The 57671-nt window shown below is 42.3% G+C and carries 41 protein-coding genes, 1 tRNA gene and 1 pseudogene (2 of these 43 cut by a window edge); 31 read left to right on the forward strand and 12 right to left on the reverse strand.

Features of this window, described 5'->3' with window-relative positions; all coding sequences use genetic code 11:
• On the forward strand, positions 1 to 546 hold the end of the coding sequence (locus CLIN57ABFB40_RS00200) for a fimbrillin family protein (protein WP_175628385.1). It extends 891 nt beyond the left edge of the window; the window shows 546 of its 1437 coding nt (coding positions 892-1437); its start codon lies off the left edge, out of view; its stop codon occupies positions 544 to 546.
• Positions 547 to 681: 135 nt separating this feature from the next.
• Positions 682 to 1524 carry an SGNH/GDSL hydrolase family protein gene (locus CLIN57ABFB40_RS00205; protein WP_175628386.1) on the forward strand — a complete coding sequence of 281 codons (843 nt, stop codon included), beginning with the start codon at positions 682 to 684 and terminating at the stop codon, positions 1522 to 1524.
• 193 nt (positions 1525 to 1717) lie between these two features.
• Here the strand turns inward: CLIN57ABFB40_RS00205 and tnpC are convergent, their stop codons facing one another.
• Positions 1718 to 3331 carry an IS66 family transposase gene (tnpC, locus tag CLIN57ABFB40_RS00210; protein ID WP_175628387.1) on the reverse strand — a complete coding sequence of 538 codons (1614 nt, stop codon included), beginning with the start codon at positions 3329 to 3331 and terminating at the stop codon, positions 1718 to 1720.
• Positions 3332 to 3400: 69 nt separating this feature from the next.
• Positions 3401 to 3910 carry an IS66 family insertion sequence element accessory protein TnpB gene (tnpB, locus tag CLIN57ABFB40_RS00215; RefSeq protein ID WP_175628388.1) on the reverse strand — a complete coding sequence of 170 codons (510 nt, stop codon included), beginning with the start codon at positions 3908 to 3910 and terminating at the stop codon, positions 3401 to 3403.
• A 460-nt stretch (positions 3911 to 4370) separates the two neighbouring features.
• Here tnpB and CLIN57ABFB40_RS00220 point away from each other — a divergent pair, with 460 nt between their 5' ends.
• From CLIN57ABFB40_RS00220 to CLIN57ABFB40_RS00240, 5 genes are all read left to right on the forward strand, one after another.
• The gene (locus CLIN57ABFB40_RS00220; protein WP_175628389.1) at positions 4371 to 6380 is read left to right on the forward strand and encodes a transglutaminase domain-containing protein; all 2010 of its coding nucleotides are present in this window, start codon (positions 4371 to 4373) and stop codon (positions 6378 to 6380) included.
• A complete protein-coding gene (locus tag CLIN57ABFB40_RS00225; protein WP_175628390.1) occupies positions 6371 to 8191 on the forward strand; it encodes a glutaminase domain-containing protein in 1821 nt (606 codons plus the stop codon). Before CLIN57ABFB40_RS00220 ends, CLIN57ABFB40_RS00225 begins: the two co-directional genes overlap by 10 nt.
• 161 nt (positions 8192 to 8352) lie before the next feature.
• Positions 8353 to 8901 (forward strand): hypothetical protein, encoded by a 549-nt coding sequence (locus CLIN57ABFB40_RS00230; protein ID WP_118219566.1) that lies wholly within the window; start codon positions 8353 to 8355, stop codon positions 8899 to 8901.
• 1 nt (position 8902) lies between these two features.
• Positions 8903 to 9184 (forward strand): hypothetical protein, encoded by a 282-nt coding sequence (locus tag CLIN57ABFB40_RS00235; protein ID WP_175628391.1) that lies wholly within the window; start codon positions 8903 to 8905, stop codon positions 9182 to 9184.
• A 118-nt stretch (positions 9185 to 9302) separates the two neighbouring features.
• On the forward strand, positions 9303 to 10394 hold the full coding sequence (locus tag CLIN57ABFB40_RS00240) for a 6-bladed beta-propeller (protein WP_175628392.1): 1092 nt from the start codon (positions 9303 to 9305) through the stop codon (positions 10392 to 10394).
• Between the two features lie 76 nt (positions 10395 to 10470).
• Here CLIN57ABFB40_RS00240 and CLIN57ABFB40_RS00245 read toward each other — a convergent pair whose 3' ends face one another.
• Positions 10471 to 11634, reverse strand: coding sequence for an IS4 family transposase (locus CLIN57ABFB40_RS00245; protein WP_175628393.1), 1164 nt, complete (start codon positions 11632 to 11634; stop codon positions 10471 to 10473).
• A 203-nt stretch (positions 11635 to 11837) separates the two neighbouring features.
• On the opposite strand from CLIN57ABFB40_RS00245, the gene CLIN57ABFB40_RS00250 reads away from it, so the two are divergent.
• From CLIN57ABFB40_RS00250 to CLIN57ABFB40_RS00300, 11 genes and pseudogenes are all read left to right on the forward strand, one after another.
• Positions 11838 to 12854, forward strand: coding sequence for a 6-bladed beta-propeller (locus CLIN57ABFB40_RS00250; RefSeq protein WP_254871664.1), 1017 nt, complete (start codon positions 11838 to 11840; stop codon positions 12852 to 12854).
• Between the two features lie 35 nt (positions 12855 to 12889).
• Complete coding sequence (locus tag CLIN57ABFB40_RS00255) at positions 12890 to 13981, forward strand: 6-bladed beta-propeller (RefSeq protein WP_175628395.1); 1092 nt, start codon at positions 12890 to 12892, stop codon at positions 13979 to 13981.
• A gap of 35 nt (positions 13982 to 14016) precedes the next feature.
• Positions 14017 to 15186, forward strand: a complete 1170-nt coding sequence (locus tag CLIN57ABFB40_RS00260) for a 6-bladed beta-propeller (protein ID WP_175628396.1) — start codon at positions 14017 to 14019, stop codon at positions 15184 to 15186.
• A 5-nt stretch (positions 15187 to 15191) separates the two neighbouring features.
• Positions 15192 to 16844: an O-antigen ligase family protein gene (locus tag CLIN57ABFB40_RS00265; protein ID WP_175628397.1), complete on the forward strand. Its 1653-nt coding sequence runs from the start codon at positions 15192 to 15194 to the stop codon at positions 16842 to 16844.
• A gap of 25 nt (positions 16845 to 16869) precedes the next feature.
• A complete protein-coding gene (lepB, locus tag CLIN57ABFB40_RS00270; protein WP_175628398.1) occupies positions 16870 to 17754 on the forward strand; it encodes a signal peptidase I in 885 nt (294 codons plus the stop codon).
• A 692-nt stretch (positions 17755 to 18446) separates the two neighbouring features.
• A complete protein-coding gene (locus CLIN57ABFB40_RS00275) occupies positions 18447 to 19538 on the forward strand; it encodes an efflux RND transporter periplasmic adaptor subunit (protein WP_175628399.1) in 1092 nt (363 codons plus the stop codon).
• A gap of 22 nt (positions 19539 to 19560) precedes the next feature.
• On the forward strand, positions 19561 to 22656 hold the full coding sequence (locus CLIN57ABFB40_RS00280; protein WP_175628400.1) for an efflux RND transporter permease subunit: 3096 nt from the start codon (positions 19561 to 19563) through the stop codon (positions 22654 to 22656).
• A 37-nt stretch (positions 22657 to 22693) separates the two neighbouring features.
• Positions 22694 to 24199, forward strand: coding sequence for a TolC family protein (locus CLIN57ABFB40_RS00285; protein ID WP_410489583.1), 1506 nt, complete (start codon positions 22694 to 22696; stop codon positions 24197 to 24199).
• A 37-nt stretch (positions 24200 to 24236) separates the two neighbouring features.
• Positions 24237 to 27449 (forward strand): efflux RND transporter permease subunit, encoded by a 3213-nt coding sequence (locus CLIN57ABFB40_RS00290; protein WP_175628402.1) that lies wholly within the window; start codon positions 24237 to 24239, stop codon positions 27447 to 27449.
• A gap of 283 nt (positions 27450 to 27732) precedes the next feature.
• Positions 27733 to 29970: a glycoside hydrolase family 3 C-terminal domain-containing protein gene (locus tag CLIN57ABFB40_RS00295; protein WP_254871750.1), complete on the forward strand. Its 2238-nt coding sequence runs from the start codon at positions 27733 to 27735 to the stop codon at positions 29968 to 29970.
• A gap of 365 nt (positions 29971 to 30335) precedes the next feature.
• Positions 30336 to 31226: pseudogene (locus tag CLIN57ABFB40_RS00300) on the forward strand (sensor histidine kinase); the annotation flags it as partial.
• 70 nt (positions 31227 to 31296) lie between these two features.
• Here the strand turns inward: CLIN57ABFB40_RS00300 and istB are convergent.
• Both istB and istA read right to left on the reverse strand, forming a co-directional pair.
• The gene (gene istB / locus CLIN57ABFB40_RS00305; RefSeq protein WP_065539093.1) at positions 31297 to 32070 is read right to left on the reverse strand and encodes an IS21-like element helper ATPase IstB; all 774 of its coding nucleotides are present in this window, start codon (positions 32068 to 32070) and stop codon (positions 31297 to 31299) included.
• Entirely contained in the window at positions 32060 to 33625 is a 1566-nt protein-coding gene (istA, locus tag CLIN57ABFB40_RS00310) for an IS21 family transposase (protein ID WP_175628403.1), read from the reverse strand. Before istA ends, istB begins: the two co-directional genes overlap by 11 nt.
• Positions 33626 to 34247: 622 nt before the next feature.
• On the opposite strand from istA, the gene CLIN57ABFB40_RS00315 reads away from it, so the two are divergent.
• Positions 34248 to 34493, forward strand: a complete 246-nt coding sequence (locus CLIN57ABFB40_RS00315; protein WP_175628348.1) for a hypothetical protein — start codon at positions 34248 to 34250, stop codon at positions 34491 to 34493.
• Here the strand turns inward: CLIN57ABFB40_RS00315 and CLIN57ABFB40_RS00320 are convergent.
• The 5 genes from CLIN57ABFB40_RS00320 to CLIN57ABFB40_RS00340 all read right to left on the reverse strand — a co-directional run bounded on the left by CLIN57ABFB40_RS00320 (position 34465) and on the right by CLIN57ABFB40_RS00340 (position 38421).
• Complete coding sequence (locus tag CLIN57ABFB40_RS00320; RefSeq protein WP_175628404.1) at positions 34465 to 34986, reverse strand: ORF6N domain-containing protein; 522 nt, start codon at positions 34984 to 34986, stop codon at positions 34465 to 34467. The two genes, CLIN57ABFB40_RS00315 and CLIN57ABFB40_RS00320, sit on opposite strands and share 29 nt — an antisense overlap.
• A 24-nt stretch (positions 34987 to 35010) precedes the next feature.
• Positions 35011 to 36231 carry a site-specific integrase gene (locus CLIN57ABFB40_RS00325; protein WP_175628405.1) on the reverse strand — a complete coding sequence of 407 codons (1221 nt, stop codon included), beginning with the start codon at positions 36229 to 36231 and terminating at the stop codon, positions 35011 to 35013.
• A gap of 271 nt (positions 36232 to 36502) precedes the next feature.
• Positions 36503 to 36575, reverse strand: a tRNA-Lys gene (locus CLIN57ABFB40_RS00330).
• A gap of 94 nt (positions 36576 to 36669) precedes the next feature.
• Positions 36670 to 37803 (reverse strand): AI-2E family transporter, encoded by a 1134-nt coding sequence (locus tag CLIN57ABFB40_RS00335; RefSeq protein ID WP_175628406.1) that lies wholly within the window; start codon positions 37801 to 37803, stop codon positions 36670 to 36672.
• A gap of 18 nt (positions 37804 to 37821) precedes the next feature.
• Positions 37822 to 38421, reverse strand: a complete 600-nt coding sequence (locus tag CLIN57ABFB40_RS00340; protein ID WP_175628407.1) for a thymidine kinase — start codon at positions 38419 to 38421, stop codon at positions 37822 to 37824.
• Between the two features lie 140 nt (positions 38422 to 38561).
• Here CLIN57ABFB40_RS00340 and CLIN57ABFB40_RS00345 point away from each other — a divergent pair, with 140 nt between their 5' ends.
• The 5 genes from CLIN57ABFB40_RS00345 (at position 38562) to CLIN57ABFB40_RS00365 (ending at position 42269) form a co-directional block, all read left to right on the forward strand.
• On the forward strand, positions 38562 to 39179 hold the full coding sequence (locus CLIN57ABFB40_RS00345; RefSeq protein WP_175628408.1) for a hypothetical protein: 618 nt from the start codon (positions 38562 to 38564) through the stop codon (positions 39177 to 39179).
• A 10-nt stretch (positions 39180 to 39189) separates the two neighbouring features.
• Positions 39190 to 39864: a 16S rRNA (cytidine(1402)-2'-O)-methyltransferase gene (rsmI, locus tag CLIN57ABFB40_RS00350; protein ID WP_044654345.1), complete on the forward strand. Its 675-nt coding sequence runs from the start codon at positions 39190 to 39192 to the stop codon at positions 39862 to 39864.
• A 34-nt stretch (positions 39865 to 39898) separates the two neighbouring features.
• The gene (locus CLIN57ABFB40_RS00355) at positions 39899 to 40756 is read left to right on the forward strand and encodes a hypothetical protein (protein WP_175628409.1); all 858 of its coding nucleotides are present in this window, start codon (positions 39899 to 39901) and stop codon (positions 40754 to 40756) included.
• Positions 40757 to 40854: 98 nt separating this feature from the next.
• A complete protein-coding gene (locus CLIN57ABFB40_RS00360; RefSeq protein WP_175628410.1) occupies positions 40855 to 41547 on the forward strand; it encodes a YjjG family noncanonical pyrimidine nucleotidase in 693 nt (230 codons plus the stop codon).
• Between the two features lie 62 nt (positions 41548 to 41609).
• Positions 41610 to 42269 carry a MarC family protein gene (locus CLIN57ABFB40_RS00365; RefSeq protein ID WP_175628411.1) on the forward strand — a complete coding sequence of 220 codons (660 nt, stop codon included), beginning with the start codon at positions 41610 to 41612 and terminating at the stop codon, positions 42267 to 42269.
• Positions 42270 to 42447: 178 nt separating this feature from the next.
• On the opposite strand, the gene CLIN57ABFB40_RS00370 is transcribed toward CLIN57ABFB40_RS00365, so the two are convergent.
• Positions 42448 to 43857: a RagB/SusD family nutrient uptake outer membrane protein gene (locus CLIN57ABFB40_RS00370; RefSeq protein WP_175628412.1), complete on the reverse strand. Its 1410-nt coding sequence runs from the start codon at positions 43855 to 43857 to the stop codon at positions 42448 to 42450.
• A gap of 19 nt (positions 43858 to 43876) precedes the next feature.
• A complete protein-coding gene (locus tag CLIN57ABFB40_RS00375; RefSeq protein ID WP_262886951.1) occupies positions 43877 to 46777 on the reverse strand; it encodes a SusC/RagA family TonB-linked outer membrane protein in 2901 nt (966 codons plus the stop codon).
• Between CLIN57ABFB40_RS00375 and CLIN57ABFB40_RS00380 the strand changes: the two genes are divergently transcribed.
• The 7 genes from CLIN57ABFB40_RS00380 to CLIN57ABFB40_RS00410 all read left to right on the forward strand — a co-directional run.
• Complete coding sequence (locus tag CLIN57ABFB40_RS00380; RefSeq protein WP_262886952.1) at positions 46776 to 47957, forward strand: site-specific integrase; 1182 nt, start codon at positions 46776 to 46778, stop codon at positions 47955 to 47957. The two genes, CLIN57ABFB40_RS00375 and CLIN57ABFB40_RS00380, sit on opposite strands and share 2 nt — an antisense overlap.
• A 267-nt stretch (positions 47958 to 48224) precedes the next feature.
• Positions 48225 to 51191 carry a SusC/RagA family TonB-linked outer membrane protein gene (locus CLIN57ABFB40_RS00385; protein WP_175628415.1) on the forward strand — a complete coding sequence of 989 codons (2967 nt, stop codon included), beginning with the start codon at positions 48225 to 48227 and terminating at the stop codon, positions 51189 to 51191.
• Between the two features lie 26 nt (positions 51192 to 51217).
• Positions 51218 to 52774, forward strand: coding sequence for a RagB/SusD family nutrient uptake outer membrane protein (locus CLIN57ABFB40_RS00390; RefSeq protein ID WP_175628416.1), 1557 nt, complete (start codon positions 51218 to 51220; stop codon positions 52772 to 52774).
• Positions 52775 to 52802: 28 nt separating this feature from the next.
• Positions 52803 to 53603 carry a hypothetical protein gene (locus CLIN57ABFB40_RS00395; protein WP_254871668.1) on the forward strand — a complete coding sequence of 267 codons (801 nt, stop codon included), beginning with the start codon at positions 52803 to 52805 and terminating at the stop codon, positions 53601 to 53603.
• A gap of 198 nt (positions 53604 to 53801) precedes the next feature.
• The gene (hflX, locus tag CLIN57ABFB40_RS00400) at positions 53802 to 55061 is read left to right on the forward strand and encodes a GTPase HflX (protein WP_175628418.1); all 1260 of its coding nucleotides are present in this window, start codon (positions 53802 to 53804) and stop codon (positions 55059 to 55061) included.
• A gap of 58 nt (positions 55062 to 55119) precedes the next feature.
• Positions 55120 to 57108: a DUF4954 family protein gene (locus CLIN57ABFB40_RS00405; RefSeq protein WP_175628419.1), complete on the forward strand. Its 1989-nt coding sequence runs from the start codon at positions 55120 to 55122 to the stop codon at positions 57106 to 57108.
• A gap of 182 nt (positions 57109 to 57290) precedes the next feature.
• Positions 57291 to 57671, forward strand: partial view of a fumarate hydratase gene (locus CLIN57ABFB40_RS00410; protein WP_175628420.1) — the start only. 1257 nt of this gene lie beyond the right edge of the window; the window shows 381 of its 1638 coding nt (coding positions 1-381); the start codon lies at positions 57291 to 57293; its stop codon lies off the right edge, out of view.

The raw sequence follows: 57671 nt of genomic DNA on the forward strand, positions 1-57671 counted from the left end.
GAACGTACAGGTTGGAGAGTAACCGGTAAATTTGAAGAGAATGAGAATGACTCATTTATGAAGCTTATAGATGGTGATACAAATACATTCTGGCGTAGCGATTGGTGTAATCGGGGATGTGATAAACCTTATTATGTGGTTATTGATCTTGGTGAGAATGCCAACTATGTGTTTACGGGAGTGGAAATTATGGAACATAGAGACCTCCTAGGTCCGTATAAATGTAATTTCTATGTTACAGACCAATGGGAATGGAGAGAACCATTGAGAGATTTAGGAGGAACAGAAGGCTATGAAGGTGATTGGCATTGGAATACTCATGGTGGAAATGGTACTCTTGATACAACAAAATGGAGTGAGGGATGGACAAAGGTGAATAATGCGGATATAACATTAGAAAGCAGTGCGGATTTCCAAAAAATATCAATCAATAATGAAAATGCAAAAGGGCGTTATTTCATGATAGAAGTTACAGAAATGGAAGGAAATCCTAATAGTTGGATAGGTTTTGCTGAAATTTATCTGTGGGGTAAAGACGCCAAATAGCGTTTATTTATCACCTATCTTAATCAAGAAAGGAAGAACTCTTTCTTTGGGAAAAAATCCCGAAGAAAGAGTTTTCTCTATGGTCACTCTAATAAGTTGTAGATAATATAGTTTACTAATTGATTTGTATTGTATATGAAAAGAAAATTTGTGACTTGTTTGTTGTCTGTCCTGTTTTTAGCGGCAGATACGTATTCATTTGGCGAATGCAAAGGAACCGTTACGCCAAGTGTCGTTATAACGGAAAATCAATGGAAAGGAAAGAGGGTCGCTTTCTTGGGTGATTCCATCACGGATGAACAACGAGTGGGTACTACAAAGTGTTATTGGGAGTATTTGGCAGAGTGGCTCGGCTTGTGTCCCTTGGTATATGGCATCAATGGAAACGAATGGAACGGAGTTCTGCAGCAGGCGCATAAATTGCGGGAAGAGCAGAAGGATACAGTAGACGCTATTGTCATCTTTGCCGGTACCAACGACTTTTTTGCAAATGTGCCGTTAGGAGAGTGGTATACGGACCCTATACGTAAAAAACCGAAAGTAGCGGATACACAATTGGAATATTCCCGCAAATATCGTATGCCATTGCTGAAAGACGATACGTTCAAAGGGCGAATCAACAGGGTGCTTCACTTTCTGAAGACGAACTATCCGGACAAGCAAGTGATTCTGCTGACTCCGCTTCATCGTGCGCAAGCCCGCTTCAGCAGTGAAAATGTACAGCCCGACGAAGGATTCGCCAATCAAATAGGCGTTTATATAGATGAATACGTCCAAGCTGTTAAAGAAGCTGGCAATGTATGGGCAGTACCCGTCATCGATCTTCATAGCCTTAGCGGATTATACCCGCTGAACGATTCGTGCTCCATTTATTTTCATGATGCGGATACCGACAGGCTGCATCCTAATGCGACAGGCCATCGCAGGATGGCAAAAACTTTGCTGTATCAGTTGTTGGCACTTCCGGCAACGTTCTGATGCTGGTATAAACGAACTGGCATGGCTATTATTCAGAGATATATGATAAGAAGGCAAAGAAGTGGAAACTTGCCATTCTTATCATATATTTTATTGTAAGCATTCGGCCTCGCCCGTATTTCTCTCCAAGCTATAATAAAGTCAAAAGCCAGACATGCTTTGTCTGGCTTTTGACTTTATCTATCTTTCTTGTTTATCCTTTCCAATTAAATGGCAGTAAATCAGCGTAGTCGTTTTTCTTTTCTCTTTCATTCTCCTGTACCCTAATCAACACGTCCTGCATCCATAGTTTTGGGTTCACCTTATTTTCTCTGCAACATCCCATCAGTGAAAAGAATATTGCCGCTGCATGTGCCGCTTCATGTGAACCGGAGAAAAGAGTGTTTTTTCTGTTCAAAGTCAATGGCCTTATAGAGCGCTCCACCGGATTATTGTCAATGCAGAACTGTGCATCGTTGACATATCCAGACAGTTGTTCAAAACGTGTGTACATATAGAATATGGCCTTTGCAATAGGCGATTTCTCAACCGTATGTTCATACTCCTGCCTGCACCATTTTTCCAGTCCTTTGATAATAGGGTACGATTCTTCCCGGCGAAGCCTTACTACAGCCCCGCCTTCCAGATGTCCTATCCTGATTTTCTCCTCCACAGCATACAGTCTGCCTATTTGTTCAAGTGCATGCCTTGCTCTGGGAGGGTCATTTCCTTCCGCTTCCACAAACTTGCGCCTGACGTGTGCCCAGCAGCACAGGTGCAACTTTCCGGGTAGTGTGTCGAACTCGTCATATACTGCAAAGCCGTCACTCTGTACCACCCGAACCTGTCCTGCCAGCAGCGTGTCTATTCCGCTGCTGCCACGTCCCTTGTGATATTCAAAGAATGGGGTATGGAACCGGGGCAGATAGAAGTTCCACATATACCCGCGGTGAAGAGCACCGGGCCGGTCGCTTTCAAGTACGGGATGGGGCGTCTCATCGGCCATGACGTAATAGCTGTCCTTGACCAGTTCACGAAGTTCATTATAGATTGGCTCCAGACGCTGTGCGGCAGCCATCATCCAGTTACTTACAGTGGAAGGACTCAGATGGATGCCTTCACGCTCAAAGATGTCCAGTTGTCTGTACAGAGGCAGGTGGTCGTAATATTTGGCGGTAGCAATGTGTGACAGTACACTTTCCGACGCATTGCTGTGGGGATGTGCCATTACGGGCATGGGAGCAGTTATGATACGACCGTCGGCGAGCCGGTATTTAGGGCGGATGATGCGTCTCACATAGAATCGGGCGGGACTGACGGCATATTGTTCGCTCACTTCCTCTCCCAGCTTCGCCGCTCCCTCCAACGAAAGGCCCTCCGGCATGGGAATGATAATCTCTTCACGGGGAAGGGACGGGGCGATGGGCTTACGGGCGTGGGGGGTAATCTTTTTGGTGAAGCTCTTACGGAAACGGTTGTAGCCATTCTCCGATTTGGCAGATTTCTCAGCTGTTTTCTGTTCTTCCGCTACCGGGTCATTGACATCGGACGGAGACTCAAAACAGATGCTCAACTGGCCAGCATCTTCGGGAAGATGGCGTTTTTCACTGGATTTACCCCATAAACGGCGTGTCAAGTCAGCCAATTTCCATCTCAGGTCGGCAATGACGGCTGTACAGGCTGAGATTTCTTCGACCTGGCGGGAATACTCCCGCAAAGAGGATTCGTATTTTCTCTGAAGTTCTGCATGTTCCTTTTCAAGGCGTTCACGTTCCTTGCGCAGCTCTTCGTACTCTTCCAAAGTAAGGGTAATGACCGGTTCTTTCACTGTATATCCACTTTTTTATTATGTGACAAAGTTATGAAAATAAAGCAGAACGGCTTGTAGGACGGGAGATTACTTTTCAACTGTTTTCCGATACTTTTTAACAGTAAGCAGCTCATTCAGGCGATTCCAGGAAATTTGAAGAAAATCCCTCTTCCGTTCGTCCTTTTTCAAGAAAAAAGAGCCGCGATTCAGACGACGGTATTCCAAACGGTATTCGTCGTCGCACCGATAAAGGATATGCAACCTGCTACGGGAGCGGTCAAGAAAAACATGGCAACTCTGCTCTGACACGCAAGAGCCCGTGTGCCGGATGACCTCGCCACAAAGACCGTCAATGCCTTTATGGAAATTACAACCTTGGGGATAAAGGTAATAGGCCCAGAAAGGACTGCTACGGAAAAGACCAAGGCCTAAAGGGAGAAGTAGGTCCTGAGGGGAATGGATACCAAGGCTGGAAGCCGAAACTTTATAACGACGACCACCATCAAATATGAAAAGAACCGAATCAAAATGGTTAGACTCGGACAAAAGACTACGTAGTTTATCACTTTCGCTAGAAAATACTAATACAGAACACATATATGGATTAAGATTGTAATGAAGACACAAAGGTAGGAAGGAAAAGAAGGGAAACAAACACGCACGAGGCCGAATGCTTACCATTTTATTTCTAATTACTAACCGCCGACGGTAGTTGTCCATTCAGCCGACAGAGGTCGACCAATAGGACAACCGCTGTCGGCTGATTGGACAACTTAAGTCGTCCTCTTATATGTAAGCTGTTTTAATTTGATAGGACTGACATATCCGATGCGAAAGTTGCTAAACTGGAATCCACGGCTGAGCGACAAGGAGAACGGAAGAATCCGTAGGAAGAGGATTCTGAAAAAGTCAGATAAAGGAAGAGATGTAGGAAATAGGCGATATGACAGAATTTTGTCTTTTTTAGGCAAAATATTAGCTTGGATTTCGTACTGAAACCACTTGTTTTGCAGCGTGCTTGGAAATCGAAACTAATACTTATAATAAAAAAACACAGATGGTAAAGGTATATTTAAAATACATGTACGGGTTTCTGATTCTGGTGTTTATGATAACTGGGACAGATATTCTGAATAAAATGCTTCCTCAGGAATCTGTTACTGCTTTGGAGTTTGCCTTACGTGCGGCGGGCAACAATCGTGTAGAATTGGAGAAAGTGCTCCGGCGTTACCATGCGAATGCTGCCGACAGTCTGAAATATGCCGCTGCCTGCTTTTTGATAGAGAATATGCCTTTTTATACGTATCCCGAGAGCGAGCAATTGGAGAATTACAAATCCTATTATATATGGTTGAAAGAGACTCGTTCAAGGTCGTTTGAACAGTTGGCGGATTCTGTGCGACAACTGTTCGGACCGATAGACAGGATGCAACAGAAAAGAGATATACTCGAAGTCGATTCCGCTTACTTGTGCCACAATATTGACTGGGCTTTTAAAGTCTGGCATGAACAGCCTTGGGGAAAGAACGTCTCTTTTGAAACCTTTTGCGAGTATCTGCTTCCTTACCGTATCGGAGACGAACCGTTGACCTACTGGCGGGAGATGTACTATGAGAAGTACAATTCGATGCTTGATTCTTTGCGGTCGTCCGACTCACTGGATTGTGAAGACCCGTTTGTGGTAGCCGAATATCTGAGAGATCGGCTGCAGGACAACAGTTCTTTTTATACATCTGTTTCGCCTTTTCCTTTCGGGCATATCGGCCCTCATTACGTGCAATATCAGGTGGGGCGTTGCCAAGACCTGACCGACTTTGAGATTTATCTGTTTCGTGCGTTGGGCATTCCTTGCGCCACCGATTTCCTGCCTCTTCGCGGACATACAAATGCAGGACACTTTTGGGTGGTCACTTGGGATAAAAATGGAGAGGAATATACATCCGATTTTATGGGGAAACTGGAAAAAATACATAAGAGTGCATTGTATAATGATGATTTCAGCCCTAAAATATATAGGTATACTTTCAGTGTGAACAGAGAGCTGCACAAGCAGATGACAGCATATGGGGAGGAGGTGTATCCTTTCTGGAATTTTCCTAAGTTCATCGACGTTACTTCCACTTATGGACATTCTTTTAGCAAAGAATTGTCTATCCCTCTCGAAAGGCAGTATCACGACAAACGTAAGGGGCGAATAGCCTATCTGTGTGCGAGTAGAAGAGACAACTGGGTGCCTGTGGACTGGGCAGAGTATGATGCCCGCCATCTGATTTTCCGGAATGTGCGCAATGGTGCAGTGATGAGAGTGGCTACCATAGAGAATGGTTTACTCACCTTCCTGACCGATCCCTTTTATATCGACAGGCAGAGTGGTAAAGTGCATTATTGTACTGCCGGCACAGGCAAGCAGAAGGTCGTGTTGTATGCAAAATGCGATTTTGGGGGAGAAGATTTATTCCGTGAACGTATGTTGGGAGGTATTTTCGAAGGAAGTAACCGTCCGGATTTTGTGGATGCGGATACATTATACATAATAACGGATGTGCCTGCCCGTCTGAATACCGTAGCGGGAAGTTACTCGGACAAAGCGTATCGTTATCTTAGATATAAGGGACCTGCCGACTCTCATTGCAACGTGGCGGAAATCGCTTTTTATGAGAAAGGCGATACGGCTTCCGTCAAAGGGAAGCCAATAGGCACTCCAGGATGTTTCTACAATGACGGAACGCACGAATATATGAACGCGTTTGACGGTAAAACTTGGACATCCTTTGATTATTCTCATCCTTCCGGTGGCTGGGCAGGTCTTGACTTGGGTAGAAAGGCATGCATAGATCACATTGTGTATACTCCCCGCAATCGGGACAATTATATCCGTCCCGGAGATGTGTATGAACTGTTTTATTGCGACCACCATTGGAAATCGGCAGGCACTGTAAAGGCTGCTTCCGATTCGTTAGTGTTTTGTGGGATTCCCGAAAATGCATTGTTGTTTTTACGCAATCATACACGTGGAGTCGATGAACGGATTTTTAGTTACGAAAACGGAATTCAATTATGGAAATAAGAATGAATGGCAGATTGACAACAATTGTCAAGAGAATCATCGAGGGAGTAAGTTGTGTTTCACTGATTTGCATCTGCTCCTGTTCCTGTTCGGACAGTCGGAATATTCCTTTTTCCGGTGTTTCTTCCGTCGGGCATGTGGATTGGACGGTGTCGCCCGGACTTTCAACTTTTCCGTTGACGGGAATCGTGAGGGTAGATGGCAAGACGTACCGCTTTTGTGGCGGAGATTCCTTGCGTATGTTTCCTTTGGCTTCGTTTTCAGAAGATGATATTTCCGGTTGGGAGTGTAAGTATACTTTTTTATTTCCGGGAAAAGGCTGGGAACAACCGGGATGTGATGAATCTTCGTGGCAGTCGGGCAGAGGAGGATTTGGTTTCGGGTATGAAGACTATCCGGTGCATACAGCATGGGTGGCGGACAATCTGTATGTTCGCCGGCAATTCGAGGTGACGGACAAAGAAGCCTTGAGAGGACATAAAATGTACGTCCGATATGTCTGCGATGACCAACTGACCATTTATTGCAACGGACAATATTGGTTTAAAAAGGAATGCTTTACTCCCTCTGCCGAATGCCATGTTTTGACGGACGAGGACATGGAGGCTATTCGGACAGGAGATAACCTTCTGGCAGTTTACGGACGCAACACGGGTGGCCCTGCCTTAATGGATTTCGGACTGTATGTAGAGAATAAGACCTATGCTGATACCGACACTGCTCTGTTGCAATATGTGGATATACAAGCCACGCAGACACACTATGTGTTTCAATGCGGTGACCTGCATCTTCGGCTTGATTTTGTATCCTCGTCCATGTCCGAACAATGGAATATGACAGGGTGGCCTGTAGGCTTTGTATCCTATCGGATAGAAGGAGACGATGACGGTACCCACGAGGTAGAAATATTGTTCGATATGGATGTGAAATGTATGTTCGGTAAAGCCAAGGCAGAGAGCCGGGTAGACGGTGGATGGCGGCTTGTCCGGTGTGAGGGGTTGCATTTGGCTATGAAAGAGGGTGCTGCGTTTACGAGCGAAGAAGGACATATCGTTCTTTCTCAGAAGTTGGGTGTGGAAAATGGGTATGAGGGGATACTGGTGGTTGGATATGAGGAAGGAGAACACTTGTTGTTTGCTGGCGAAAGCCTGTATCCTGTTTGGAATGGGAATGGTGAACGAACGATGGACGGACTGATGCAATCGGTCGGTAATCACTATCAGGAGATAAAAGCGGACTGCGACAGGCTTGATTGCAAATGGAACAGTAAAGCCTTTGGCAAACGTGATACCGTGTTCGCACGGCAGATGTTGCCTGCATATCGTGATTTTGTAGCGTCGCACCGTTTTTTCCTTTCATCGGACAACAAGCTTTTCTGCTTTGCTGATACGTTGGGCAATGTAAGAGATGCCTACGAGAGTTTTCCCGTATTGAGTTTTTTCCACCGCATTGATTGGATGAAGGCTTTGCTCGAACCGGTATTTGAGTATTGTGGGAGTTCCTGTTGGCAGCGAAAGCATCCACCTTATGACATGGGGTTGTATCCCGTGGCTTCCCGGCAAGTGAAAGAAGGGAATAGTGTGGTAGAGACCACTGCCGATATGCTGGAGATGATTCTTGCCATTGTGGAGGAGGAACAGGACTTTGCTTTTGCGGGTATGCATTGGGCGGTTCTATGTCAATGGGCGGATTTCTTGGAGAATTATACCATCAGGAATGTGGCATCTTCGGATGCTTCTTTAGAATGTACTAAAAAAGAACAAGGATTGTCCGCATATCGTGAGCTTGTCCGTTGGAAAGAGAAAGGGTGAAAGAAAAAAGTATAACATATTAAAAAAGGAGGTGAAACGATAGTAGAACAGTTGTGTTTTCTGTAAGTAGTCCGGCTACTTCTCGCTGAAATGATAAAAGCGAGCTAACGAGAAAAATGTATCATAAGTGGGAAGGATTTTTCCCAATAACAGTTTATTTGATGAAGATAAAGTTTGTAAAGACAATATCCATACTATTGGTATTGTCGGCTTTAGGATTTTTAGTTTTGAGAAGCGAGTTTTTTGTGCAAGATGAGGTTCGTTATGTCAAGGAATGGTACGGTAAAAAACTGATTTTTCCGGAGCAGATGACTTTTCGCTTGTATGGCAAAGAGTCGGTAGACTACGATTACTCTACAGCAGACTATAAGATATTGGCACTCATGGATTCTGTATCCTGCATAGAGTGTCAATTGAGGATAGACGACTGGAAACGTTTTATTACGGATGTGGATTCATTGACAAATGCCAACATAAGATATTTGTTTGTGATGAAGCCTGTTTCTGAGCGAAATCTGTACGATGTATTGAAGGATGAAGATTTTCAGATTCCGGTATGTACGGATGGTGCCGAGTTTAGAAAAATCAATAAAATGGAATTCCCGGGCACTCATGTATTCTTGTTAGACCAAAACAATCAAATAATATGTGTGGGTAATCCTTTGCTCCGTAAAAGGATACGTGAGTTGTATTTTAATTTAATGAACTAACATGAAAGTAAAGTATTTTATTTATTTGTTCGCAGTTGTTCTTGTAACAATAGCGGTGAACCTGAAAGACAGAAGAAATCAGGATTTAAATCTAGTGGCGAATATTGAGGCTTTTTCTGCGGCATGTGATCCGGAAATAGATGCGACATTGGAGCCATATTATCGACTGAGTCATAAGCTTTTCTGGATAGGAGAGTACGATCGGCCAACTCAAATTCCTTGCTGTGAAAAGTTTGACAGCCAATACAGTGGGTGTGCGAGAGGGCTGGACAGATGTAATTAATGAGTAATGACATTCGGTAAAAGTTTTTGGAAATATTGGATAAAAGTATGCGGCAAAAGATTAGCCATGATGATTCGAGTTTCTGAAATCTTTTACCGAAGATAAAAATAAATATATAATGAGAGTAATAAATCTGTTTCTTTGCGCACTATTAGTTTGCGCTTCATGTTCTTCTAAGTATGAAGAACCGTGTGAAATTGTGAGATATGATCATACCAATATCAAAAAGAGTTATCCATTATCAACTTTTATTGATACGGTGAGGTTCACTCGTTTGGAATTGCCAGAATCCTACTTTTTTGGAAGAGTAAAAGACATTTTATTTGATGACTCCGGCATTTATGTAGTCGATTCAAAACAAGACATTGTTTATCGTTTCAATTCGGATGGAACGTTTCTGAATACGATTGGCAAACGAGGTGAAGGTCCGGGAGAGTATGCCGACCTTACATCCTGCTTTTTAGGAAAGAATTCGATTTACATAGCCGATATTGGTCCGTGCCGAATTTATGAATATTCTTTTGATGGAGACTATATAGGGACAATATCACATCCATTTAAGTTGGTATACAATTATATACGGGAATTATCCAATGGTAATTTCCTTTGTCATACAGTGAGTGGAATGAACAAAATGCATGGAGTATGGATTATGGACAGACAGGGAGAACTTTCTAAAAGAGTTTTAGCCATTTCAGAGATATATCCTTTTATTAGTTCCGGATGGAATACAATGACTTTGCAGGAAGATGGGACTATTCAAATTTACGATCCTCCTGTTGGCATATTCTATTCGTTCAATCCTCAGGACGAATCGATACATAAGATTTTTCAGCATAAATCGAACTATAAAATGACCGGCGATTTTATAGGCGTTGAAAGTAGCTATTATATAAAAGAAGAACATGCGAATTGTGATATAGTTGTAAATACAGACAGGTATCTTTTGTCTATTTGGGCTTTGCCTGATATGACTACCTCTTTTACTTTATTGGATAAGAATACTCAGAAAGTAGAGAGTTGCTCTTTTCCCGAAATGGATATTTCAGGTTTGTTCAATTTTGGTCGTTGGGTATCTTCCAATCTCTCCAATACTTGGGTTACTTACCTTAATGACGAATTTATAGGCGAGTATTATCCGGAAAAATATGAGGAATTGCGTATGAGTGAAAATGTGTTGATTGTAAACAAACTGATTTTTAAACGATAAAAAACATATGAACATAATGCTATAAAATACTATGCGAATACACTAGTGTCCCGTTAAAATCGGGACGAGTTATTAATTAATCAAATAATCCCGGAATAAGGGGATTAAATTGTTCTTTGACATCATTGAAATTAGTCTTATTAAACAGCTCTTGTAAAGGCGTTTTATCTGTTAATGAGATGCTAAGAATCTGCAAGACCTCATAAGTTGAACGATTCAGTTGCATATCATATTGTACAATAGCTACTAAACAATAGGTGATGATAGCAACACTAATCTGTATTCGAACCGCATTCTCGGTAGTACCCCAGAACCTTTTTATCTTAAGGTGTTGTTTCAGCCATTTGAAGAAAAGTTCCACGAACCATCTTTTCTTATAAAGATTGGCAACATCAAGTGCAGATATGTGTTTGGCATTCGTCAGGAATGTGAATTCACGATCATCCTCTTCATCATAGAAACGGATGACTCTGAATGATTCAGGATACTTCTTTCCAGAAGTGTACCCTATCAGTTTCACTTCCGCATCTGAAAGGATATTTTTCGGCATTCTACGCTTCCATTTACAGAACTTGCATTTCAGATTAGACTTCGCTCTGACTACAAAGAAAGAACCTGTAAGATGAATCCGATAAAGTTCTTTAAACGAGTCATACGCTCTGTCAAATATATAATAAGCATTTGGCTCATAATTAATTGCGGACATTTCTGTTGAATCATGCCTGGATGCTGTAGTTACTGTATAAAAGGCTGGAAGTTGTGCTTCTATGTCATAAAGGACATGAGCCTTAACTCCACCTTTTTTCTTACGGAACTTCGCCCAAGGGAATGTAGCCAAACATAAAGGAATTGTAGTGGAATCAAACGCATACTTCCTTCCTGGAATATCCAAGATGTGAGTCGATCGTTTTTCACATGCTTCCTTCATCATATAGAAAGCAAAATCTTCGAAGATTCTGTAATCCCGATTCTGATTGGCAGATGCAAGCGTAGTTTTGGCAATGGGCTCACGACCCAATCCCAAATGATAACGCTTTCCTTGATGTGCTTCCAAAGCTACAATCAAGTCACGAAGACTTTCACGATTACTGAGTTGACCGAACATCATTGCAAGTAACTGACTCCAGCAAGTGAAATGTTTCACATAACGATTGCCATCATACTTGTCTACAAGTCTTCTGAACTTATCATTGTTCAAGAATTCTACTAACTGAGCGAAAACATATTTATCTTGGTTCATTTGAGGTCACCTTAATTGACCTCAAAGGTATGATTTCAAATCGTCGCGCCTAAAAAGTAGTATCTAATAGACTATATTTCAATTATTTCAAAGAACTATTTATCCACTTTTACGGGACACTAATGATGCGAATAATAAATTTATTTTTATGTGTGTTGCTATTTTGTGTTTCATGTACTTCTACCCAAGACGACACTTGTGAAATGGTGGAGTATGACCACACCGATATAAAGGAAAGTTTCCCTTTATCTTCTTTTGTCGATAAAGTTGAGACAGTTCGTTTGGAATTGCCCGAGCCTTATTTCTTTGGCGGAGTTGGCAATATCTTATTTGATGAATCTGGAATTTATATAAATGACAGCAAACAAGAAGTGATTTACCGATTTGATGCAAATGGGATTTTTCTGAATACAATTGGTAAACGTGGTGAAGGCCCTGGAGAATATGTAGAACTGTCTTCCCACTTTTTAGGAGAAAAATCGATTTATGTAAGTGATAGAAATTCTAGAAAGATTCACGAGTATACCTTTAACGGTGAATATATAGGGACGATTTCATATCCCTTTGAGTTGCTTTATAATTATATTATGGCATTGCCTAATGGAAATTTCTTATGTCATACTGTAGATGGGTTTCTAAACGGGCATGGAGTGTGGATATTGAACAGGCAAGGGGAAATGGAAAAGACTGTGCTGTCCATTCCTGAAAAATATCCTTTCCGCAGATGTGGATGGAATACAATGGCCTTGCAGGCAGATGGAAGGATTCAGATATATGATGCACCGGTGGGTGTCTTCTATCTGTTTGATCCTAAAGATGAATCTATAAAGAAAGTGCTTCGACATAAGTCAAATTTCAAAATGACAGGTGACTTTGTCGGGCAAGAACTTAACAGCATTATTAATGAATCGTATGCTGATGGCGGCTGGGTACTCAATGGGGATAGATATCTTTTTTCTGTTTGGAGTCTGCCTGAAACGGACCATCTATATTATACATTATATGATAAAAAGACGAAGAAGTCGGAAACTTGTAATTTCCCTGAATTGGATGTGCCTGGAGTGTTTTCTTTTCATTTTTGGAAATCTTCAAATCTTCCTAATACTTGGGTATCTTATGTTGGCGACGAATACATGGAAATGTGTTTCCCGGAGAAACGTGATGAATTGCATATGAGCGAAAGAACATTGTTTGTGTATAAATTGATTTTTAAGCGTTAAAGGATATATATGTTTACTATTATAAATATAGTACTATGAGAAGAATAACAAATCTGTTTTTATGTGTATTGCTATTTTGTGTTTCATGTACTTCTACCCAAGACGACACTTGTGAAATGGTAGTGTATGACCACACTGATATTAAAGAGCAGTTTCCTTTATCTTCCTATATCGATAGAGTAGAATCTGTTCGTTTGGAACTGCCCGAACCTTATTTTTTCGGTGAAGTAGCTACTGTCTTATTTGATAAATCCGGTATTTATATACTTGATAGTAAACAAGATAAAGTTTTCCGTTTCGATGAGAATGGTACTTTTTTGAATACGATCGGTAAATGTGGTGAGGGACCTGGAGAGTATGCGAACATGTCTTCTTGCTTTTTGGGAAAGAATTCAGTTTATATAGATGATGACAGTTCAAGAAAGATTTATGAGTATTCTTTTAATGGTGATTATATAGCTACGGTTTCTTATCCCTTTGACATACTTTATAATTATGCCATGGAATTGCCGGATAAGAATTTCTTGTGTCATTCGGCAGATGGTTTTTGGACCACGACTCATGGTGTATGGATACTAGACAGACAGGGGAATATGAGAAGAGTTCTTGCCATTCCTGAAAAGACTCCTTATTGTCTGGCTTCCTGGAAGACAATGACCTTACGTGAAGATGGTAAATATCAGATATATGATCCCCCCGTTGGCGCCTTTTATCTGTTCGACACCGTTGATGAATCTATAAAGAAGGTTTTCCAGCATAGGTCAAGTTACAAGATGTCCGGAGATTTTGTAGGCATGACTGATATAAAAAATGAGGACGTTGCAATGGGGAATTGGATTGTGAATGGAGAAAGATTTCTTTTTTCTGTATGGGGGTTGCCCAATACAGATAAGTTATATTATACGATATATGACAAGAAGACTAAAAAGTCGGAAACCTACAAATCGCCTAAAATAGATATTCCGGGATTGCTGTTTTTCAATAATTGGAAATTCTCGAATCTTCCGAACGCTTGGGTGCATGTTACCGACGATCAACTTATGAATCATTTTTATCCTGACAAACTCAAGGAGCTCCAAATGAATGAAAGAGTATTGATTGTGGAAAAGTTATTTCTTAAACGTTGAGTAAGACGTGTATAATAATTTAACGTAAGTTTGATATGACAAGTATCCGGATATATTCTTTTAGGGCAGTTGGGGAATATCGAACTTACGTTATTAAATATCATGATATAATGCGAATAATAAATCTGTTTTTATGTGTATTGCTATTTTGTGTTTCATGTACTTCTACTCATGACGACACTTATGAAATAGTAAAGTATGATCATACCAATATCAAAGAAAGTTATCCATTATCAACTTTTATTGATACGGTGAAGTTCATTCGTTTGGAATTGCCGGAATCCTGCTTTTTTGGAAGGGTGGGAGATATTTTGTTTGATGACTCCGGCATTTATGCAGTCGATTCAAAACAAGACATTGTTTATCGTTTCAATTCGGATGGAACGTTTCTGAATACGATTGGCAAACGAGGTGAAGGTCCGGGAGAGTATGCCGACCTTACATCCTGCTTTTTAGGAAAGAATTCAATTTACATAGCCGATATTTACATAAGCAGGATTTATGAATATTCTTTTGATGGAGACTATATAGGTACAATTTCACATCCTTTTGAATTAGTATACGATTATATACGGGAATTGCCAAATGGTAATTTTCTGTGTCATACCGTGAGTGGTGTTAATGAAAATACCCATGGAGTTTGGATTATGGACAGACAAGGAAAACTTTCTAAAAGAGTTTTAGCGATTTCAGAGATATATCCTTTTAGTAGTTCCGGATGGGATACAATGACTTTGCAGGAAGATGGAACTATTCAAATTTACGATCCTCCTGTTGGCATATTCTATTCGTTCAATCCTCAAGATGAATCGATACATAAGATTTTCCAGCATAAATCGAACTATAAAATGACCGGTGATTTTATAGGCGTTAAAAGTAACTATTATATAAAAGAAGAACATGCGAATTGTGATATAATTGTAAATACAGACAGGTATCTTTTGTCTATTTGGTCTTTGCCTGATATGACTGCTTCTTTTACTTTATTGGATAAAAATACTCAGAAAGTAGAGAACTGCTCTTATCCCGAAATGGATATTCCAGGTTTGATCAATCTCGGCAATTGGATGCCGTCCAATCTCTCCAATACTTGGGTTACTTGTTTTAATGATGAATTTATAGACGAGTATTTCCCGGAAAAATATGATGAATTGCGTATGAGTGAAAATGTGTTGATTGTAAACAAACTGATTTTTAAACATTGAAGTGTATGTGTTTGACTAAAAAAGAATCTGTTGCATATTTTTGGGGTGGGTTAGGAATTGTTTCCATGTTGAGTGTTGTTCTTCTGAGGTTTGAAGATATACCTGTAGGAGCAACTGAGGGACATTGGTTATGGATTGGCCGGGCTTTTATAAGTTTGTCAATAAGTTTGGTATTGATGGCATTGCTGTTAAGCCCCTCTATAAAAGCAGACAAACTTGGTTCTCTTTTTAGTTGGACATTGATATTTTTAAGTTCTATAGAAGCTGTATGGGGGCTGTTGCAACTGGCTGGTTGCGCAATGCCTGGCAATCTGTTGTTTACACTTACGGGAACATTCAATAATCCCGGACCGTATAGTGGGTATGTGGCTGTAGGATATATGCTTTGCTTCAATGAATGGCTACGGCTGAAAGAAAAGGGCAGGCGTACGCCTGTTTACTTTGTAGTGGAGATTGTGCTTGTTCTTTTATTGTGTGTGCTGATTGCCGCCATGAGCCGTGCAGCGTGGTTGGCTGTAGTTGTGTCAAGTGTTTGGTTGTGTTTTGTCCGATACTCATGGCACAGGAGATTATCGCATTATCTGCATGAGAACAAATGGAAAGTAATATCCGGTGGAGTGATGTTGCTATCGGTGTGCGTGGGATTATTGTGTATCTTGGGATTTGTCATAAAGGGAAATTCTGCATTAGGAAGGCTGTTTATCTGGAAATTATGTATACAGGCTATTGCCGGGCAACCACTCACCGGATATGGGGATGGCAGTTTTACGCATGTCTGCGGAGTGTTGCAGGAAAAGCATTTTGCCAGTGGAGATTATGAAGCTTGGGAAGAATATGTGGCGGGAATACCGGAATATGCTTTTAATGATTATTTGCAGATAGCTGTCGAAAAGGGGCTGTTGGTCTTAATTCTCTTTTTGGCTATTATTTGTCTGGCATGGTATAGGGCGTATAGGAGAAAAAAGTATGGATTTTGTGCGGCGTTGATGTCGTTGTCTGTATTTGCTTTTTTCTCTTATCCATTGCAGATTCCAGTGCTGCAAGTTACTTTTTATGCTATTATTGGCATGTGTTTTTGGGAGGATATTCTGCGCAGTAGGTTCTGGCTTGTTCTGATTGCATTGTGTTTGGGAGGAACAGGATGGGCTATTTGTACCGATAATTCATATTCTGCTTACGTAAATTGGAAAAAAGATAGTAGATGGTATTATAATGGGAAATATGAGATAGCGGAAGAGAAATATGTCCGGTTGTATCCGTTATTGAAAGGCAATCATAATTTCTTATATGAATATGGGCACATTTTGTATGAGTTGGGGAAATATGAACAGTCGGTCGATATCGTGGAAGAGGCGTTGGAATTATGTAATACACAAGTCGTTTGGTATCTGCAGGGAATGAATTATTGGAAGTTGAACAGATATGAAGAAGCGGAAAAATGTCTGATTCGTTCCCGCAATGTCCTGCCTATACGTATATATTCTTATTATGTACTGACGAAGTTTTATGCAGACCCTGCATGTTTTCAGCCTGAGAAGATGAAGGAAAATGCCCGTATCGTATTGACTAAGGAGCCGAAGGTGATGTCGAAGGCGATAGAAGATATGAGGAAAAAGGTACGAGCATTGCTGGAGGAGCGGGAGAGAGCCGTAAAGTAATCATTGGATACTAAAGAAGTGCGATATGGATAGATTTCTTGCTGTTATAAAGAAATTGCTGACATTGTTTATGAAACTGTTTACAGGAGTGTGCTATTTGGTGTTATTATTCTTTTTTGTACAGGTGTTTTGTTATACTTCATTTCGAATTCCTTCCGAGTCGATGGATCCGGTATTGGTAAATGGCGATTACATTCTGGTTAATAAGATGATAAAGGGGGCTCGGCTGTTTGATGTATTTGCGGCTGTCGAGGGTAAAGACGTAGATATCTATCGGATACCCGGTTTTGGTGATTTTAAGAGGAATGATGTGCTGGTATTCAATTTTCCTTATCCGGAGAATCGTTGGGACAGTATCAGCATGGATGTTATGCGATATTACGTGAAACGGTGTATTGCTTTGCCGGGAGATACGTTGGAGATTCGGGAAGGGCGATATAAGGTACGTGGCTGTGGCGAGAGGTTGGGGAATCAAGACGAACGGTATATTGAGAAGTTGAAACATGCGGAACAATACGGCATTGCAGTGGATGCATTTCCTTACGATGAACAGCAAGGATGGACTGTTTGTGAATTCGGCCCTTTGGCAATTCCCGAAAAGGGTCGGAAGGTAGTGATGAACCGTACGAATTTCTTTCTGTATAGGCAGCTGATAGACTGGGAACAGAAGAAAAAGCTCTCTTTGAAAGACGGACGGATTCTGTTGGGGGATAGTGCGATTACACAATATCGTTTTGAAAAAGACTATTATTTTGTTGCTGGTGACAATATGGCAAATTCGCAGGATTCGCGTTATTGGGGGATGCTACCGGAAGAGTATATTGTAGGTAAAGTAGTCCGTATCTGGTATTCGGAAGATAAATATTCAGGAAAGATCCGTTGGGAGCGGATTCTGAAAAAAGTCAGATAAAGGAGGAAATGTAGAAAATAGGCGATATGACAGAATTTTGTCTTTTTTAGGTAGAATATTGTTCTAAAGTCTCTCTGTGAATGCTTTTCTTTGGGGGTTAGAAAGAAATTGAAATGATTATAATTAAATAAAGGAAGTGGCGTTTGATGTAGGATAAAATGAAGGATAAAAACACTTTATTAATTTGAGAACAGAATGTGTAATTATGTATAAATTGTATCATTTTATGGAATAGAAAATTTTAAATATTATTGTGCTTGTTGCAATATATTTATTTGTAATTCAGTATTCAAATTCTAAGAAGAATGAGGATATATTGACTTTGTTAGATATAGAGAAACTTGGCTGGGCAGAAAATGTTCCTATTGATTATTATGTCCCTGATCAATCTAATAATCCGAAAGAATGTACTATGGAAATATGGGTTGACGGAAGCGTTAGTGGTTCTGATGGAATAATAACTTTTATCTCGTCCAGTCCACTTATTCTTTTAGAAAGTCTTGGGAGGTAATTTGTTTAAGTAAATCTTTTGCGAATAATAAAGATAGACAAGCGTTTAAAAGTCTTTATGATGAACTTAATGATGATGATAATCCTGTCATCTTTAAGTTGCGGATAAAATAAAAAAACAGAGAGGATTATGAAATGAGAGAGGAAGTAAAGAAATTATTGAAATAAAAGAACCAATAAATATGAAGAAACACGAATGTATATGGTTACTGTTATGTTTGGCATTAGGAGGAAACACCTCTTGCTCTGACAAGAAAAATAGTGCTGATGAACAGGAGAAAGGAGTGACCACCGTTCTTCCTGACGTAAAGAATGAAGTTACCACTCAAATTCTGAAGAAGCGTAATTTTGACCATGAACTGGTAAGCAACGGCAAGGTGAACGCCCGCAGTAAAGCCGACCTACGCTTTGAAACGGGTGAAGTCATTGCCCGTATTTATGTGAAGAATGGCGACCGTGTACATAAAGGACAGAAACTGGCTGAACTGGACAAATTCCGTCTGGAGCAGAAACTGTCCCAGGCGGAAGACGCTCTGTTGAAAGCTGAGCTAGAATTGAAAGATGTGCTCATCGGGCAGGGATATACACCGGATGATTTCAGCAAGGTTCCTGTGGAGACAATGAAGATTGCAAAAGTGAAGAGTGGTTACGAGCAGTCGAAATCCCAGTACGAACTGACAAAAAGGGAGACGGAACATGCGACACTTACCGCGCCTTTTGACGGTGTAGTGGCTAATCTTTTCTCAAAACCTTATAACCCGGCTAATACCTCGGAAATATTCTGCACTATCCTTGACACCAGAGGGATGGAAGCTGAATTTACCGTATTGGAGAATGAACTTGCCTTTATTAAAAAAGGTGATAAGGTGACGGTCATTCCTTATGCCGGGGGAAGCTCGTTTGAGGGTAGGGTATCTGAAGTCAATCCGTTGGTGGATACCAATGGAATGGTGAAGGTGAAGGCTGATGTGAACGGTGAAGGCAAGCTGTTCAGCGGTATGAATGTGAGGGTCAGTGTCAGGCGGAATCTGGGTGAACAGTTGGTGATTCCCAAGACGGCTGTGGTACTGCGCTCCGGCAAGCAGGTGGTGTTCACATTGAAAGAAGGCAAGGCTATGTGGAACTATGTGCATACGGGACTGGAGAACGCAACGGAATACATTGTTTCTGATAAATCCCGGAAAGGTGTTGAAGACGGTTTATTGGAAGGAGACACGGTTATTGTGACCGGAAACCTGAATCTGGCGCATGAAGCGGAAGTAAATGTAAGATAATCCGTCCCAAAATCAAGTAAGCATGATAAAATTTTTAATCCAGCGTCCTATCGCCGTGTTAATGGCTTTCACCGCCAGTTTTATAATCGGCCTGGTGACTTATTCCACACTGCCGATATCGCTGCTTCCGAATATCGCCATTCCGGAGATTACCGTACAAGTGTCTGCCGCGAATACATCCGCCCGCGAACTGGAAAACACGATTGTGAAACCTTTGCGCAGCCAACTGATTCAGGTTTCCACTTTGAAAGACATTCATAGCGAATCAAGGGACGGGGCGGGTATCATCCGCCTGTCTTTTGAGTTCGGCACGAATACGGATCTTGCTTTTATCGAGGTCAATGAGAAGATAGATGCTGCGATGAACTATCTCCCCAAGGAAACGGAACGTCCGAAAGTAATCAAGGCGAGCGCAACGGATATTCCCGTGTTCTACCTGAATCTGACCTTGAAGAATGACAGTGCTTATAGTACTACTACCACGGGACAGCAATCCTTTCTTGACTTGTGTGAATTTGCCGAATCGGTTATCAAGCGAAGGATAGAGCAGCTTGAAGAAGTGGCTATGGTGGACGTGACCGGACTGGTGGAACGCCAGGTGCAGATTGTGCCCGATGAGGACAAGCTTGCCATGATGGGGCTTGCCATCGGGGATATTGAGTCCGCCCTGTCGTCCAACAATGTAGAACCGGGCAGCATGACGGTACGTGACGGGTACTACGAATATAATATCAAATTCTCGACATTGCTGCGTACGGCGGAAGATGTGGAAAATATCTATCTGCGTAAGGACGACCGCATTGTGCAGTTGAAGGATTTCTGCAAGGTCAATATCGTGCCCGTGAAGGAAAAGGGCGTGTCCTTGTCGAACGGAAAGCGTGCGGTGACACTGGCTGTCATCAAGCAGGCGGATGAGAATATGGACAAGATGAAGGAGTCGCTGGTAGGCACGATGGAGTATTTCCAGCAGGTCTATCCGGACATTGATTTCAGTATCAGCCGCAATCAGACGGAACTGCTTGACTACACGATTTCCAATCTGCAGCAGAACCTTTCTTTAGGGTTCCTCTTTATCTGCCTGGTAGCGGTCCTGTTCCTGGGTGACGTGAAATCCCCGTTAGTCATCGGGCTCAGCATGGTGGTTTCCATCGTCATCAGTTTCGTGTTCTTCTACCTTTGTAATATGTCACTGAATATCATTTCCCTTGCAGGATTGATTCTGGCTTTGGGAATGATGATTGACAGCTCGATTATCGTGACCGAGAATATTTCGCAATACCGCGAACGGGGATATTCACTGCGTCGTGCCTGTATCACAGGAACAAGTGAAGTGGTGACCCCCATGTTGAGTTCTTCGCTGACCACCATCGCCGTATTCGCTCCCCTGATTTTTATGAGCGGTATTGCCGGAGCCATCTTCTACGACCAGGCTTTCTCCGTCACGGTAGGACTGATGGTGTCTTATTTTACAGGTATCATGCTGCTTCCCGTCCTTTATCTGCTGGTCTACCGTGCAGGTATCCACACCCGGAAATGGAAGTGGCTCTCCTTTAAATTCAATAACCCGATAAAAGACCATACACTGGACCGTTTCTATGACGCCGGAGTAGACTGGGTGTTCCGTCATAAAACGTTCAGCGTATTGTTTTGCGTCATTTCCATTCCGCTCTGTGTATTTTTCTTTTTCTTTATAGATAAAGAGCGGATGCCCGATATCGAAGAAAACGAACTGATTGTCCGCATAGAATGGAATGAAAATATCCACGTGGATGAAAACAGGAAGCGTGTGGACGCACTTTTTAAGGAACTGGACGGCCGCTCTCTGGAACAGACGGCTTCTGTCGGCAGACAGGATTTTATCCTGAACCGGGAGAGGGAGCTTTCCTCTTCCGAAGCGGAACTTTATTTCCGTACGGAAACTTCCGGTGAAATTGCCCTATTGGAACAGGAGATATACCGGAGATTGAAAGAACGTTACCCGCTTTCCGTCATTTCTTTCTCTCCGCCGGAAACGGTATTCGAGAAACTTTTTGTGACGGGTGAACCGGATATCATAGCTGAATTTTATGCCCGTAACAGGGCACAGGCACCGGAAGCGGAAACGATTCGCAACCTGGAGCATGAACTGGCAGGGGAAACCGGCATCAATCCTACGGGCATCGCTTTTGAGAACCAGTTGGACCTGAGCATCAGCAAGGAAAAACTGCTGCTTTACCGTGTCTCCTATAATGAACTTTACCGTGTCCTGAAAACGGCTTTCCGTGAAAACAGCGTGACTATGCTGCATTCCTACCAGCAGTATCTTCCGATTAATATTGCGGGGAATGAAAAGACCGTGAACAGGGTCTTGCAGGAGACATTGGTACAGACACAGCCGGATAACCGTGGCAATATAGAATATATCCCGCTCCGGGAACTGGTAAAGGTGGCTCCTGCCGAAGACCTGAAAAGTATTGCTGCCGGGCGTAACGGGGAATTTGTGCCCTTCGATTTTTATGGAGTGCTCGATGCGGACAAGCTGATAAAAGACGTGAAGCAGGTAGCCGGGAATACGGGGGAGTGGGATGCCGGCTTTTCCGGCAGCTTCTTCTCGAACCGGGAAATGCTGGACGAACTGGTAGTGATACTCCTGATTTCCCTGTTGCTGATGTATTTCATCCTTGCGGCACAGTTCGAGAGCTTTCTGCAACCCCTGCTTGTCTTGGCGGAAATCCCGATAGACGTGGCATTTGCGCTTTTGCTGCTTTGGATTTGCGGGCATACGCTGAATCTGATGTCAGCCATCGGGCTTATCGTCACTTGCGGTATCGTCATCAATGACTCCATCCTGAAGCTGGACGCCATCAATGAACTGCGCAAGTCAGGCGTCCCTTTGCTGGAAGCCATCCATGAAGCCGGACGCAGGCGCCTGCGTCCCATTATCATGACCTCGCTGACTACGATTTTCGCCATGGTCCCGCTCTTGTTCTCTTCGGATATGGGTTCGGAACTGCAAAAGCCGTTGTCCATTGCCATGATAGGGACGATGTCGATAGGCACGGCAGTGAGCCTGTTCATCATACCGTTGCTTTACTGGTTCATTTACCGGAAAAAAGAAGAAGTAAGAAAGTTGAAATAAGTAGCAAATAATAACAAATAGTTCAAATATGAGAGTTATGAACGGATTATTAAGAATTCCCACCTTTCTCTGTGTCCTCAGTGTCCTCTGTGGTGAATCCCCGCTGTACGCACAGAAACATCTGGTACTGGACTTGAATCAGACGATTGCTTTGGCCAACGACAGTTCTCTGGAATCATTCCGCACACAGAATATGTATCTCTCCGGCTATTGGGAATACCGGACATACAAGGCGAACCGCCTACCCAGCCTGACGCTGGACCTTACTCCGGCGCAATATAACCGGGATATAACGAAACGTTATGATTCGGGCTCCAACCTCGACGTGTACCGCACGCAGCAATCATATTATGCCTACGGCGGACTGAGCGTGAGGCAGAACCTCGACCTGACCGGGGGTACATTCTATCTGGAATCGAATCTTGCCTATATGCGCAACTTTGGGGATAACAGCGCGACACAACTCACCAGTGTCCCGATAAGGCTTGGATATTCGCAGAGCCTGGTAGGATACAATCCTTTCAAGTGGGAGCGCCGAATCGAACCGTTGAAATACGAGCGTGTGAAGAAGGAGTTTCTTTATAACGTGGAGAAAGTCTCGGAAACGGCCACGAACTATTTCTTTTCCCTCGCCATGGCACAGGCTGAATATAAACTGGCAAAGGACAACCTGGCTTCCACGGATACGCTTTACCGTATCGGGCAGCAACGCCACCGGATAGCCGCCATCTCACAAGCCGACCTGCTGACATTGAAACTGGACCGTGTCAACGCGCAGAACACCCTTCAGAACAAGGCGAGCGACCTGAAACGGGCGATGTTCTCCTTAGCGTCTTTCCTTAATCTGGATAAGAATACGCAAATCGAACTGCAACTCCCTTCCCGTCCGGGCATGATAGAGATTCCGGTGGATGAGGCTTTGAGTTGGGGGAGAAGCAACAACCCCCAATTGCTGGAATTGAGACAGAATGTACTGGAAGCGCAGCGGAATGTGGACAAGACAAAGAAAGAATCCCGTTTCAACGCAAGTGTGAATGCGAGTGTCGGTTTTAACCAGGTGGCGGATAATTTCGGGGATGTGTATCATAAACCGATGCAACAGGATTTGGTGGCGGTCAGTGTTTCCATTCCGTTATTGGATTGGGGTGTCCGCAAAGGCAAGTATAATATGGCGCGGAATAACCTGAATGTGGTGAAGATTTCGGCACGCCAGGATGAGATTGGCATCGAAGAGGAAGTGATTATGACAGTGAGCGATTTCAATATCCAGCAGCAGTTGATAGCAAGCGCGGAAGAGGCTTTGGATCTGGCTATACTTGCTTATAATGAGACGAAACAGCGTTTTATCATCGGCAAGGCGGATATAAACAGCCTGACACTTTCACTCAACAGGCAGCAGCAAGCACAGCGGAATTATATTTCCGCCTTGCAAAACTACTGGCTGAATTATTATAAGATACGCCGGCTTACCTTGTTCGATTTCGCCGCGAAGCTTTCTCTTTCGGACAGATTCGATTTCAATGGGGGGAAGTTGGTTAAATGATGATTCCCATTTATATGAATGATGATAATGCAAAATTATGGAATCTGAAATAAATAAGTCCCCGAAGGCTTCCGCCTTTACGCTGATTGTGGCTTTTGTCTGTGTGGCGTTGGTCGGGCTGGCGCTTGTTCCGCTGTTGCCTGTCAAACTGAACCCGTCACGGACGCTGCCCGGCTTCACGGTACGTTTCAGCATGCCCGGCACTTCGGCGCGTGTGGTGGAGATGACGGCTACCAGTAAACTGGAGGCGATGCTTGCCCGCGTGAAAGGGATTCGGGGAATTTACTCCACTTCGGGAAACGGGTGGGGAAGTATCAGCGTGAATTTGGATAAACATGTGGATGCGGCAGTCGCCCGTTTCGAGGCTTCCACCATTATCCGTCAGACGTGGCCGGAGTTGCCGGACGGTGTGAGTTATCCGTATATTCAGATGCAGAGTCCGGGACAGAGCAGCCAGTCTCCTTTCATGGCGTTTACAATCAATGCGCCCGCTACGCCCGTATTGATTCAGCAGTATGCGGAAGAGCATATAAAAACACGCTTGGCACAGCTTTCGGGGATTTATAAGATTAATCTTAGCGGTGCTACTCCGATGGAGTGGCGGTTGGAGTATGATTCCGAACAGTTGCGTACGCTTGGGATAAATACGGATGATATCCGTGAGGCAGTCCGGTTGCATTATCAGAAAGAGTTCATGGGGACTTACGATGTAGAGCAGGGCGCTTCGGACAAGCAGTGGATACGTCTGGCATTGGTTCCCGAATATGAGAACCGTGAGTTCGACGCGACACGAATACAGGTAAAGATGAAAGACGGACGAATCATCGGACTAAATGAACTGGTAAAGGTTTCCCGTGTGGAAGAGCAGCCGCAGAGTTATTACCGGATTAACGGGCTGAACTCGATTTATCTGTCTGTCGTGGCGGAAGAAACGGCTAACCAGTTGGCGTTGAGCAAGGAAGTGAAAGCGTATATGGATGGTATCCGGTCGTTTCTTCCGGCGGGGTATGAGATTCATACCAGTTATGACGCGACGGAGTTTATTCAGGAAGAACTAAACAAGATTTATCTGCGTACGGGAGTGACGGTGGCCATTCTGCTTCTGTTTGTATTGCTGATTACTTTCAGTCCCAAATATCTGTTTCTGATTGTAGTCAGCCTGTCCGTCAATATAGCGATAGCCGTTATTTTTTATTATGCGTTCGGATTGGAAATGCAGTTGTACTCTTTGGCAGGTATCACCGTCTCTTTGAATCTTGTGATTGACAATACCATTGTGATGAGCGACCACTATCTGAGGCGCGGGAATCGGAAGGCGTTCATGTCCGTACTGGCAGCTACGCTGACGACGATAGGGGCACTGGTTATTATTTTCTTCCTGGATGAGAAGATACGGCTCAATTTGCAGGACTTTGCCGCTGTGGTGATTATCAATTTGGGAGTTTCATTATTGGTCGCCCTGTTTTTTGTTCCTTCCCTGATTGATAAAATCGGACTGAAACGGTGGAAGAAAACATCTCTTTCAAAACGGGGAAGACGGATGGGGAACGTGCGTTCCTTTATGTGGATACGTTCGAAGATGCGGCGGGTTCCAGTTTATTTCAGCCGTTTCTACGGGTGGCTGATAAGGATTCTCTGCCGTTGGCGGATGGCGGTCTGCATACTGTTATTGCTGGCTTTCGGATTGCCTGTATTCTTGTTGCCGGAAAAGATGAAGGGGGAAGATAAGTGGGCGGAAGTTTATAATAAAACGCTGGGTACTTCTGCCTATAAAGAAAAGGTGAAACCGGTTGTGGATAAGGCGTTGGGTGGAAGCCTGCGGCTGTTTATACAAAAGGTGTATGAGGGGAGTTATTTCTCACGGAATGAAGAGGTGGTGCTCCACGCCAATGCCAATCTGCCGAATGGAAGTACACTGGAACAGATGAACACACTGGTTAAGAAGATGGAAACCTATCTGAGCGGATTTAAGGAAATCAGGCAGTTTCAGACGTCTGTGGAAAGTGCCCGCAGGGCATCCATCCATATTTATTTTACGAAAGAACATCAGAAAAGCGGTTTCCCCTATACGCTGAAAGCCAATATGATCGGCAAGGCACTCCAACTGGGCGGCGGTGACTGGAGCATCTACGGATTGCAGGATCAGGGATTCAGTAATAATGTACGTGAGAATGCGGGCTCCTTCCGGGTGAAGATGTACGGGTACAATTATGACGAGTTGTATGCGCAAGCAGAAAAGTTGAAAGAAAAGCTGTTGTCCCACCGCCGTATCCGGGAAGTGACTATCGGTTCCGATTTCTCCTGGTGGAAGGATGATTATATGGAATTCTATTTCAATCTGGACAAACGACGGATGGCAGAGGAAGGGATTGGAGCCGGGAGACTGTTTTCCGCTATCCGTCCGATATATGGGCGAAATATGGAAATCGGTTCGGTATTGACGGAAGAAGGAACGGAAAAGATAAAGCTTTCTTCCCGGCAATCGGAAGAACGGGATGTATGGGCTATGCAGTACTATCCTTTCCAGTCAGGCGGTAAGGAATATAAGATGTCGGAACTGGCCGTCGTGGAGAAAGGGCAAATGCCGCAGGAAGTGGCAAAGGAAAATCAGCAATATCGCTTGTGCCTGCAATACGAGTATATTGGTTCTTCGGAACAGGGGCATAAACTGCTGAAGAAAGATTTGGAAGAGTTTAACGAGCTTCTTCCGATGGGATATACCGCAAAATCGGAAGATAACAACTGGTCGTGGGGCGGAAAGGATAATAAGCAATATCGTTTGCTCCTGATTGTAATCGCCATTATTTTCTTTATTACAAGTATCCTGTTCAATTCGCTGAAACAACCGTTAGCGATTATCTTTGTGATTCCGGTATCTTATATCGGCGTGTTCCTTACATTTTACTGGTTCAAACTGAACTTCGACCAGGGCGGTTTTGCTTCCTTTGTCCTGCTTTGCGGTATTACGGTAAATGCGAGTATTTATATTCTGAATGAATACAATGCCATCCGTAAACGTTTTCCGCGTCTTTCACCGCTCCGGGCCTATGTGAAAGCCTGGAATACGAAAGTGATTCCTATTTTCCTGACGGTCACTTCCACTATCCTGGGCTTTATCCCTTTCATGGTAGGAGCGGAAAAAGAAGGTTTTTGGTTTCCGTTGGCGGCAGGCACTATCGGTGGATTGATAATGTCCGTAATCGGGGTATTTATTTTCTTACCGGTGCTGACGTTGAAGAGAAACAAATGATTGGGATATTTTATATGAATTAAGCGATAAACTGGATATCGAAAAGAAGGACAAACAGATTTTAGGATATATAGCGACCAATAAAATAGTTAGATAAGTGGTGAAATGGTTAAAAAGTAAAATATTGTCTTTTTTAGACAAAATATTCGCTTTTTATTTATTAATAAGTGTGTTTATTTGTAGGCATGATACATATTGGTATGAAGGTCACACATCATTTACAATAGATATGAAAAGAAAAATGACAATTTTAGGGATACTTTGTATGAGTATGCCAATCGTAATGGGACAACAAAACTCATTTAGCGATCGAGAACGAAAAACATCCGATATTGCCGTTTATTTGGATACGAATAGACCAATCGAAGAGCGAGTGAAAGATGCATTGAACCGGATGACCCTTGAAGAAAAGGTGAAGATGATTCATGCACAGTCTAAATTTAGTTCGGCAGGCGTTCCCCGTCTCGGAATCCCCGAAGTATGGGCTACCGACGGTCCTCACGGTATCCGTCCGGAAGTGTTGTGGGATGAATGGGATCAGGCGGGATGGACAAACGACTCCTGTATTGCCTATCCGGCACTGACGTGTCTTTCTGCTACATGGAACCCTGAAATGTCACATCTTTATGGGAAAAGTATCGGTGAAGAGGCGCGTTATCGCAAGAAAGACATCTTGTTGGGTCCCGGTGTGAATATCTACCGTACTCCCTTGAACGGACGTAACTTCGAGTATATGGGAGAAGACCCGTATCTATCCGCCACTATGGTAGTTCCTTACATCAAAGGTGTACAAGAGAACGGTGTAGCTGCCTGTGTGAAGCATTATGCCTTGAACAATCAGGAGTTCAACCGCCATACCACCAATGTGCAATTGAGTGATCGTGCTCTTTATGAAATATACCTGCCTGCTTTTAAAGCGGCTGTTCAGGAAGGTGGAACATGGTCGATTATGGGCTCTTATAATCTTTATCAGGGGCAGCATGCTTGTCACAACAAACATCTACTCAAAGATATTCTTCGTGATGAATGGGGCTTCGACGGCGTTGTAGTGTCCGACTGGGGTGGTGTGCACAACACCGAACAGGCTATTCACAATGGTATGGACTTGGAATTTGGTTCCTGGACGAACGGACTGTCTACCGGAACGAGAAATGCGTATGATAATTATTACCTTGCTTTCCCTTACCTGAAACTGATAAAAGAAGGTAAAGTAGGAACAAAGGAACTGGACGAAAAGGTTAGCAATGTTCTTCGTCTGATATTCCGTACTTCAATGGAGCCGCACAAACCGTTCGGCTCTTTAGGCTCTCCCGAGCACGGACAAGCCGGACGTCAGATAGCTGAAGAAGGAATTGTATTGTTGCAGAACAACGATAACATATTGCCTATCGATTTGAATAAAACGAAGAAAATAGCAGTGATCGGTGAAAATGCGATAAAGATGATGACTGTGGGCGGTGGTAGTTCTTCTTTGAAAGTGAAATATGAGATTTCTCCGTTGGATGGACTGAAAAGCCGTGTGGGCTCAAAAGCGGAAGTGGTATATGCCCGTGGGTATGTAGGCGATCCGACAGGAGAGTATAACGGTGTGAAAACCGGTCAGGATTTGAAGGACAACCGTTCGGAAGATGAACTGCTCGCAGAGGCTTTGCAAGTGGCTAAAGATGCCGACTATGTTATCTTCTTCGGTGGCTTGAACAAGAGCAATCATCAGGATTGTGAAGATTCGGACCGTGCCTCTTTGGGTTTGCCATACGCGCAGGATAGAGTGATAAGCGAACTGGCAAAGGTGAATATGAATAAAAACCTGATTGTTGTCAATATCTCCGGCAATGCTGTGGCCATGCCTTGGGTGAATGAAGTGCCTGCTATTGTTCAAGGTTGGTTCCTGGGGTCGGAAGCCGGAACAGCTCTTGCTTCCGTATTGGTGGGAGACGCTAATCCTTCAGGAAAACTTCCTTTCACTTTCCCTGCAAAACTGGAAGATGTAGGTGCTCATAAACTGGGCGAATATCCGGGTAATAAAGAAGAGCTGGCACAGTCTAAGCATAGAGGAGACACCATTAATGAAATCTATCGGGAGGATATTTTCGTAGGTTATCGCTGGGCGGATAAAGAGAAAATCAAACCGTTGTTCCCGTTCGGACACGGATTGAGCTACACTACTTTCGCCTATGGAAAACCCTCGGCCGACAAGAAAACAATGACAGCAGATGATACCATTTCTTTCACAGTCAATGTGAAGAATACAGGCACTCGTGAAGGTCAAGAGGTTGTTCAACTTTATATCAGTGATAAGAAATCCTCGCTCCCTCGTCCGGTAAAAGAGTTGAAAGGTTTCCAAAAAGTGAAACTGGCTCCGGGCGAAGAGAAAGCGGTAACGCTGACAATTGATAAGAAAGCATTAAGTTTCTTCGATGATGCAAAACACGAGTGGATAGCCGAACCGGGCAAGTTTGAAGCGGTTATTGGAAGTTCATCAAGAGATATTAAGGGAATTGTTCTGTTTGAATTAAAATAAGATCTGAATTTTAATATAACTCGTAAGATGTAAATATTTATTGGTATTTCTCGTAGGAAAGCAATTGAATTGTTTGAAATAAGAGTAAGGAACAGAATAGGGATGGAAATTTCAACTATACTTGGCGATTGTCGGAAAATAAAAAAATGTGTAGTTATATTTTTTATTGAAAAGGCTGTTTTGTATATAATAATATTCTGTTGAGCCAAAGCCTAGTACTATTATGGACTTCAAATGGAAAACGAATCTAATACGACTAGACCTAGATATTGAAAAATATATTATATGGCTGATTAGGGAATTTTTTCTCACTACTTATTTTGGGGGTAGTCAAGCAGGAATGAAGGATGTAAGTATAGATTATTATGTGTTTAAAAATTAAAATATTCTCGGGATATATTATCTTGATATTCCTGCTTGTCTTGACTATTTATCTTTTTCGTAAGGAACAGATGAAGCGAAACTATTTGCAACAGGATGAACAGGAACTGCTTCATTTCTGGCATCTGACCGGAGAAGCCTACGCCGGCCTGCTGGATCTGGCCACTTATGGAGAGACGGTCAGTGTGTGGGACGAGAACGATCGGGGTACTTATCAGAAAAGGAGAAACGAGGTATGTGGCACATTACAGTCCTTGAAGCAATATGTGCATACATCCGGACAACGGGTGCGTATAGATTCGCTGTGCCTGCTTCTGGAGAGAAAGGAACAGTTGCTTGACACGGTAATGCATACATTCAGCCGTTTTCGTGAAGCCGGTGAAATCATAAACCGGAAAATCCCAGTGATTGCATCCCATATCCGCAATGAGAAAGCGCCTGTTGGAGTCAAAGAGGAAGTTCCGAAGAAAAGTTTCTGGTCCTTCCTCAAACGCAAGAAGAGAAAATCCGTTTATTCGGAACAGAAGGAAAAACGGGAACGGCTGCAACCTGCGGAAAAAGACCGGAAAGTCTCAACTGCAAGTATGCTTCATTCTTTAAACAGGGAACTGACCGGCCGGCAGGAGACTGAGCGTGAACGTCTGCTGGTACAAATGGAGTATCTGTACAATAACAATATGGCATTAAACTGTAGGTTGTATGGTATTATCAAGGATTTTGAATTGGAGACCGACCGGCGCCTTGAGGAACGTTACATGCAGTTCCTTTGGGCACGAGACCGGTCCTTTTATACGGTTTCCACTCTTGCCGTCTTTATGGAAAATTTAAAGTCGATTGACTCACTATTATACTCTAAATTGACCCATCAAAAAAATATTAGATTTAAATAAAGAAAAATGCATTTTAACCCGGGTCATTTTCAATTATAATAATCTACAATATATACTATTTCTTTTTAGCATTAATCTTTCTTACAGAATCCCCGGTAAGTTCAATCTTGTGTGCTGTATGTACAATTCTGTCCAGGATTGCGTCAGCTACTGTAGGATCACCAATTGCATCATACCAGCTTTCGACAGGAAGTTGTGATGTTATTATGATTGATTTTAATCCGTGTCTGTCTTCTATTATTTCCATAAGGATTGACCTTTCCCTGGCATCCAGTCCTATAAGAAACAGATCGTCAAGAATCAGCAGTTGACACTTTTCTATTTTTTTCATCTCAGATTCTATAGTGCCCTTGTTTTTGGCAATTTTAAGCTGTCCCATAAGCTTTGACGCATTTGAATACAAAGTCTTTATTCCATTCTTACATGCCTCATATCCTATGGCTGAAGCTATATAGCTTTTACCTGTACCGGAGCTTCCCGTGATGAAAACATTCTGTCCGTCTCTTATAAAATCAAGAGATGCAAGTCTCTCAAGCTGGTTACGGTCAAGGTTACGTTTTATGGTATAGTCTATTTTTTCCATATATGCCTTATATCTGAAGTTTGCAGACTTTATCAGTCTCTCAATGCTTACATTGCGTCTGTAATCATATTCGCTTTCAAGAAGCCATTTAAGAAACTCATCGTTTGTCATACCATCAGAGGATGTGGTCCTGCAGTCATTTCTATATGTTTCAAGCATGCCGTAAAAACGTAACTTGGAGAGTAGTTCCATTATTCTGTCCATATTTTTTCCGACAGTTCTGCTTGTTTTATTATTACTTGTCATTTTTATCCATGTTTTTAGAGTTAAAATAATCCTTGCCTCTGAGATTTCTGTGTTTGGGGGTAAGTTCGGGAGCCTGTCCCTCCATCTGTACATGATACTTCTCATCTTCCCTGTTTACCAGAATACTTTCAAGTTCGTTGTACCCGAACATACCGAATTCCATTGCCACCTGGCATGAAAGAACCACCCTGTCATGTCCGAAACGCTCCACAAGACTTAATATACCATCGGCTGAACGTACGGCCTGGACCGGATATTTCTTGGCAACGGCCACACGCTTTATGTACTCTTCCAATACCGGATCAATTTCACATGCCTTGCGGTATATATCATCCATTCTGATTCTGTATTCATGTAGCACTCCCGAAAGTTTGTGGGACGGTTTTTCTGAATAAGTGAAAGGTGTATCATCCCTGCGATGTGTCGTTATGTGTCTGAACTTATGATATATCTCCACTGTGTCCCCATCATACAGTAATTCTACAGTATCGCCGATATACTCTTTAGGAACACTGTAATAGTGATTGTTAAGCGATACATAACTGTTTCTCATGACAGTTGCCGTTTTCCGGCTTTTTGATATAAATTTTGTTGCCGGCAATGTATGCAGCCTGTCTTTCTCGACTTCGAGGAAACGTTCCCGACGGCTGTAGTTGCGATTGTACATCTTTCGGCTGTTCAACGCATCCGTATGCTTCATTATTTCTATGTTCAAGGCTTCAAGATCATTGAATTTCAATCCCGTCATCTTTGAATACACCTCCCTGTAGAGCAGTCTTACAGCATTCTCAACCAGAGCTTTGTCTTTAGGCTTTCGTACTCTTGCCGGGAAGACAACACATCCATAATGGTCTGCAAATGCAGCAAAGTCGTCATTGATTACAGGTTCAACACCTCCAGGCTTTGTTACGGCTGATTTCAGGTTGTCTGGAACTATGGCATTGGGGACACCTCCAAAATAATGGAAAGCATTTTCACATGCCTGGATAAGGTGTTCTTTCTTTTGTGATGGTACAGCCTCGTAATAAGTAATCTGGCTGCATGGAAGTATAGCGGCAAATACTTCTACGGGAACCTTATTGCCTGTTTTTTCGTATGAGAGATAAAGTTTGTCGCCGGCAAAATCCACATACATCTGATCACCGGCTATATGATCTATGCGTCCAACAGGAATCTTTACTTCCCTTTCTCGTCTGATATATAAACAAAAAGAACAGTAGCTGTAACCTTGTGGACGATTTTTAAGATATTCCTCATACAAAGACCTTCTTGTTGTCCCACGGACCTTAAGTCGTTTCATGTAATCAGGTATACGTTCTTGAAGATACTTATACTCTGCAGAGCCAGACGATTCTTTGTCAGTCTCCGTACCGAAAAGCTCATGCAGATGCTGCTCGTCCATTTTCAACAGACGCTCAAGTTCTATACCCATATCTTCGTATATACGGATATAACGTTTGACTGTATTACGTGAAACAAGGAGAGAAGAACTGATACCGCGGATACTCATTCCTGACTGATAACACCGCAGTATGTGCTTGATTCTTATTTTCATTCTTTAAAATTTTATTCAGTTAATAATACCGGGTTAAAATGCTTTGTAAAGTACGAAAACAAGACTGAAATATGGTAATTATACAGGGGCAATTTTTATTATAATCACAGCGGATCAGTTTCGGTTATAAAGGTGGGTCAGAAGACTTTTATAATAGTGGGTCAATCGACTTTAAATTTTCCACGATAATACCTTTGCTTCCATATTGCTGTAATTTTTAAGTTTTTGATTTTATGCGGATTTGAGAGGTGAGGGAGCCCAAAGTTTCACTGAACTTTTTTCCTGTTTCCCGTAAATCCGACTTTTTTTTTATGCGTCTTCCGGTCGGGTCGGTCGTTTTCGTTTCACATAGGCTGGTTTGTGAAGGGGTCTTGCTATGCAAATTTTTCCGACAAAAATTTTTTCCGACCAACGGGAAGCTGGAACAATTTTTTTCGATGAAACCCAATTTGCAGAGCCAAAAGCCCCCGTAGCTACCTTTGCCTATTGAAATGATAAAAACGACTGTCCCGGCTGGGGGACTGCATAATGAGGAAGATTTACAGATAGGGAAACAGGGGAAAAGTGCTTGTTCCCTTTCATCCTTTAGGGAACACTCCATGCGGGCGGGAAAGGCAAGGGTATGGCAAGTTCATCTTGCGGTACGCTTGTGCGGGTTTCCAACGGCTCTTTTCACGAAATACAGTCAGCCATGCCACGCACGGCTGGCGTTTCGGGGAATGTGCCAGTGGAAAAGGGAATAAAAAATGCGGGTAGTCGGTGGACTGCCCGCAAGGTGAAAGGATGTAAAATACTTGGATATAGCTTATTAGGTGGTATTTCGTTACCGAAATCGTTACCTATTCGTTCTTATCACGGTTATAGGTAACGAAACCTACCGGACGGCGTTCTTTCTGTTGTTTCGACTGGCTCAAAAGCTGGGTAAGGGCTTGGTACAGTTCGTTGAACTGTGCATCGGTGCTTACCTCCAGTTCTTCGATGCGCCTTAACAGTTCCTCGTAACCGATTACCATTTGGCGCATGAGGACGAAAGCCCGCATGATTGAAATGTTTACTTCTATGGCTACTTTGGAACGGAGAACCGAAGAAAGCATGGCTACGCCCTGCTCGGTGAAAGCCATAGGCGGGGTGGGCGTGTGGCGGATATTGTCAGGGAACTTATCACAATTTGTGATAAGTCCTAACCACTCGTCTTTGCTCAATTCAAACATGAAATCACTGGGGAAGCGGTCTATGTTACGTTTGACCGCTTGTTTCAAAGCTCGTGTTTCCACTTGATAGAGTTCTGCCAAATGCAAGTCAAGCATCACCCGGTAACCTCTGACTTCAAAAATCTTGTTTTGGATAATCTGCAAGTCCATAATCTTATTTTTTTAAGTTAGTATTTATATGACTGATATTTTTCTGTTATTTAGCTTGTTAGCTAAAATATCCATATCCTCGCTAAGTTTAGTATCTATGATTTTTGCGTAGATTTGGGTAGTTCTTATGTTGGTGTGTCCCAACATTTTGGAAACGCTTTCAATGGGTACGCCATAACTTATGCTAAGGGTCGCAAAGCTGTGCCTCGCAACGTGGAACGTGATTTTCTTATTTATCCCACAAACAGTTGCAATCTCTTTCAAGTAATCATTCATCTTCTGATTACTGATAACTGGCAACAGTTTACCATTGGGCAGTTTTCCGTCATATTTCTGCAAAATGGATTTGGGTATATCCAGTAATCGAATATTGGACGTTACGCTTGTCTTATGTCTTTTCTTGATTATCCACAAATTACCGTCAAAGGACAATCTTATATTTTCAGGGGTTAGTTCGCAGACATCAACATAAGACAGTCCAGTGTAGCAACTGAAAATAAATATATCACGAACTTGCTCCAGTCGTTTGCTGGCGAATGTCTTTTGATATATCCGGTCTAATTCTGCTTGTTCAAGAAAATCCCTTTCCACATATTCAAATTTCAGCTTATATGCCCCGAAAGGATTAAAAGTAATTAGTCCCAAGTTGTGGGCAAACAGAACAACAGTTCTGAAACGCTGTATAAACTTCATGGCTGTATTGTGGGTACACGGATAATTCTCCCGGATAAATAGGTAGAAGCCCTCGATAAACACGACATTTATTTCCCGAAAGGTAATATCCTCCACATTATATTTATTGTGGATATATTCGGCAAGGCGATTTTTGGTAAGTTCATAACGGGTATATGTCTTTTGCGTGGCTGTTTTCCCTACTTTCAGCGCATATTGTTCATTATGCTGGGAAAATACCTGTAAGAGAGTTTTTGCTTTTTCCTCTTTACCTAAGAACACATTGCGTACTTTCTCTGCGGTTACATAGCTGTCCCGTTCTAAAATGGTCTGATAGTGTCTGTGCAAGGTAGCCTTGATGCTATCCAGCATTTCATTCATGCGGGTAAATTCCGCTCCTCTGCCATTTACCTTTCCGGTTTTGGCAGACCAGTTTTTAGGATTGACTTCAAGTTTAGTGTTGAATTGGGCTAATTTCCCGTCAATGGTAATACGTGCCATGATTGGCATATTACCGTTCTTTTTCACCTTGTCCCGTTTCAGGAAGAACAATACTCGGAATGTTGATTTCATACCTCATTTTTTAAGTTACAAAACTACTTTTATTAACTCATAATGAGATAAATGCAGAGTCTCCAAATCTCGACAACATTTCGCCATTTTCCGACAAATCGTACCCCTTTTTAAAGAATTTTGTCGGGGGTACGAATAAGGCACTAATTTTTGTCTGTCAGTGACCTTTTCGTGGCGGTCAAGGTAGCCAAAAGACAATAAAAAAAGTCCCACAAAATATTGATTTTGTAGGACTTGTCTTTTTCTTGTCGCCTTTTGGCTTTTCTTTCAGTGATCCGCCTGGGGCTCGAACCCAGGACCCCAACATTAAAAGTGTTGTGCTCTACCTGCTGAGCTAGCGAATCAATCCTTATTTGCAAATCAGTTATTTCCTGATTGCGGGTGCAAAGGTAGTGACTTTTATTTAATCTGCAAGTATTTCGTAGAAAAAAGTTTCAATTATTTTTTCTCTATACCGCTTGTCTCTTGATTATCAGCGATTTCGGCTTCATCATAGTTTATCTTTTCTTTGTTGATAATAAAGCGTTGATAATAGGAAAGCATCAAAGTGGTGAGAGGTAACGCGATGATCATTCCTAACATTCCCATTAAAGAACCCCAAATAGAAAGAGATAAAAGGATGATGGCAGGATTCAGCCCGGTAATTTTTCCCATGATTTTGGGGACGAGGAGAGTGTCTTGTATAATTTGTACGATGGCGAAGACTGCCAATGCGCATGCGATGATAATCCAGAAGTCCTGTCCCGTATTGGCAGCTTTGAGGATAGCTAATACGATGGTAGGGAGAAAACCGATAATTTGCAGGTAAGGAACCATGTTGAGAGCTCCGATGAAAAGTCCCAAGGCAATAGCCATCGGGAAGTCAATAATCAGGAAGCCTATGCTGAAAAGAATACCTACGCAGAATGCAACCAATGCCTGTCCACGGAAATACCTGTTCATACCGTCCTGCACGTCATAAACCAAGTTGGAAGCGAATTTGCGGTATTTATTGGGGAGCAGGTGCAGCCATCCTTCGGCTATGGCTTCATAATCCAGTAATATAAAGATTACATATAATAATATGATAAAGGAAGCAAAGATACTGAACAGGATATTGAGTGATTCTGCAAGCAAAGCCCACATTTTGGGTACAGTTTCTTTGATTGCGGCAAGGATATTCTCTTCACTCAGCATTTTGTTCAATGCTACCAAATCAAGATTCTCATGGACAAATTCGGAAAGTGTTTTGGGAACGTTATTGCCACCACCGTTTGTGAGGTAGCTTACTAATAAATCATTCATTCTGCCTATTTCGGAAACCATAGGCGGAACTAACAGATAGAATAATGCCACTCCCACAACAGTGATCAGAAACAATGCGCAAAAAATGGAAAGGATGCGGCTTTTCAGCTTTAGCCTGTATTGGAAGAACTTGACTAACGGATAAACCATATAGGCAATCAGCCAGGCGATAAAGAAAGGCAATAGCACTCCGCTCAGTCGTTCTACAAGCATTAATATTCCTACCACCATCATACATCCGATGGCACCACGTATAAAACTGTCGAATGTTATCTTCTTCCTTTCCATAGTTGTTTTCTGTTGAGTTTATACCTTTTGCCCGTCCTCTTCCAGTGCCTGGAGGTAGCATTGCCTACAAAGAGGCTCATACTCCGCTGTTTCACCTAGAAGGACTTGCTTGTCGTTCTTGACTGTACGATGTGAGAATGATGCCAGTTCTCCACATTTTACGCAGATGGCATGCACCTTGGATACTTCATCGGCTATGGCGCAGAGTTGTGGCATCGGGCCGAAAGGATTCCCTTTGAAGTCCATATCCAAACCTGCAACAATGACGCGAACTCCATTATTGGCAAGCTGATTGCATACGTCTATCAGCCCGCTGTCGAAAAACTGTGCTTCGTCGATTCCTACCACATCTATCTCGGAAGTGAACAACAGGATACTTGCCGATGAATCAATAGGAGTGGAAGCGATGGAATGGCTGTCGTGTGAAACTACGTCCTCTTCCGAATAACGGGTGTCGATAGCCGGTTTGAATATCTCCACACGCTGACGTGCAAACTTAGCCCGTTTCATTCTGCGAATCAGCTCTTCTGTCTTTCCTGAGAACATAGAGCCGCAGATAACTTCAATTCTACCTCTTCTTTTAGTCTCCTGTATGTGGTCTTCTGAAAATAATACCATGTGATTTCGTGCTTTCTTGATTAAATAAATGACTGCACAAAGGTAAACAATTCAATGTGCAAGAACTGTTAAAATATCCATTATTTTAAGTTATTGCATAAATTATTCCTACATTCGCACCATATTAATAATAGATGAACATGAAACAGAAGCTATTAGCAGATATCGAATTGGATGTTCATGAGTTGAAGTATCTCATGGGGTCTTTTTCCAAAGAGCCGACTCAGACTCTGTCTGAACTGTTGAAGCGGAGTGTTGCGCGTATGCAGGGACGTCTGGATGAATTGTCGCAGGAAATAGATTCTGTTGATTTGGCTTCTTTGTCTTCTTTTGTCGTAGAAGAAACGGTAGTGAAAGAGGATGAGATTACCGCTCAGGAAAAGGATACATCTGTTATTATCCAATCTCCTGAACCTGTGATAGTAGAAGAATCCGTCATAACGGAAGAACCCGTCATCGAAGAGGCCCCCGTCATTATAAAGAAGGAAGAACTCAAAAACGCCGTGTTGGGAGAAAGCATAAAGCTGGCTGCCGGCTTGCGCCATTCTATCAGCTTGAATGATTCTTTCCGTTTCTCACGCGAACTGTTTAAGGGGGATACTGATTTGATGAACCGTGTGATTGAGCAGATATCAGTTATGGGTTCCTACAAGACTGCTGTCGCATTTCTTTCCTCGAAAGTTGAAATAGACGAAGAGAAAGAAGCGGTAGTTGACTTTTTGGAGTTATTAAAAAAGCATTTTAACCAATCAGCATAAACAAAAATATATGGGAAAGTTGTATGTAGTGCCTACGCCGGTAGGAAATCTTGAGGATATGACCTTTCGGGCTATCAAGGTTCTGAAAGAGGTCGACTTGATTTTGGCAGAGGATACGCGTACCTCCGGTATCTTGCTGAAACACTTTGAAATAAAGAATGCAATGCAATCTCACCACAAATTTAATGAACATAAAACGGTGGAAAGTGTTGTTAATAAAATAAGGGGCGGTGCATCGGTTGCGTTGATTTCGGATGCCGGAACGCCCGGGATTTCTGATCCCGGATTCCTGGTGGTTCGTGAGTGTGTACGTAATGGTATCGAAGTGCAATGCTTGCCAGGAGCAACGGCTTTTGTTCCGGCACTCGTAGCATCGGGATTGCCGAACGAGAAGTTTTGCTTCGAAGGATTTTTGCCCCAAAAGAAAGGACGTCAGACACGACTGAAGGCATTGGCAGAAGAACGCCGTACTATGGTGTTTTATGAATCGCCTCACCGTCTGTTGAAGACGTTGACACAGTTTGCCGAATATTTCGGTGCCGAACGTCAGGCAACCGTGTCGCGTGAAATATCCAAGCTCCATGAGGAGACGGTTCGCGGCAGCTTGACAGAACTGATAGAACACTTTACCGTCACCGAGCCACGGGGCGAGATTGTGATAGTATTAGCAGGAATAGACGATTAAAATAACTTCATTTAAAAACGTAAAACGTAAACGTATGAAAAAGTTAGCAGTTTTATTTGTATGCGCAGCCATGTTGGCTTCGTGTGATAGCTTTAAAGGTGGAAGTAAAGACTTGAAGGCTGAAAATGATTCTCTTTTGATGGAACTGACCCAGCGCAATGCTGAATTGGATGATATGATGGGAACTTTCAATGAAGTACAGGAAGGTTTCCGTAAGATCAATGCTGCCGAAAGCCGCGTGGACTTACAACGCGGAACAATTACTGAGAACTCGGCCAGTGCCAAGCAGCAGATTGCTTCTGACATCGAATTCATCTCTAAACAGATGGAAGAAAACAAGGCTCAGATTGCCAAATTGCAGGCTCAGTTGAAGAATAGCAGTTACAATTCTGCACAGATGAAAAAAGCTGTTGCTGCTTTGACTGCCGAACTGAACGCTAAACAACAGCGTATCGAGGAGCTTCAGACAGAGCTGGCTTCCAAGAATATCCGTATTCAGGAACTGGATGCTGCTGTCAGCGACTTGTCTGCTGCCAAAGAAACATTGGTTGCAGAAAACGAGGCTAAAGCTAAAACCGTTGCCGAGCAGGAAAAGAGCTTGAATGCTGCCTGGTTCGTATTCGGAACAAAATCTGAATTGAAAGCTCAGAAGATACTTCAGAGCGGAGATGTCCTGAAGAGCGCTGATTTCAACAAGGATTATTTCACTCAGATTGATATTCGTACAACAAAAGAAATCAAATTGTACTCTAAACGTGCTGAGTTGCTGACTACTCATCCTGCCGGTTCTTATGAATTGGTGAAAGATGACAAAGGTCAACTGACATTGAAGATTACTAATCCTAATGAATTCTGGAGTGTATCCAGATACTTGGTTATCCAGGTAAAATAAGGTAGGATTCCTTTTTTGAATTGCCAATGTGCTGATTCCTGGATTCGAGAAATTAGCACATTGGCTTTTTTATTTCTTATATACACCCATAGCTACTGATGAAATATAAAAATCTGTTTTTTGATCTTGACGACACTATCTGGGCTTTCTCCCGCAATGCCCGTGACACTTTTGAAGAAGTATATCAGAAATATGCATTCGACCGTTACTTTGATTCGTTCGACCATTATTATACACTTTATCAGAAACGTAACACCGAACTTTGGATTGAGTACGGTGAAGGAAAGGTGACGAAAGATGAATTGAACCGTCAACGGTTCTTTTATCCTTTGCAGGCGGTAGGAGTGGAAGATGAGGTTTTAGCCGACCGGTTCTCGAAAGATTTCTTTGCCATTATTCCTACCAAAAGCGGTCTGATGCCCCACGCTAAGGAGGTGTTGGAGTATCTTGTTCCTAAATATAACTTGTATATCCTTTCTAACGGCTTTCGTGAACTGCAATCGCATAAGATGCGTTCGGCAGGCGTGGATGGCTATTTCAAGAAAGTGATTCTTTCGGAAGACCTCGGAGTATTGAAACCCCGCCCCGAAATCTTTAATTTTGCCCTGTCCGCCACTCAATCCGAGATGCACGAATCGTTGATGATTGGTGATAGTTGGGAAGCGGATATTACCGGAGCGCACGGGATAGGGATGCATCAAGCCTTCTACAACGTGACGGAACGGGCTGCTTTCCCTTTTCTTCCTACTTATCACATTCATTCTCTGAAAGAATTAATGAATTTATTATAAGTTCTCTGGATTAAGTCGTATTTTTGTTGCGTTTAATAAATGCATAAAAATACGATATAATTATGGATAGTGCACTTCTGCCTTTTGCCTTACTTTGCTTCACCTCGTTTTTTACGTTGACCAATCCTTTGGGAACAATGCCTGTCTTCCTTACTATGACTCACGGGATGACAGAAAGAGAGCGTCAGTCTATCGTTCGTCGTGCCACTATTGTGTCGTTTATCACAATAATGGTTTTCGTCTTTACCGGTCAGTTTCTTTTTAAATTCTTCGGTATTTCTACTAACGGATTCCGTATCGCCGGGGGAGTGATTATCTTCAAGATAGGCTTCGATATGCTCCAAGCTCGCTATACGCCGATGAAACTGAAGGATGAAGAGATTAAAACGTATGCGGACGATATCTCTATTACTCCGCTTGGCATACCTATGTTGTGTGGACCCGGTGCGATTGCCAACGCTATCGTATTGATGCAGGATGCCCATTCTTATGAAATGAAAGGGATACTGATAGGCACTATTGCATTGATTTATCTGCTGACTTTCTTTATTCTTCGGGCTTCTACGAAGTTGGTGAATGTCTTGGGTGAGACGGGCAATAATGTGATGATGCGTCTCATGGGATTAATTCTGATGGTGATTGCTGTAGAATGTTTCGTGAGCGGGGCGAAGCCGATATTGGTGGATATTGTGAGGGAAGGGATGGACGGTATCTGCAAGTAGAAATTTGAATATGGGGGGAGGAACGGATAAGCTTACTCTCATGTATAAATTTGGAAATGAAAAATAAAAAGCGAGAGGCTGTCTAAAAAGTCGTTTCTATCCTCATTCTCCTCCTTCGGGAAGGTTGCTAACGATTTTTCAGACAGCCTCTTGTTATTAAGTGGTTTCAATGTATTAGTTAGTAGCCTTCGTTTTGTTTCAGCTTACCGTTAGATACATTGATTTCGGAAACCGGAATAGGCATTACAGTACGATAGTCGTCATAGTTGATCGGACCAGCCGGAACTTGGGCATTCTTTACTGCCTTTTTGTTTCTCCATGTATCCCAGGCGTTATGACCTTCACCATAAAGTTCCAATCTGCGTTCTGTCAGAATATCATCGATAGTAACAGAGGCAACGTCTTCATATTCGGCTATTCTTTGCTTACGCAAGTTATTGATATAGCTGGCAGGATCAGCACCACCTGCTTTTAATGCAGCTTCTGCGGCAATCAGATATACTTCGGATAGGCGGATTACTTTCGGATTGTTTACATATATTTCTCCGTCACGTCCCGGATACTTCTGGATATACCAGCCTTCGTTATCTCCACTGTCGCTTTCTTCAGCAATCAGAGTGCTGCGAACATCTTCCGGACGTTCTTGAAGGAAAGCTTTGAATTCCTCGGTGATACCGGCTTCTGCATAACCTTTGGCATGTGTGTAGAATCCGAGAGAGTTACGTTGTGCATTGTAGAGTGAGGTAATCAGGAACTCGAAAATGCTTTCACTGCTTCCAACTTTGGCCCATACTGTTTCGTATTCATCTTTGGTGTACAGTTTGTACGGAGATTTCTCGATTACATATTTGGCGTCCTCAAGTGCTTTACTGTTTTCATTCATATAGAGATATGCACGGGCTCTCAGTGCACGGGCTCCCCAATAATCGATATGACCGGCAGTTACTACCCTGTTGGTTTCAGGGAGATTATCCAATGCAGTCTTCAAGTCATCCAGGATGGTTTCGTAAGTTTTCGCAATAGTAGCTCTCTCTGCTGTATATCCGGATTCGAAAACTTCTGTAGACAATACGATACCCGGATCGCCAGGCTGTGCATTGCAGGGAAGTTTAGCGAATAAGCGTGCCAAGTCAAAGTGGAAAAGTGCCCGCAAAGCATACAATTCGCCTACTTGAGCATCAACTTCAGCTCCTTCCAGACCGGATTTCTTAACTCCCTCCAAAACTTTGTTTATTCTTGCCAGAGAAAGATAAAAACGTTTGTAGAAATAGTATGAATCAGAACTGTTTTTAGTGGCCTGATAGGCATACACATCGATTGTTTGCTTATTGCTGCCGATGGCTTTGAAGTCGCTGCCTCTTTGGTCGGCGTACAAGAAGAAATCACCTGCGTAGCTGCCACGTGGATTGGTGCCCGCGTCTATAGAAGAAGTCTGAGACTCATAAACACCGTTAACTGCAAATTGTAAATCTTCGAGAGTCTTAATAGCACCTTCTGAAGGCCATTCACTGGAAGGCACTTTGTCGAAAGTATCGCATGAGGATACTGCCAACGTCAGTAATAGAATGGGTAAATATATTTTTTTCATTATTCAGTCTGTTTATTGATTATAATTTGATATTAATACCGAATACACAGCTTTTCAATGCCGGTGTATCTGCCTGACGATAACCATTGATCGCTACATCCGGGTCAATGTTTTTAGTCTTCGACCACAACATAGCCAGATTGTTTGCTCTGAAGTAGATGCGGAAGTTGGAAATGTGTTTCTTCAATACCGGTAGCGTATATCCTACTGTCATTTCTCTCAGACGAATATTGTCAGTCGATTTGATTGTGCGGCTTGAGAATCTGTCCCAACGATAAGGGTTGGCATAGATAGGCATCGGATTGTCTACTTTATCACCTGGATTTTTCCAGTAGTTTCCGGCTACGTCTTCTGACAGGTTCATGGAACCGATTCTTACGCCATCATGATGAGAGAAATATCCCGGATAATCGAACATGTTGCCACCAAACTGATAAGTGATCAGGAATGACAGGTCAAAGTCTTTGTATGTGAAAGTGTTGCTGAATCCACCGATAACATCAGGCAATGCTTTTCCTACAATTCCCTTGCCTGCTTCGGAATAGTCATTTACCACTCCCTTTGAGTGATCTTCAGGATCTAACCAGAATTCTCCTAAACCAGTTTCAGGATTTACACCTTTCCATTCGGGCAGATAGAATGTATACATTGACTCTCCCTCACGGTGCAGATACATTTCTCCGTCTCCATACTGGATGTCTTTTCCTTCAGGAAGTTTGTCTACCAATGCGCGTTGGTAAGTCAGGTTGAAGTTTGAAGTCCACGTAAAGTTCTTGTTGCTGATATTTTTAGAATTGAGTTCCAATTCGAAACCGTCATTCTTCAATGCACCTAGATTTTCCCAACGGGAGTCAAAGCCGGTGATTAATGAAGTCGGTACTTCGAACAGCAAATCCGTAGTCTTCTTATTGTAATATTCCAGAGACAGATTTACACGGTCGTACATATTCCATTCAATTCCCATATTGAAGTTCTTGGATTTTTCCCAGCTTAATTTGTCGTTAGCTATTCTTGACCAGTAAATAGCGGGAACACTTCCGTATCCGGAACCTGTATACAGGTCCATGTAACCATAGTAATCTGAAGGCAAGTTACCGTTTGTACCATAAGATGCTTTGAACTTGAAGTCGGTAAATAACGGCATATCCTGCATAAATCCTTCTTTGCTCATTCTCCATGCACCGGATACAGACCAGAAACTGGCCCAACGGTTGTCTTCACTCAAACGTGACGAACCGTCACGACGGAAACTGGCAGAGAGATAATACTTGTTGTCATAGTTATAATTGCCACTTGCGAAATATGACATCATGCCAGCTCCCAAGGTTGCACTTGAAGCCTGGTCCGGTTGTCCGTTTGCCAATTCGGGATAGTGGCTTGAATAACGTTTGGCAACAGTTACAATCTGCAACAAGTCTCTGTTTTCGACTTCGAAACCGGCCATCAAGTTCAGATTGTGCATATCTTTAAAAGTATCCGTGTAGTTTAATGTAGAAGAGCTGGTAGCTACGCGGCTTTCGAAGGTATAACGAGAACCCATTCCGCTGACAGAACCACCGTTAACGCTGTTGCGATCCCAATATTCAAAGTGCTTGTTGTCTACATAGTCATAACCAAAGATAGAGTTTAGTGATAATTTATCACAGAATTTGATTGTTACATCTGCATTGGTCATGCTACGGAACATTTTGGTCTGAATCCACTCCAGAGCTGTATCGCTGTCTTTACCACCTAACATCAGATGCGGGTTGGTGACTTTGCCCCATGCTGCATTTTTATTATATGAACCATCTTCATTCTTTACCGGAGCAGTCGGGTCCATTGCGAATAAAATACCTATCGGAGAAGAAGTACCCATTCCCTGAGCCTGGTCTCCCTGGTCGCGGAAACCATCTTGCGATGTAGCAGCTACCATTTGCTTGAGAGCTACGTTCAGCCAGTTACTTACTTTGTGGTTGACGTTCAGACGACCGGAGATACGTTCGAAGTCACTGCCAAGAACGATACCTTCGCTCTTGTTGTAGCCAATTCCGGCGTAGAACTGAGTATTTGACGAACCGCCGTTGATAGATACCTGATGATCTTGCATGAAAGCAGTGCGATAGATTTCTTTCTTCCAGTTCGTATTTACTTTACCGGATGGGTCGTGGATAAAGTCGGCAACAGTAGCCGGTGAGCCGAGCAGAGAATTGAACATATCGCCTCCGTTGTCGATGTTGTTCAATGCTGCTTGTTTGCTATCTGTTATTCCGTAAGTAACTAGGCAGTTGGCTAATGATTCGCGGGTGTAGTCAATCAAGTCGGCTGATCCCATCATATTGAAAGCATTTACAGCCATCTTGTTCCAGCCTACTTCACCTGAATAGCTGACATTCGTTTTTCCTTCTTTACCTTTCTTTGTGGTAATGATGATAACGCCGTTTGCGGCACGTGAACCGTACAATGAAGCGGCAGCGGCATCTTTCAGAACAGTCATACTCTCGATGTCTTCAGGATTCAAGGTACTCAGTACGCTTTGAGTCTTACCGTAGTAGTTCATATCTCCATCAGCTTTTGTTACAACACCATCAATAACATACAACGGGCTTTTAGAAGCACTGATAGAACCGACACCGCGAATGTTGATTTCGGCCATAGACCCCGGGTCACCAGTTGCTGAGGCTGTGCGCACACCTGCCATTTTACCGGACAATGCCTTGTCGAAAGACTCTTTGGAACCGGACACGATTTTATCTGCCTTAATGACAGCAGCTGATCCTGTGAATGAAGACTTCTTCGCAGTACCATAAGCCACAACAATAACCTCGTCAAGTTTTTGTGCATCGGATTTCAGCGTAACTTTCAATTGAGGTTTAATAGCCACTTCCTGCGTCTGCATACCAATATACGAAATCTGCAAAGTCTTTGCAGAACTAAATATTATTATTAATCTTGTGTTTAACAGAAAAAAGAAACTGAATAAAAAGGGAATGGCATTAGTGCAGGTGGAAGCTTATCTCAACAGGAGGAAAATGTATTTCTCTACTAAAATATACCTCAAAGTTGAGCAATGGGACGCTAAACGGAGAATGGTAAAAGGTCACCCTAATGCTAATGTTCTCAACCGCATGTTATATGAATATATAGCTGCGATTGAGCAAACTGAACTTGGATTGTGGCAACAAGGAAAATCAATATCTCTGGATTTATTGAAAGAGTCTATTGACAAACCAGTAAGCAATGGAAGGTCATTTTTAAGTTTCTATAAAGAAGAAGTTGACAACTCTTCATTGAAAGAAAGCACCAAGCAGAATCATCTTTCCACGCTTGAATTACTTCGGGAGTTCAAGAAAGAGATATCGTTTACGGACTTAACATTCGAATTTGTTTCATCGTTTGACAATCATCTGCAATCCAAAGGATACCACCTTAACACTATAGCCAAACACATGAAACACCTAAAACGGTATGTCAACGCTGCTATTAACAAGGAATATATGGATGTACAAAAATATGCCTTCAGAAAATATAAGATTAAAAGCGTGGAAGGTAATCATACACATTTGTCACCAGAAGAATTGCATAAATTTGAAGATTTACAGCTAACAGGAAAATTTGTAAAATTACAAAAGACAAAAGATGCTTTTTTGTTTTGTTGTTACGCGGGGTTGCGATATTCCGACTTTATAAATCTGACACCTGCAAATATTGTCGAATTCCATCAGGAAACTTGGCTTATATACAAATCTGTAAAAACGGGAATTGAAGTACGCTTGCCATTATACCTATTATTTGAAGGTAAAGGAATTGGTATATTGCAACGCTATAAGGAAGAATTGAATAGTTTCTTCAAGCTAAAAGATAATTCTAATATTAATAAAGAGTTGAATATATTAGCAAACTTGGCGGGTATTGACAAACGGGTATCTTTTCATACTGCACGTCATACAAATGCTACCTTATTATTATATAGCGGTGCAAATATAACCACTGTACAAAAATTATTAGGTCACAAAAGCGTGAAAACCACTCAGGTATACGCAAATATAATGGATATTACAGTCGTGCGTGATCTTGAAAAGGCGGCTTTGTTGAAGGAGAAGAACGGATATAAGAATTAGATTGAAAAATTCCATTTCTAAATTTATTGTTTTATAGCCACGGATACTCAATTCATAGGTTAACCGTATCAAAATATCACTTTTGTATGGTTTTGAACTTAACTGTTACATAATGAAAAAAATATCTATCATTCTTATACCATCAAAAACAGGGTATCTCTCATTAATAAAATAGCCTAATAAAGGTCGGACAGGCGTAAGATAGCTTGTTTTTGTAGCAATGAATCCATATAAATCTGACCATCATGGCTTAATAATTCCACTTGAATGGCGATAAGTTCTGCAAAGACTTTGCAGATTTCGTATATTGGTATGCAGACACAGGAAGTGGCTATTAAGCCTAAAATGAAAGTGGTTCTTAAATCAGATGCACAGCTAATAGACGAGGTTATGGTGGTAGCGTATGGTACCACCAAGAAGGAGTCGTTTACAGGTTCGGCAGAGGTCATTAAGTCAGAAAAACTGAAAGAAAGACCAATAGCAAATGTAACGAAGGCATTAGATGGTATGATAGCCGGCGTGCAAACTACTTCCGGTTCCGGACAGCCCGGATCGGGTGCTTCAGTGGTGGTTCGTGGTTATGGTTCCATTAATTCTTCACAAGCGCCTTTGTATGTTGTTGACGGAGTACCTTATGATGGTAATATTTCAGCAATTAATCCTAATGACATTGAAACTATGACAGTGCTGAAAGACGCTTCTGCGGGAGCTCTTTATGGTTCTCGTGGTGCCAATGGTGTAATTATGATTACAACAAAGAAAGGAGACTCCGGCAAAGTTAGAGTAAATTTAAAAGCCAATTGGGGTGTTTCGTCACGTGCTATTCCTCGTTATGAAACGATGAATGAAGCAGGATATTTAGAAACTGTCTTCCAATCATACAAGAATAATCAAATTATAAATAATGGACTTTCTCCTGAAATTGCAGGAAATGCAGCATTAGAAGCCATGAAAAGTGGTGCTACTGCAATATTGGGTAAGGATGAACAATATAATCCATTCAATTACGGTATTGCGGAATTGATAGATCCTATTACAGGAAAAGTTCGCAGCGATGCAAAATTAAAGTATAGTGAAGATTGGATGGACGAAGCTATGAAATCCAATCCATTGCGTCAAGAATATGTTGCGTCCTTCAGTGGTGGCAATGATAAGACTAAATATATGTTCTCTTTAGGCTATTTAGACGAAGAAGGACTGTTGAAAACCACAAAATTCAATCGTTATAACGGACGATTAAATATTGATTCTGAAGTGACTAATTGGCTGAAAGCCGGAATGAGTGCCAACTATTCTCGCAATGAAAGCAATACTGCCGTAGAAAATTCATCCGGTGCGTCTAATGTCTGGTTCTCGGCGCAGTTAATGGCACCGATATTCCCCGTTTATGAAAAAGACGCTGATGGTGCTACTATATACGACAATTTAGGTAATGCTGTTTTTGACTATGGCAAGAACAGACCGGCCGGTGCAAACTCAGAATGGAATACGATCGCAACCCTATATGATGACAAATACTCCACACAAAGTGATAATCTCAGCGGACGTGTATATGCCGAATTGGGTGATTTGAAAAATACATTCTTGGAAGGCTTAAAGTTTTCAGTAAATTACGGTTTTGATTTAATAAATTCAGCAGGAGTAACTTACTATAATCCATACAATGGTAACTCCGTTGCGGTTAAAGGTACTATACAAAAAGCGACAGCTCGCACTTTCAGTTATACCTTCAATCAGTTATTGACGTATAATCGTAAGTTTGGCAATCACCATTTTGAGGCTTTAGTCGGACATGAATTCTATAAATATAGATATGATTACTTATCAGCAACCAAAACAGGATTTCCATTTGGCGGACTTTATGAATTAGATGCGGCGACCAACATAACCGGAGCATCCTCCTATCAGCATAATTATGCCGTACAATCCGTGTTGTCACGATTGAATTATGATTTCGCTGATAAATACTATTTGTCGGCAAGTTTCCGTACCGATGGATCTTCTCGTTTTTATGAAGACAATAGATGGGGTAAATTTTGGTCTGTTGGCGGTAACTGGCGTATTTCTCAGGAAGAATTCATGAGCGATATTAGTTGGATTAATAATCTTTCTCTAAAAGCCAGTTATGGTCTTCAGGGAAATGATGCAATATTAAATGGTACGAAACAAAATTTCTATGCTTGGCAATCTTTCTATGATTTAGGATATGCAAATTCTTCTATGAGTGGCGCTGCCGTGACCTCCTTAGAGAACAAAGGCTTGAAATGGGAAAAGAATGCAAATCTGAATATTGGTATCGAAGCTAAAGTATTTGACCGTTTTTCTGCCACTATAGAGTGGTATCAACGTAAGACAACAGACATGCTGATGTCGTTCCCGATGGCATCCTCACTTGGTTTTGACGGATATAACAAAAATGTAGGAAGTATGCGCAACACAGGTGTTGACGTTACATTGGGAGTTGATATATTTAAAAATACGCCATTTACATGGAATCTGACCCTGATTGGTTCAACTATTAAAAATAAAGTATTGCAATTAGCCGACAAACCTGAGATCATTTCCGGCTCTTATATTATTCGTGAAGGTGAAACTTTAAATTCATTCTACACTGCCACTGCCGCAGGAGTTGACCCGGCAACCGGAGAACAGTTGTATTGGGCTTGGGACACAGACGAGAATGGCTCTAAGGGACAAAAATACATCACCAATGATATGGCGAAAGCAACTGCTTGTAAGGAAATTCAAGGCAGCCGTATTCCAGACCTGTATGGCTCTATTGGCAACACGTTTAAATATAAAGATTTTGATTTAAGCATATTATGTACATATTCCATAGGCGGTAAAGTGCTGGATGGTGTTTATAATACATTACTGTACGGCAACTATATCGGCCAGGCAAAAAGCAAAATGTTGGAACGTGCATGGAAAAAGCCCGGAGATCTCACCGACATTCCTCGTATTGAAATAGGAAAAAGCTACATCGTTACTGACAACAGCCTAATAAATGCCTCTTATTTTTCGATTAAAAATATAGCATTAGGATATACCTTGCCTTCAAAATGGATGAAATCTATAGGATTTGAGTCGGCACGTTTAACCGCAACAGCAGACAATGTAGTGCTGTTCAATCATTTGAAAGGTATGGACCCTCAATATAATTTTACCGGAGGAACAAATTTTGGCTATGTACCTGTAAGAACAGTTTCATTGGGAATTGACATTACATTTTAAATAAATATAGATCAAACAGTAAAAAGATGAAAAAAATATTATATATATTCTCTTTAATTGGCATCCTTTCATTTAGCTCATGCGCTGATGAATTAAATACCGAACCGACTGATAAAGTTTCCGGTTCTACAATATTTGCAGATGCCAGTAGTGCGGAAACTGCCATCAATGGCGTATATCGTATGTTGTATGTGGCGGGATGGAGTGAGAATTGGCCATCTGAAAATTGTGGGCAAACAGCTATTAACCTGTTGGGAGACTTAATGGCTGAAGATCACTTGATGAAGGAACAAGGTCAAGGATGGTTTTATGAAGATTATAGATTGAATGTACATGGCGATTATTCCAGCAAATCGGGACGTTCTTATTCTATCTGGAATTTTTATTATACACTAATTAGCAATGTTAACTATATAATTGCTTCCGAGACTTCGATGGGAGGAGACCCCGAACTTAAGAATAGTGTTGTCGGTCAAGCCTATGCCATGCGTGCTTATGCCTATTTCTATCTGATCCAACTCTATCAACAAACTTATAAGGGACATGAAACAGCACCGGGAGTACCTTTATATACGACACCGACAGTAGCCGGTTCGGAAGGAAGCCCGCGCGGTACAGTGCAAGATGTATATACACAAATAAATAGTGATATAAATAAAGCTATTGATTTGCTTGGCAATCTGAATGATAAAGAACAGACACATGTATCGCATGTGGATTATTATGTTGCCAATGGTATTAAAGCCCGTATTTGCCTTGTACAGCATGACTATGCCAATGCAGCCTCCGCAGCAGCCGAAGCATTGAAGAAGCCATCTTTAAAAGTTGCGACTATAGCCGAATTAGGAGGGAACAACAGTGTGAAAGTAGCAGATGTGTTATGGGGAATGGAGATTATAGCCGATCAATCAAGTGCCTTTGCTAGTTTCTTCTCACACATGGATGCCGATGCTCCGGGAATGTATGCTTCTAAAGCCCGCCAATGCATTAGTACGGGATTATATGCACTAATACCCGATACGGACGAACGCAAAACCGCTTGGTTCCGTGGTGCCATTCCTGCCGAGGAGGAAAAAGCGTCTTCTTCTTATACAAGTTATTGCCAAACAAAGTTCAAGATGGCAGATTACACCACACGTACCGGTGATTACTTGCTAATGAGAGCAGAAGAAATGATTTTAATAAAAGCTGAAGCAGAATGCCATCAGGACAAGTACGATGATGCGCGTGCAACAATAAAGACTTTAGGCAATCAAAGAGATAGCGGATTTGAAAACCGTTTAGCTGCCCGTACGGATGCCAAAACTTACAACTCGAATACAAACGCGCCTCTGCAGACATTGATGGATGAAATCTTATTTCAACGCCGTGTTGAACTTTGGGGAGAAGCAGGTCGTATCTTCGATTTGCAACGTTTAGGTTTAGGATATAATCGTAATTATGAAGGATCTAACCATACGGAAAAAGTAACCACAAAGAATACAGAGGCTTCTTCTCCGCTATTCATTCTTCCTTTGCCACAGTCGGAAATTGATGGTAATGAGCATATAGATTCTTCTGATCAGAATCCTATAGTTCAGTAAATTAGTAATTTATTTAATGAAAGCAAATATGAAAATATATTTAATCAACATTTGTGCGGCCATAACCCTTTGCCTGGCAGCCTTGACCTCTTGCAGTACGGATGCGGAAGGTACAATATATGACATAAACGGGGAAGAACTTGCCTTTGCTTCCACTCAGATGAATGTGGAAATAACGGCGGCAGACAATGGCATTATTAGAGTCCCTGTATATCGGGGGAACACCAGTACGGAAAGTACCGCAAATATTAGTATGGATGAAGCCACAATAGCCGAAGGCATTTTCTCTTTAAATAACTCAGCCGTTACTTTTGCTAAAGGTGAAGCTGTTGGATATGTAGAACTTGGATTTGGCGAGATAAATAATTTGGGTGCCACCGAGAAATACGAAATTGTATTGACTATAGATAATGAAGATCAATTATCCCCTTCACAATTAGGGAAAATAAAAGTTTTAGCTCAAAGGAAGTTGACTTGGGAAAGTATCGGCACCGGAACTTATACTTCTGAATTATTTGGTGATTCATGGCCGCAGCCTATTGAAAAGGCAATAGAAGGAAATATCTACAGGTTACCAGACTGTATAGGGGAAGGATATCCGTTTGTCTTCTCGTTAAGTGATGACAAGCAAGAATTGATAGCTTGGGATCCTCAGCCTACTGGTTATGACAAGACGAATTATGGCATGTTGTACTTTGCTGCGGCAGGTATGGAGCGTCAAGGAAACGTGCTGTCTTTCCCAATGCAGGGAGTTGTGCAATTTAATGGCGGATGGGGAGTGCTTTATCAAGACTTTACGGAAACACTGGAGATGCCAGAAGGATTCTGATTATTTAGGCAATTAGATAACATGTAATTTGAAATGGCATGTAAAATGAAGTTCGGCTTCATTTTTACATGCCATTTTCTATTCCGTCTGTTTTTATTTTATCTTTCTTTTTAGTAGCTTCCATTAAAATTATCTATATTTGTTGCCACGAACCAACGATACATAATATATATATAATAAGGTGTAGAAACTATGGCTATGAAAGAATTTGTAATCTCCGAAGCCCAGGCAGAAACGGCGGTATTGGTAGGACTCATCACGAAAAATCAAGATGAGCGCAAGACTAATGAATACCTCGATGAACTGGCATTCTTGGCTGAGACAGCCGGAGCGGAAGTTGTCAGACGATTTACTCAAAAGCTGGATCAGGCAAACTCTGTGACCTATGTAGGCAAGGGTAAACTGGAAGAGATAAAAGAATATATTAAGGGCGAAGAGGAAGAAGAACGTGAAGTGGGAATGGTCATTTTTGACGATGAACTTTCCGCGAAGCAGATTCGTAATATTGAAGCCGAACTGAAAGTGAAGATACTGGACCGTACTTCGCTGATTCTCGATATATTTGCCATGCGTGCCCAGACTGCCAATGCAAAGACGCAGGTGGAATTGGCACAGTATAAATATATGTTGCCGCGCTTGCAACGACTCTGGACTCACTTGGAACGCCAGGGTGGTGGTTCCGGTGCCGGTGGCGGTAAAGGTTCCGTAGGACTTCGTGGCCCGGGTGAAACACAACTCGAAATGGACCGCCGTATCATCCTGAACCGTATGTCGTTGCTGAAAGAACGCCTGGCGGAAATTGATAAACAAAAAGCTACCCAACGCAAGAACCGCGGACGCATGATACGTGTCGCACTGGTCGGTTACACCAATGTCGGTAAATCGACAATGATGAATCTTCTGGCAAAGAGCGAAGTCTTTGCGGAAAACAAACTGTTCGCTACGTTGGATACTACCGTACGTAAGGTGATTATTGAAAATCTTCCGTTCCTGTTGTCGGATACGGTAGGATTTATTCGTAAGTTGCCTACCGATTTGGTTGATTCCTTTAAATCGACCTTGGATGAAGTGCGCGAAGCGGATTTGCTGGTGCATGTAGTAGATATTTCCCACCCCGGATTTGAAGAACAGATTGAGGTGGTGAACAAGACACTTGCCGAAATTGGCGGCGGTGGTAAACCTGTGATACTTGTATTTAATAAAATAGACGCCTATACCTACGTGGAGAAAGCGCCGGACGACCTTACCCCCCGAACTAAGGAAAACTTAACACTCGAAGAACTGATGAAGACGTGGATGGCAAAGATGGAGGACAACTGCCTCTTTATTTCCGCCCGCGAACGAATCAATATGGACGAACTGAAAGATGTAGTTTATCAACGAGTGAAAGAATTGCATGTTCAGAAATATCCCTATAACGATTTTCTTTATCAGACCTACGAAGAAGAAGTAGAATAATTAATCAATGTGCTGCTTTGCTGATTGGGGGAAGCAGCACATTACTATATTTATTTATATGAAAGACTATCGTAGATTAACTGAAGATGAGGTGCTTCAGTTGAAGAGCCAGTCGTGTCTGGCTGATGATTGGGGAAATGTTCTGGTAGCCGATGGATTTAATTGTGAGTATGTCCATCACACCCGTTTTTCGGGAGAAGTGAAGCTAGGGGTATTTGAAGCCGAATTCACACTGCGGGGAGGCATTAAGAAACACTCGGGATTGCGCCATGTGACGCTGCACAATGTGACGGTAGGGGATAACTGCTGCATTGAGAATATCCAGAATTACATTGCAAATTATGAGATTGGCAGTGATACCTTTATCGAAAATGTAGATATCATCCTGGTGGATGGGTTGACTACTTTCGGCAATGGGGTGGAAGTGGCAGTACTCAATGAAACCGGAGGACGTGAGGTTTTGATAAATGACAAGTTGTCTGCGCACCAGGCGTATATACTTGCGCTGTACCGTCACCGTCCCGAACTGATTAACCGCATGAAATCCATTGCGGATTATTATTCCAACAAACATGCATCTGCCGTTGGCAGTATTGGTAATCACGTCATGATTCTCAATACGGGTTCTATCCGGAATGTGCGGATTGGCGATTATTCCCATATCTGTGGAACTTGCCGTCTGACCAATGGTAGTGTCAACAGTAACGTGACTGCCCCTGTGCATATCGGGCATGGGGTGATTTGTGATGATTTTATTATCTCGTCCGGTTCGCAGGTAGATGACGGCACGATGTTAAGCCGTTGCTTCGTCGGACAGTCCTGTAAATTGGGACACAACTACTCCGCTTCCGATTCCTTGTTCTTTAGTAACTGCCAGGGAGAGAACGGAGAAGCATGTGCCATTTTCGCGGGTCCTTTCACAGTGACACATCATAAGTCTACTTTGCTGATTGCCGGAATGTTCTCATTTATGAATGCAGGCTCAGGGTCTAATCAAAGCAACCATATGTATAAGCTGGGGCCGATTCACCAGGGAACGATGGAGAGGGGAGCGAAAACCACTTCCGATTCGTATATCCTGTGGCCGGCGCGTGTCGGGGCTTTTTCTCTCGTGATGGGACGCCATGTCAATCATGCCGATACCTCCAATCTCCCTTTTTCTTACTTGATAGAGCAGCGGAATACGACTTATCTGGTTCCGGGAGTTAATCTGCGAAGCGTGGGTACAATCCGTGACGCCCAGAAATGGCCGAAGCGTGACAAACGGCAAGACCCGAACCGGTTGGACTATATCAATTACAACCTTTTGAGTCCCTATACCATACAGAAGATGTTCAAGGGACGTTCTATTCTGAAAGAATTGAGACGGGTATCCGGTGTGACATCCGAAATCTATTCTTACCAAAGCGCCAAAATCAAAAACTCTTCTTTGAATAACGGTATCCGCTTTTATGAAATAGCTATTCATAAATTCTTGGGCAACTCAATCATTAAGCGGTTGGAAGGCATCAACTTCCAGAGCAATGAAGAAATCCGCCAGCGTCTGAAGCCGGATACGGAAATCGGAACCGGCGAATGGGTGGACGTGTCCGGGCTGATTGCTCCAAAGAGCGAGATAGACCGTCTGCTGGATGGCATTGAGAACGGTACTATCAACCGATTGAAATCAATCAATGCCTGCTTCGCAGAAATGCACGAGAATTATTACACATATGAATGGACGTGGGCTTACAATAAGATTCAGGAATTTTATGGCTTGAATCCGGAGACTATTACAGCGCAAGATGTGATTCGTATCGTAAAATCCTGGCAGGAAGCTGTTGTAGGACTGGATAAGATGGTGTATGAAGATGCTAAGAAAGAATTCTCCCTGTCTTCCATGACCGGATTCGGTGCCGACGGTTCTCACGACGAAATGAAACAGGACTTTGAACAAGTGCGCGGTGATTTCGAAAGCAATACGTTTGTGACGGCTGTGTTGAAACATATTGAAGAGAAAACAGAGCTTGGAAATGAACTGATTAAACGTATTGAAAAGATTGAATAACGGCAGACGACAATAACTGTAACGTATAAAAAAACAAGTAGGCAATAAATGGGAATTTCATTTATTAGCCTACTTGTTTTTATGTGCTACAATGTTTTATTTCTCAATTTTTAATTCTCAATTCTTAATTTATCATTACCTTTGCCACACTAACTAACATTACGTAATAAAATAAGAAACTTATGGCAACACCTCCGTTTAAGTATCAGCCCATGTTTGAAAAGGGGAAAGATACGACTGAGTATTATCTGCTTACAAAAGACTATGTGTCAGTAAGCGAGTTTGAAGGAAATCCTATCCTGAAAATTGAGAAAGAAGGTTTGACTGCGATGGCTAACGCAGCTTTTCGTGATGTATCATTCATGCTTCGCCGTTCGCACAACGAACAAGTTGCTAAGATTCTGAGTGATCCTGAAGCAAGTGAAAATGATAAATATGTGGCATTGACTTTCCTGCGCAATGCGGAAGTTGCTTCAAAAGGGATACTTCCTTTCTGCCAGGACACAGGTACTGCCATCATCCACGGTGAAAAAGGACAGCAGGTATGGACCGGCTATTCGGAT

This window comes from Bacteroides acidifaciens, from assembly GCF_903181435.1.
GTDB lineage: Bacteria > Bacteroidota > Bacteroidia > Bacteroidales > Bacteroidaceae > Bacteroides.

Coding starts and splice junctions, on each gene's coding strand:
- CLIN57ABFB40_RS00205 (WP_175628386.1), top strand. CDS start 682: ATGAAAAGAAAATTTGTGACTTGTTTGTTGTCTGTCCTGTTTTTAGCG.
- tnpB (WP_175628388.1), bottom strand. CDS start 3,910: ATGTGTTCTGTATTAGTATTTTCTAGCGAAAGTGATAAACTACGTAGT.
- CLIN57ABFB40_RS00220 (WP_175628389.1), top strand. CDS start 4,371: ATGGTAAAGGTATATTTAAAATACATGTACGGGTTTCTGATTCTGGTG.
- CLIN57ABFB40_RS00225 (WP_175628390.1), top strand. CDS start 6,371: ATGGAAATAAGAATGAATGGCAGATTGACAACAATTGTCAAGAGAATC.
- CLIN57ABFB40_RS00230 (WP_118219566.1), top strand. CDS start 8,353: ATGAAGATAAAGTTTGTAAAGACAATATCCATACTATTGGTATTGTCG.
- CLIN57ABFB40_RS00235 (WP_175628391.1), top strand. CDS start 8,903: ATGAAAGTAAAGTATTTTATTTATTTGTTCGCAGTTGTTCTTGTAACA.
- CLIN57ABFB40_RS00240 (WP_175628392.1), top strand. CDS start 9,303: ATGAGAGTAATAAATCTGTTTCTTTGCGCACTATTAGTTTGCGCTTCA.
- CLIN57ABFB40_RS00245 (WP_175628393.1), bottom strand. CDS start 11,634: ATGAACCAAGATAAATATGTTTTCGCTCAGTTAGTAGAATTCTTGAAC.
- CLIN57ABFB40_RS00250 (WP_254871664.1), top strand. CDS start 11,838: ATGGTGGAGTATGACCACACCGATATAAAGGAAAGTTTCCCTTTATCT.
- CLIN57ABFB40_RS00255 (WP_175628395.1), top strand. CDS start 12,890: ATGAGAAGAATAACAAATCTGTTTTTATGTGTATTGCTATTTTGTGTT.
- CLIN57ABFB40_RS00260 (WP_175628396.1), top strand. CDS start 14,017: ATGACAAGTATCCGGATATATTCTTTTAGGGCAGTTGGGGAATATCGA.
- CLIN57ABFB40_RS00265 (WP_175628397.1), top strand. CDS start 15,192: ATGTGTTTGACTAAAAAAGAATCTGTTGCATATTTTTGGGGTGGGTTA.
- lepB (WP_175628398.1), top strand. CDS start 16,870: ATGGATAGATTTCTTGCTGTTATAAAGAAATTGCTGACATTGTTTATG.
- CLIN57ABFB40_RS00275 (WP_175628399.1), top strand. CDS start 18,447: ATGAAGAAACACGAATGTATATGGTTACTGTTATGTTTGGCATTAGGA.
- CLIN57ABFB40_RS00280 (WP_175628400.1), top strand. CDS start 19,561: ATGATAAAATTTTTAATCCAGCGTCCTATCGCCGTGTTAATGGCTTTC.
- CLIN57ABFB40_RS00285 (WP_410489583.1), top strand. CDS start 22,694: ATGAACGGATTATTAAGAATTCCCACCTTTCTCTGTGTCCTCAGTGTC.
- CLIN57ABFB40_RS00290 (WP_175628402.1), top strand. CDS start 24,237: ATGGAATCTGAAATAAATAAGTCCCCGAAGGCTTCCGCCTTTACGCTG.
- CLIN57ABFB40_RS00295 (WP_254871750.1), top strand. CDS start 27,733: ATGGGACAACAAAACTCATTTAGCGATCGAGAACGAAAAACATCCGAT.
- istB (WP_065539093.1), bottom strand. CDS start 32,070: ATGACAAGTAATAATAAAACAAGCAGAACTGTCGGAAAAAATATGGAC.
- istA (WP_175628403.1), bottom strand. CDS start 33,625: ATGAAAATAAGAATCAAGCACATACTGCGGTGTTATCAGTCAGGAATG.
- CLIN57ABFB40_RS00315 (WP_175628348.1), top strand. CDS start 34,248: ATGGCAAGTTCATCTTGCGGTACGCTTGTGCGGGTTTCCAACGGCTCT.
- CLIN57ABFB40_RS00320 (WP_175628404.1), bottom strand. CDS start 34,986: ATGGACTTGCAGATTATCCAAAACAAGATTTTTGAAGTCAGAGGTTAC.
- CLIN57ABFB40_RS00325 (WP_175628405.1), bottom strand. CDS start 36,231: ATGAAATCAACATTCCGAGTATTGTTCTTCCTGAAACGGGACAAGGTG.
- CLIN57ABFB40_RS00335 (WP_175628406.1), bottom strand. CDS start 37,803: ATGGAAAGGAAGAAGATAACATTCGACAGTTTTATACGTGGTGCCATC.
- CLIN57ABFB40_RS00340 (WP_175628407.1), bottom strand. CDS start 38,421: ATGGTATTATTTTCAGAAGACCACATACAGGAGACTAAAAGAAGAGGT.
- CLIN57ABFB40_RS00345 (WP_175628408.1), top strand. CDS start 38,562: ATGAAACAGAAGCTATTAGCAGATATCGAATTGGATGTTCATGAGTTG.
- rsmI (WP_044654345.1), top strand. CDS start 39,190: ATGGGAAAGTTGTATGTAGTGCCTACGCCGGTAGGAAATCTTGAGGAT.
- CLIN57ABFB40_RS00355 (WP_175628409.1), top strand. CDS start 39,899: ATGAAAAAGTTAGCAGTTTTATTTGTATGCGCAGCCATGTTGGCTTCG.
- CLIN57ABFB40_RS00360 (WP_175628410.1), top strand. CDS start 40,855: ATGAAATATAAAAATCTGTTTTTTGATCTTGACGACACTATCTGGGCT.
- CLIN57ABFB40_RS00365 (WP_175628411.1), top strand. CDS start 41,610: ATGGATAGTGCACTTCTGCCTTTTGCCTTACTTTGCTTCACCTCGTTT.
- CLIN57ABFB40_RS00370 (WP_175628412.1), bottom strand. CDS start 43,857: ATGAAAAAAATATATTTACCCATTCTATTACTGACGTTGGCAGTATCC.
- CLIN57ABFB40_RS00385 (WP_175628415.1), top strand. CDS start 48,225: ATGGCGATAAGTTCTGCAAAGACTTTGCAGATTTCGTATATTGGTATG.
- CLIN57ABFB40_RS00390 (WP_175628416.1), top strand. CDS start 51,218: ATGAAAAAAATATTATATATATTCTCTTTAATTGGCATCCTTTCATTT.
- CLIN57ABFB40_RS00395 (WP_254871668.1), top strand. CDS start 52,803: ATGAAAATATATTTAATCAACATTTGTGCGGCCATAACCCTTTGCCTG.
- hflX (WP_175628418.1), top strand. CDS start 53,802: ATGAAAGAATTTGTAATCTCCGAAGCCCAGGCAGAAACGGCGGTATTG.
- CLIN57ABFB40_RS00405 (WP_175628419.1), top strand. CDS start 55,120: ATGAAAGACTATCGTAGATTAACTGAAGATGAGGTGCTTCAGTTGAAG.